At 68.6% G+C, this 55,997-nt stretch carries 60 protein-coding genes (2 of these 60 cut by a window edge); 32 read left to right on the top strand and 28 right to left on the bottom strand.

Translation table 11 applies throughout. The features are described from left to right. Positions 1-425: the 5' end (the start) of a SpoIID/LytB domain-containing protein gene (locus ROP_RS19415; protein WP_043824996.1), read on the bottom strand. It extends 1,156 nt beyond the left edge of the window; 425 of the gene's 1,581 nt are visible here — the first part of the coding sequence; it begins with the start codon at positions 423-425; its stop codon lies off the left edge, out of view. 236 nt (positions 426-661) lie between these two features. Between ROP_RS19415 and ROP_RS19410 the strand changes: the two genes are divergently transcribed. Then, entirely contained in the window at positions 662-2,815 is a 2,154-nt protein-coding gene (locus tag ROP_RS19410) for an N-acetylmuramoyl-L-alanine amidase (RefSeq protein WP_012691113.1), read from the top strand. Between the two features lie 31 nt (positions 2,816-2,846). Here the strand turns inward: ROP_RS19410 and ROP_RS19405 are convergent, their stop codons facing one another. From ROP_RS19405 to ROP_RS19395, 3 genes are read right to left on the bottom strand one after another with little or no spacing between them, the layout of a single operon-like run. Further along, positions 2,847-3,668: a Cof-type HAD-IIB family hydrolase gene (locus tag ROP_RS19405; protein ID WP_012691112.1), complete on the bottom strand. Its 822-nt coding sequence runs from the start codon at positions 3,666-3,668 to the stop codon at positions 2,847-2,849. Between the two features lie 44 nt (positions 3,669-3,712). Next, entirely contained in the window at positions 3,713-4,444 is a 732-nt protein-coding gene (locus ROP_RS19400; RefSeq protein WP_043824993.1) for a lysophospholipid acyltransferase family protein, read from the bottom strand. 9 nt (positions 4,445-4,453) lie between these two features. Next, positions 4,454-5,209 carry a lysophospholipid acyltransferase family protein gene (locus ROP_RS19395; protein ID WP_012691110.1) on the bottom strand — a complete coding sequence of 252 codons (756 nt, stop codon included), beginning with the start codon at positions 5,207-5,209 and terminating at the stop codon, positions 4,454-4,456. Between the two features lie 89 nt (positions 5,210-5,298). Between ROP_RS19395 and ROP_RS19390 the strand changes: the two genes are divergently transcribed. Both ROP_RS19390 and ROP_RS19385 read left to right on the top strand, forming a co-directional pair. Then, positions 5,299-6,126, top strand: coding sequence for a hypothetical protein (locus ROP_RS19390; RefSeq protein WP_012691109.1), 828 nt, complete (start codon positions 5,299-5,301; stop codon positions 6,124-6,126). A gap of 99 nt (positions 6,127-6,225) precedes the next feature. Then, positions 6,226-7,773: a Rieske 2Fe-2S domain-containing protein gene (locus ROP_RS19385; RefSeq protein WP_012691108.1), complete on the top strand. Its 1,548-nt coding sequence runs from the start codon at positions 6,226-6,228 to the stop codon at positions 7,771-7,773. 60 nt (positions 7,774-7,833) lie between these two features. Here the strand turns inward: ROP_RS19385 and bfr are convergent, their stop codons facing one another. From bfr to ROP_RS19365, 4 genes are all read right to left on the bottom strand, one after another. After that, on the bottom strand, positions 7,834-8,319 hold the full coding sequence (gene bfr / locus ROP_RS19380; RefSeq protein WP_012691107.1) for a bacterioferritin: 486 nt from the start codon (positions 8,317-8,319) through the stop codon (positions 7,834-7,836). A gap of 90 nt (positions 8,320-8,409) precedes the next feature. Continuing rightward, a complete protein-coding gene (locus tag ROP_RS19375) occupies positions 8,410-8,592 on the bottom strand; it encodes a (2Fe-2S)-binding protein (RefSeq protein WP_012691106.1) in 183 nt (60 codons plus the stop codon). A 90-nt stretch (positions 8,593-8,682) separates the two neighbouring features. Then, positions 8,683-9,939: a serine--tRNA ligase gene (serS, locus tag ROP_RS19370; protein ID WP_012691105.1), complete on the bottom strand. Its 1,257-nt coding sequence runs from the start codon at positions 9,937-9,939 to the stop codon at positions 8,683-8,685. Between the two features lie 33 nt (positions 9,940-9,972). After that, positions 9,973-10,392 carry an ankyrin repeat domain-containing protein gene (locus tag ROP_RS19365; protein WP_012691104.1) on the bottom strand — a complete coding sequence of 140 codons (420 nt, stop codon included), beginning with the start codon at positions 10,390-10,392 and terminating at the stop codon, positions 9,973-9,975. Between the two features lie 81 nt (positions 10,393-10,473). Between ROP_RS19365 and ROP_RS19360 the strand changes: the two genes are divergently transcribed. The 5 genes from ROP_RS19360 to ROP_RS19340 all read left to right on the top strand — a co-directional run bounded on the left by ROP_RS19360 (position 10,474) and on the right by ROP_RS19340 (position 14,407). Then, a complete protein-coding gene (locus tag ROP_RS19360; protein WP_012691103.1) occupies positions 10,474-11,580 on the top strand; it encodes a septum formation family protein in 1,107 nt (368 codons plus the stop codon). A 1-nt stretch (position 11,581) separates the two neighbouring features. Beyond that, the gene (locus ROP_RS19355) at positions 11,582-11,932 is read left to right on the top strand and encodes a metallopeptidase family protein (RefSeq protein WP_012691102.1); all 351 of its coding nucleotides are present in this window, start codon (positions 11,582-11,584) and stop codon (positions 11,930-11,932) included. 150 nt (positions 11,933-12,082) lie between these two features. Further along, the gene (locus ROP_RS19350; protein WP_012691101.1) at positions 12,083-12,388 is read left to right on the top strand and encodes a PE family protein; all 306 of its coding nucleotides are present in this window, start codon (positions 12,083-12,085) and stop codon (positions 12,386-12,388) included. A 34-nt stretch (positions 12,389-12,422) separates the two neighbouring features. Then, positions 12,423-13,616, top strand: a complete 1,194-nt coding sequence (locus ROP_RS19345; protein ID WP_012691100.1) for a PPE family protein — start codon at positions 12,423-12,425, stop codon at positions 13,614-13,616. Further along, positions 13,613-14,407 carry an ESX secretion-associated protein EspG gene (locus tag ROP_RS19340; protein ID WP_012691099.1) on the top strand — a complete coding sequence of 265 codons (795 nt, stop codon included), beginning with the start codon at positions 13,613-13,615 and terminating at the stop codon, positions 14,405-14,407. The genes ROP_RS19345 and ROP_RS19340 overlap by 4 nt, the downstream gene beginning before the upstream one ends. 1 nt (position 14,408) lies before the next feature. On the opposite strand, the gene ROP_RS19335 is transcribed toward ROP_RS19340, so the two are convergent. The 4 genes from ROP_RS19335 to ROP_RS19320 all read right to left on the bottom strand — a co-directional run bounded on the left by ROP_RS19335 (position 14,409) and on the right by ROP_RS19320 (position 18,228). Next, positions 14,409-15,812: a lipase maturation factor family protein gene (locus ROP_RS19335; protein WP_043824990.1), complete on the bottom strand. Its 1,404-nt coding sequence runs from the start codon at positions 15,810-15,812 to the stop codon at positions 14,409-14,411. An 82-nt stretch (positions 15,813-15,894) separates the two neighbouring features. After that, on the bottom strand, positions 15,895-16,566 hold the full coding sequence (locus tag ROP_RS19330) for a histidine phosphatase family protein (protein WP_012691097.1): 672 nt from the start codon (positions 16,564-16,566) through the stop codon (positions 15,895-15,897). After that, entirely contained in the window at positions 16,563-17,498 is a 936-nt protein-coding gene (gene pheA / locus ROP_RS19325) for a prephenate dehydratase (protein WP_012691096.1), read from the bottom strand. Before pheA ends, ROP_RS19330 begins: the two co-directional genes overlap by 4 nt. A gap of 37 nt (positions 17,499-17,535) precedes the next feature. Then, positions 17,536-18,228: a hypothetical protein gene (locus tag ROP_RS19320; RefSeq protein WP_043824986.1), complete on the bottom strand. Its 693-nt coding sequence runs from the start codon at positions 18,226-18,228 to the stop codon at positions 17,536-17,538. Between the two features lie 115 nt (positions 18,229-18,343). On the opposite strand from ROP_RS19320, the gene ROP_RS19315 reads away from it, so the two are divergent. The 4 genes from ROP_RS19315 (at position 18,344) to ROP_RS19295 (ending at position 22,024) form a co-directional block, all read left to right on the top strand. Next, a complete protein-coding gene (locus ROP_RS19315; RefSeq protein WP_012691094.1) occupies positions 18,344-19,108 on the top strand; it encodes a DUF2470 domain-containing protein in 765 nt (254 codons plus the stop codon). 37 nt (positions 19,109-19,145) lie between these two features. Then, positions 19,146-19,964 (top strand): CPBP family intramembrane glutamic endopeptidase, encoded by an 819-nt coding sequence (locus ROP_RS19310; protein ID WP_043826684.1) that lies wholly within the window; start codon positions 19,146-19,148, stop codon positions 19,962-19,964. Between the two features lie 264 nt (positions 19,965-20,228). After that, on the top strand, positions 20,229-21,449 hold the full coding sequence (locus tag ROP_RS19300) for an LCP family protein (protein ID WP_012691092.1): 1,221 nt from the start codon (positions 20,229-20,231) through the stop codon (positions 21,447-21,449). A 23-nt stretch (positions 21,450-21,472) separates the two neighbouring features. Further along, positions 21,473-22,024: a ferritin gene (locus ROP_RS19295; protein WP_012691091.1), complete on the top strand. Its 552-nt coding sequence runs from the start codon at positions 21,473-21,475 to the stop codon at positions 22,022-22,024. 9 nt (positions 22,025-22,033) lie between these two features. Here ROP_RS19295 and ROP_RS19290 read toward each other — a convergent pair whose 3' ends face one another. After that, positions 22,034-23,224, bottom strand: a complete 1,191-nt coding sequence (locus ROP_RS19290; protein ID WP_012691090.1) for a lipase family protein — start codon at positions 23,222-23,224, stop codon at positions 22,034-22,036. Positions 23,225-23,453: 229 nt separating this feature from the next. Between ROP_RS19290 and ROP_RS19285 the strand changes: the two genes are divergently transcribed. Further along, entirely contained in the window at positions 23,454-23,999 is a 546-nt protein-coding gene (locus tag ROP_RS19285; protein WP_012691089.1) for a ferritin, read from the top strand. Between the two features lie 68 nt (positions 24,000-24,067). Here the strand turns inward: ROP_RS19285 and ROP_RS19280 are convergent, their stop codons facing one another. The 3 genes from ROP_RS19280 to ROP_RS19270 are packed head-to-tail and all read right to left on the bottom strand — an operon-like array spanning position 24,068 to position 26,757. Then, positions 24,068-24,982, bottom strand: a complete 915-nt coding sequence (locus tag ROP_RS19280; protein WP_012691088.1) for a DUF5926 family protein — start codon at positions 24,980-24,982, stop codon at positions 24,068-24,070. A gap of 33 nt (positions 24,983-25,015) precedes the next feature. Next, positions 25,016-25,780: a glycerophosphodiester phosphodiesterase family protein gene (locus tag ROP_RS19275; RefSeq protein WP_012691087.1), complete on the bottom strand. Its 765-nt coding sequence runs from the start codon at positions 25,778-25,780 to the stop codon at positions 25,016-25,018. Next, the gene (locus ROP_RS19270; protein ID WP_012691086.1) at positions 25,777-26,757 is read right to left on the bottom strand and encodes a DUF4328 domain-containing protein; all 981 of its coding nucleotides are present in this window, start codon (positions 26,755-26,757) and stop codon (positions 25,777-25,779) included. Before ROP_RS19270 ends, ROP_RS19275 begins: the two co-directional genes overlap by 4 nt. A 458-nt stretch (positions 26,758-27,215) precedes the next feature. Here ROP_RS19270 and ROP_RS19265 point away from each other — a divergent pair, with 458 nt between their 5' ends. After that, on the top strand, positions 27,216-28,997 hold the full coding sequence (locus ROP_RS19265; RefSeq protein ID WP_012691085.1) for a hypothetical protein: 1,782 nt from the start codon (positions 27,216-27,218) through the stop codon (positions 28,995-28,997). Here the strand turns inward: ROP_RS19265 and ROP_RS19260 are convergent, their stop codons facing one another. Further along, the gene (locus ROP_RS19260) at positions 28,998-29,864 is read right to left on the bottom strand and encodes a S49 family peptidase (protein WP_012691084.1); all 867 of its coding nucleotides are present in this window, start codon (positions 29,862-29,864) and stop codon (positions 28,998-29,000) included. It abuts the gene before it with no gap. A gap of 67 nt (positions 29,865-29,931) precedes the next feature. On the opposite strand from ROP_RS19260, the gene ROP_RS19255 reads away from it, so the two are divergent. Together ROP_RS19255 and ROP_RS19250 are read left to right on the top strand one after the other, a co-directional pair. Then, on the top strand, positions 29,932-30,861 hold the full coding sequence (locus ROP_RS19255) for an LLM class F420-dependent oxidoreductase (RefSeq protein WP_012691083.1): 930 nt from the start codon (positions 29,932-29,934) through the stop codon (positions 30,859-30,861). A 374-nt stretch (positions 30,862-31,235) separates the two neighbouring features. Next, the gene (locus ROP_RS19250) at positions 31,236-31,547 is read left to right on the top strand and encodes a DUF3303 domain-containing protein (RefSeq protein ID WP_012691082.1); all 312 of its coding nucleotides are present in this window, start codon (positions 31,236-31,238) and stop codon (positions 31,545-31,547) included. 8 nt (positions 31,548-31,555) lie between these two features. On the opposite strand, the gene ROP_RS19245 is transcribed toward ROP_RS19250, so the two are convergent. Further along, positions 31,556-32,149, bottom strand: coding sequence for an Rv1733c family protein (locus ROP_RS19245; protein WP_012691081.1), 594 nt, complete (start codon positions 32,147-32,149; stop codon positions 31,556-31,558). Positions 32,150-32,257: 108 nt separating this feature from the next. Further along, entirely contained in the window at positions 32,258-33,199 is a 942-nt protein-coding gene (locus ROP_RS19240) for an AraC family transcriptional regulator (protein ID WP_012691080.1), read from the bottom strand. 81 nt (positions 33,200-33,280) lie between these two features. Between ROP_RS19240 and ROP_RS19235 the strand changes: the two genes are divergently transcribed. Together ROP_RS19235 and ROP_RS19230 are read left to right on the top strand one after the other, a co-directional pair. Continuing rightward, on the top strand, positions 33,281-34,111 hold the full coding sequence (locus tag ROP_RS19235) for an NmrA family transcriptional regulator (protein WP_012691079.1): 831 nt from the start codon (positions 33,281-33,283) through the stop codon (positions 34,109-34,111). Between the two features lie 2 nt (positions 34,112-34,113). Then, the gene (locus ROP_RS19230) at positions 34,114-34,581 is read left to right on the top strand and encodes a DUF1772 domain-containing protein (protein WP_043824983.1); all 468 of its coding nucleotides are present in this window, start codon (positions 34,114-34,116) and stop codon (positions 34,579-34,581) included. 1 nt (position 34,582) lies between these two features. Here the strand turns inward: ROP_RS19230 and msrA are convergent, their stop codons facing one another. Together msrA and ROP_RS19220 are read right to left on the bottom strand one after the other, a co-directional pair. Continuing rightward, positions 34,583-35,293 (bottom strand): peptide-methionine (S)-S-oxide reductase MsrA, encoded by a 711-nt coding sequence (gene msrA / locus ROP_RS19225; protein ID WP_043824982.1) that lies wholly within the window; start codon positions 35,291-35,293, stop codon positions 34,583-34,585. After that, positions 35,253-36,446, bottom strand: coding sequence for an acyltransferase family protein (locus ROP_RS19220; RefSeq protein ID WP_012691076.1), 1,194 nt, complete (start codon positions 36,444-36,446; stop codon positions 35,253-35,255). The genes msrA and ROP_RS19220 overlap by 41 nt, the downstream gene beginning before the upstream one ends. A 258-nt stretch (positions 36,447-36,704) precedes the next feature. On the opposite strand from ROP_RS19220, the gene ROP_RS19215 reads away from it, so the two are divergent. Together ROP_RS19215 and ROP_RS19210 are read left to right on the top strand one after the other, a co-directional pair. Then, positions 36,705-37,328, top strand: a complete 624-nt coding sequence (locus ROP_RS19215) for a superoxide dismutase (protein WP_012691075.1) — start codon at positions 36,705-36,707, stop codon at positions 37,326-37,328. A gap of 107 nt (positions 37,329-37,435) precedes the next feature. Next, complete coding sequence (locus ROP_RS19210) at positions 37,436-38,875, top strand: amidase (RefSeq protein WP_012691074.1); 1,440 nt, start codon at positions 37,436-37,438, stop codon at positions 38,873-38,875. A 3-nt stretch (positions 38,876-38,878) separates the two neighbouring features. Here the strand turns inward: ROP_RS19210 and ROP_RS19205 are convergent, their stop codons facing one another. From ROP_RS19205 to ROP_RS19190, 4 genes are all read right to left on the bottom strand, one after another. Next, positions 38,879-40,228 carry a membrane protein gene (locus tag ROP_RS19205; protein WP_012691073.1) on the bottom strand — a complete coding sequence of 450 codons (1,350 nt, stop codon included), beginning with the start codon at positions 40,226-40,228 and terminating at the stop codon, positions 38,879-38,881. 65 nt (positions 40,229-40,293) lie between these two features. After that, on the bottom strand, positions 40,294-41,793 hold the full coding sequence (locus ROP_RS19200) for a CotH kinase family protein (protein WP_012691072.1): 1,500 nt from the start codon (positions 41,791-41,793) through the stop codon (positions 40,294-40,296). Then, positions 41,793-42,470 (bottom strand): DUF4956 domain-containing protein, encoded by a 678-nt coding sequence (locus tag ROP_RS19195; protein WP_012691071.1) that lies wholly within the window; start codon positions 42,468-42,470, stop codon positions 41,793-41,795. Before ROP_RS19195 ends, ROP_RS19200 begins: the two co-directional genes overlap by 1 nt. Continuing rightward, positions 42,467-43,321 (bottom strand): polyphosphate polymerase domain-containing protein, encoded by an 855-nt coding sequence (locus tag ROP_RS19190; protein ID WP_012691070.1) that lies wholly within the window; start codon positions 43,319-43,321, stop codon positions 42,467-42,469. The genes ROP_RS19195 and ROP_RS19190 overlap by 4 nt, the downstream gene beginning before the upstream one ends. Positions 43,322-43,576: 255 nt before the next feature. Here ROP_RS19190 and ROP_RS19185 point away from each other — a divergent pair, with 255 nt between their 5' ends. The 5 genes from ROP_RS19185 (at position 43,577) to ROP_RS19165 (ending at position 48,648) form a co-directional block, all read left to right on the top strand. Then, positions 43,577-44,104: a hypothetical protein gene (locus ROP_RS19185; protein ID WP_005248897.1), complete on the top strand. Its 528-nt coding sequence runs from the start codon at positions 43,577-43,579 to the stop codon at positions 44,102-44,104. 274 nt (positions 44,105-44,378) lie between these two features. Next, a complete protein-coding gene (locus tag ROP_RS19180; protein ID WP_080512502.1) occupies positions 44,379-45,086 on the top strand; it encodes a TMEM165/GDT1 family protein in 708 nt (235 codons plus the stop codon). Between the two features lie 84 nt (positions 45,087-45,170). Beyond that, on the top strand, positions 45,171-46,847 hold the full coding sequence (locus ROP_RS19175) for an FAD-dependent oxidoreductase (protein ID WP_012691068.1): 1,677 nt from the start codon (positions 45,171-45,173) through the stop codon (positions 46,845-46,847). A gap of 12 nt (positions 46,848-46,859) precedes the next feature. Continuing rightward, the gene (locus ROP_RS19170; protein WP_012691067.1) at positions 46,860-48,308 is read left to right on the top strand and encodes an ATP-binding protein; all 1,449 of its coding nucleotides are present in this window, start codon (positions 46,860-46,862) and stop codon (positions 48,306-48,308) included. Next, positions 48,301-48,648, top strand: coding sequence for a UBP-type zinc finger domain-containing protein (locus ROP_RS19165; RefSeq protein WP_012691066.1), 348 nt, complete (start codon positions 48,301-48,303; stop codon positions 48,646-48,648). Before ROP_RS19170 ends, ROP_RS19165 begins: the two co-directional genes overlap by 8 nt. A gap of 75 nt (positions 48,649-48,723) precedes the next feature. Here ROP_RS19165 and ROP_RS19160 read toward each other — a convergent pair whose 3' ends face one another. After that, complete coding sequence (locus tag ROP_RS19160; RefSeq protein ID WP_012691065.1) at positions 48,724-49,077, bottom strand: hypothetical protein; 354 nt, start codon at positions 49,075-49,077, stop codon at positions 48,724-48,726. 388 nt (positions 49,078-49,465) lie between these two features. Here ROP_RS19160 and ROP_RS19155 point away from each other — a divergent pair, with 388 nt between their 5' ends. Together ROP_RS19155 and ROP_RS19150 are read left to right on the top strand one after the other, a co-directional pair. Beyond that, positions 49,466-50,233: an SDR family NAD(P)-dependent oxidoreductase gene (locus ROP_RS19155; RefSeq protein ID WP_012691064.1), complete on the top strand. Its 768-nt coding sequence runs from the start codon at positions 49,466-49,468 to the stop codon at positions 50,231-50,233. An 85-nt stretch (positions 50,234-50,318) separates the two neighbouring features. Further along, positions 50,319-50,948 (top strand): class I SAM-dependent methyltransferase, encoded by a 630-nt coding sequence (locus tag ROP_RS19150; RefSeq protein ID WP_012691063.1) that lies wholly within the window; start codon positions 50,319-50,321, stop codon positions 50,946-50,948. 24 nt (positions 50,949-50,972) lie between these two features. Here ROP_RS19150 and ROP_RS19145 read toward each other — a convergent pair whose 3' ends face one another. Then, positions 50,973-51,647: a YoaK family protein gene (locus ROP_RS19145; protein ID WP_012691062.1), complete on the bottom strand. Its 675-nt coding sequence runs from the start codon at positions 51,645-51,647 to the stop codon at positions 50,973-50,975. A gap of 37 nt (positions 51,648-51,684) precedes the next feature. Next, positions 51,685-53,241: a TM0106 family RecB-like putative nuclease gene (locus tag ROP_RS19140; protein WP_043824978.1), complete on the bottom strand. Its 1,557-nt coding sequence runs from the start codon at positions 53,239-53,241 to the stop codon at positions 51,685-51,687. A gap of 162 nt (positions 53,242-53,403) precedes the next feature. Between ROP_RS19140 and ROP_RS19135 the strand changes: the two genes are divergently transcribed. The 5 genes in view from ROP_RS19135 to ROP_RS19115 are tightly spaced (at most 41 nt apart) and all read left to right on the top strand, a layout consistent with a single transcriptional unit that may run on beyond the window. Then, positions 53,404-54,057 (top strand): DUF6474 family protein, encoded by a 654-nt coding sequence (locus ROP_RS19135; RefSeq protein WP_012691060.1) that lies wholly within the window; start codon positions 53,404-53,406, stop codon positions 54,055-54,057. A gap of 17 nt (positions 54,058-54,074) precedes the next feature. Further along, positions 54,075-54,593, top strand: a complete 519-nt coding sequence (locus ROP_RS19130; RefSeq protein ID WP_012691059.1) for a hypothetical protein — start codon at positions 54,075-54,077, stop codon at positions 54,591-54,593. 41 nt (positions 54,594-54,634) lie between these two features. After that, positions 54,635-55,303 (top strand): YcnI family copper-binding membrane protein, encoded by a 669-nt coding sequence (locus ROP_RS19125; protein WP_012691058.1) that lies wholly within the window; start codon positions 54,635-54,637, stop codon positions 55,301-55,303. Further along, positions 55,300-55,833 carry a copper resistance CopC family protein gene (locus ROP_RS19120; protein ID WP_012691057.1) on the top strand — a complete coding sequence of 178 codons (534 nt, stop codon included), beginning with the start codon at positions 55,300-55,302 and terminating at the stop codon, positions 55,831-55,833. The genes ROP_RS19125 and ROP_RS19120 overlap by 4 nt, the downstream gene beginning before the upstream one ends. A 5-nt stretch (positions 55,834-55,838) precedes the next feature. After that, a protein-coding gene (locus tag ROP_RS19115; protein ID WP_012691056.1) for a CopD family protein crosses the window boundary here: on the top strand, positions 55,839-55,997 show its beginning. The gene runs 780 nt beyond the window's last position; only the first 159 of its 939 coding nucleotides appear in the window; the start codon lies at positions 55,839-55,841; its stop codon lies beyond the right edge, outside the window.

Below are 55,997 nucleotides of genomic sequence, written 5' to 3'. Positions count from 1 at the left end.
GAGTAGACGTCGAGCGGCTGGTCGTCACGCGCCTGCAGCCGGACGCTGATCTGCGCGTCGGCGAGGGTACCGAGTGTGGTGCCGCCGTAGTAGTGGCCGAGGATGCGCTCGGCCGCCCACCCCTGATCCTTCGCGTATCCATAGGCGCCCCACTGGCCCATCCCGCGGCCGTGGCCGTTGCCGTGCCCGGACAGCGCGAACGGCGTGTCGGAGGCGACGGTTGCCCGGACGTCCTGCCCTGAGGAGCGCACCTGCACGACCACGCCAGTGACGGCGCCGACGACGAGGACGGGTGCGATGCCGAGCGCCGACGCGCGCAGAACTCTGGCCCTGAACCCGCGCGGGGTGGGAGGGCCCGCGATGTACCGCCTCCTGCGAGTCCAGGCAGGTCTACCTGCACGAACCCCGAATTCGGTCTTCGCCATCACTGCACTCCTCATCGCTGAACAACGAGCGCTGAGACGGGGTGTGCACCTCGCCTCAGCGGGTCCGAGAAATTCGGGATAAAGTCTCAATGTAAGGTTGAGCGTTATGGACCTGTGTGACTAGTGTGGCAAGAGTGATTGGAGTTAGCAACAACAGTCTCTTCCGTCACACAAGCATCACGAGTTGCAGACACGCGAGGTCGCTCGCAGGAAACTACAACTGAGGAGAGTCCCCCTTGCCGCACCGTCGACCGAAGCCCTCGATCGTCCTCGGGGCTGTCGCCGCTCTGGCTGTCGCAAGTCCCGTTGCGGTCTACGGCATCAGTAGCGCACCCTCCGACGTCCGATCCACGAACGAAACCTCCAACTCCGCCGTGTCCACCGAGATCGCGCAGGTAGTGCTGTCGCAGATCCCCGACATCGTGATTCCGCTGAAGGAACTGACCGGGCTGAACCTGCCGGACGTCAACATCGGCGACCTCCGGAACCTGAAGATCCCGCCGTACCTCCACATTCCCAGCAACGTGCAACTGCCCGGCGGAATCCAGATCCCCAGCCTGCAGATCCCGCTGAAACTGCCCGCCCCGGGCGACGTGTCCGACCCCGCGATCCTGCCCCCGGCCGACCAGCAGCCCGGCGCGATCGTCAAGGAACTGTCCCGCGACACCCCGTTCAGCATGGTGGCGCTCACCTCCGAGACGCTCGCGTCCGCGGAGTCGAAGGTCCGCGCGCTGCAGGCCGACGGAACGTGGGGCCAGTGGGTCTCCCCCGACATGATCGACACCCGTCGGACCGACAAGACGGCGTCGGACGGCACGGTCGCCACCGAACCTGTCTACGTCGGACTGACCAAGGCGATCCAGATCCTGACCCCCACCTCGGCGCCCGCGCCTGCAGGCGCACCCGGCGCGGTTCCCGCTCCCGCACCCGAGGCACCCGCCCCGGCGCCCGCCGCCGACGGGGCCGCCCCGCTCGGGTACACCCCCGCCGCCGTCAACACGCCGCTGCGACAGCAGCCGGCACGGGCGGGTGCCGACGACGTCACCGCCGTGCTCATCGAACCGGGCAGCGGCCCCGGCGACGCCAACCTCAGCGACAATGCGAGCCCGCTCGACAGCGGCGGCCCCAAGGTCATCAGCCGCCAGCAGTGGGGCGCGGACGAGTCCATCCGCTGCCAGGACCCCGACTACGACGACTTCATCGGCGGCGCCACCGTGCACCACACCGCGGGCGCCAACGACTACTCGAAGGCCGAATCGGCCGAGATCGTCCGGGCCATCTACGCGTACCACGCGCAGACGCTCGGCTGGTGCGACATCGGCTACAACGCGCTGGTCGACAAATACGGCCAGATCTTCGAGGGCCGCGCAGGCGGTCTCGACCGTCCGGTACAGGGCGCACATGCGGGCGGGTTCAACGAGAACACCACCGGCGTCGCGATGATGGGCGACTTCTCGTCCGAGGATCCGCCGCAGGCCACCCTCGACGCCGTCGGCAAGTTCCTCGGCTGGAAGCTCGGCAAGGCCGGACTCGACCCGCTCGGCGAGACGACGATGTACTCCGAGGGCACCGAGTTCACGCCGTACGCGGAGGGTGAGGCCGTCGACCTGCCGGTGATCTTCGCGCACCGCGACGTCGGCAACACGTCCTGCCCGGGCGACGCGGCGTACTCGCACATGGACGAGATCCGGCAGATCGCGGCCGCCAACCGCGGCGGCGGCAACGCCTCCCTCGCCTCGGACGCCCCCGCGAGCGAGGCTCCGGCACCGTCCGGCGGTCCGGGCACGGATGCCAGTGCCAGCCTCGGGGCGGGCATCCCGGCCCTGGTCAACGAACTGCTCCGGCTCACCGACCCGTCGCCGGTCGCCCAGAAGTGGGTAGCCGAAGGCGGCGACACCGGCAGGCTGGGCCAGGCCATCACGGGACTGCTGCAGGCCAAGGCGGGTAACTCGGGTGCGGAGTTCACCAACGGCGCCATCTTCACCTCGCCCAACGGCGGCGTGTGGGCGGTCCTCGGTCAGATCTTCAAGACGTGGCAGAGCCTCGGCGCCGACAACGGCGAACTCGGTCTGCCGACCAGTGACGAGTACACGATCCCGGGCGGTCTGCGCACCGACTTCGAGAACGGCTCGCTGATCTTCAACGAGCTCACCGGCATCGTCACCAAGGTCCTGAAGACGTACAACGACACCTACGCCGAGGCCTACAAGAACGGGGCCCGGGTCGATGCCGCGGCGCCCGTCGCACCACCCGCGGCGCCCATCGCACCGCCCGCGGACCCGGCGCAGCTTCCGCCGGCACCGGCCGAGCCCGCACCTGCTCCCGTTCCGGCGCCGGAACCCGCCCCCGCGCCGGCTCCTGTCGAGCCGGCACCGGTACCGGCCGGCTGATCAGGGTTCACCCTCTCGGGCGCTGGTGGTCTCAGGACCACCAGCGCTCGAGCACTTTCGCGACCCCGTCGTCCCAGTTGGTGGCCGTGACCTCGTCGGCGGCGGCCTTGGCGTCCGGGTGCGCGTTCTCGACGGCGACGCCGCGGCCCGCGAGGTTCAGCATCGGGATGTCGTTGGGCATGTCGCCGAACGCCACGATCCGCGACGCCGTCACCCCGAGCCGCTCCGCGACCAGCGCGAGACCCGACGCCTTCGTGATGCCCGCCGCCGACAGTTCGATCAGTCCGTTGTCGGTGGAGAACGTGACGTCGGCGCGGCGCCCGATGTGCGGCGCGAGCGCGTCGACCATCGCCTGACTGGACATTTCCGGCACCCGGATCAGCAACTTCACCGCCGGGGCCCCGACGACCTCGTCCTCCGACATCTCGGTGTTGTCGGGGTTCAGCCAGGCGTGCTGGTAGCCGGGGGAACTGACGAACTGCGGTGTCGCGGCGTCGTGGGCGCTGACCCCGACGCGCTCGGCCGCGAGCCCGGCGCCGGGCAGCACGTCCAGCGCGATCGCCGACAGCCAGGTGAGGGTGTCCACGTCGAGGGTCGCGGCGCTGAGCACGCGGTCGCTGTCGCTGTCGTAGATGACGGCGCCGTTGGCGCAGACCGCGAGCGGCGCGTAGCCGAGGCCCTCGACCACGGGATGGATCCAGCGCGGGGGCCTGCCGGTGGCCAGCACGAAGGGTGTCCCCGATGCGACGACCGACGCGACGGCGTCCCGGGTGCGGGCGCTGATGCGCTCGTCCTCCCCGATCAGGGTGCCGTCGACATCGGACGCTACAAGGCTCGGTCGGTCTGGGCTCACCCAGCCATTCTGCCTGCCGGCCCCGCGCCGCCGCCGGGCGGCCGTTACCGGGACCGGCGGTCCTCCGCCTCGCGGCGGTCCATCTCGGCGGCCTCGTCGAGGGTGGGCGCACTGCCGCCGAGTCGCCGGGGCACCCAGTCCGCGCCCGCCGGGTGGTCGAATCCGCCCTGCACCCGGCGCAGGATAGCGTCCATCTCCTTGTGCAGGGTTTCGGTGAGGGCGTCTGCCGGTTCCCGCGGCTCGATCGGCAGCCCGACCTCGACGGTCACCGGGAATCGATGCCGCCCAAACCTTCTCGGCCGGCCCTTCGTGGCGATCCGCTGGGCGCCCCACACGATGACGGGCACGATCGGCACTCCGGCGTCGAGGGCCATGCGCGCCGCACCCGACTTCAGGTCCTTGATCTCGAAGCTCCGGCTGATGGTCGCCTCCGGGTACACGCCCACGAGTTCGCCCTCCCGCAGTCGCTCCACCGCGGCGAGGTAGGCGCCCGCTCCCGCGGTCCGGTCGACCGGGATGACGCCGCATCCGCGCATCAGGAACGCCATCACCCTGTTGTTCGCGAGTTCGGACTTGGCCATGAGCCGCAGTTTGCGGTCCACCGCGCCGACCGCCAGCGCCAGCTGGACGAAATCCAGGTAACCGGTGTGATTGACCGCGAGCACCGCACCGCCCTCGGCGGGGATGTTGTCCAGGCCGACCCGCGTCATCCTCAGCCCCTGGAACAGGGACAACGCCTTGGCCGCCGACTCGACGACCGTGTAGACCGGCTCCACCGCCACGTTCTAGCTACCGGTCTCCCGGGCCCGACGGGACTGCGCCTTCGCCTCGGCGTCGGCGGCGTCCATCTTGTTCGCCTCGTCGAGCGTCGGCGCGCTGCCACCGAGGCGCGCGGGCACCCAGTACTCACCTGCCGGGTGCTCGTACCCCTGCTGGAGGTCGGCGAGCATCGTCGTCATCGTGGCGTGCAGCTTTTCGGTCAGCTCGGATGCGGGCTCGAACGGCCGGATCGGCTCGCCGACGGCGATCGAGATGGGAGTGTTCGTGCGGCCCAGCCGCTTCGGGAACCCCTTCGTCCACACCCGCTGCGCACCCCAGATGACCACCGGGACGATCGGCACGTTTGCCTCGATCGCCATCCGCGCAGCACCCGATTTGAATTCCTTGATCTCGAAGCTCCGGCTGATGGTCGCCTCCGGGTACACGCCCACCAGTTCGCCGCGACGCAGGAAGTCGACGGCCGCCTTGTACGAATCCGCACCGGCGGCCCTGTTGACCGGAATGTGCTTGAGCGCGCGCATGATCGGGCCCGAAATCTTGTTGTCGAACACTTCCTTCTTCGCCATGAAGCGGACGTACCGCTTCACGCGGCGGGCCGGAAGTCCGGCGTAGGTGAAGTCCATGTAGCCGGTGTGATTGATCGCGATCACCGCCCCACCCGTCGCCGGAATGTGCTGATCGCCCTTGACCGTGAACTTCAGCCCCTCGAGGGCGAATACGGTGCGGGCGATGCCGATGACGGTGCGATAGACGGGTTCCACAATCGGCTAGCGTAGCCGGGTATCCGCGATCTGGCCCGCCGTCGGGGACGGACATTCGGTGGGGAGTCGAGAGAAAGGGCGCGCTGGAGATGGGTGGCAGGGGCAGGAGGGCGCTCATCGCGCCGGTCGTCGCGGTGATCCTCGGGGCGGGGGCGGCGTGCGATTCGCAGTCCGGCATCCCTACGGAGGAGCCCCCGGCCGACACCGTGTCCGCACCCACCTCGACGGTCGAGCCCACGACCACCGTGCCACCGGCCCCCGTACCGCAGGTGGTCGTCGGCGAGGTCCCCGGCAACCCCGCAGCGGCGGACACCATCCGCGCCTGGGCCACCGACCTGGTCACCCGGCCCGCCGCCGTCCCCGCGAAATGCTGGACGCTGCCACCCGCCCAGGCCGCCGACCAGTACGCCGATACGGCCGCGATCCTCGGGGCGCTCGCCCAACCCGGCGTCGACGGGCAGTTCGCGGTGTCGTGGACCGGCGGCGGCACGACGGTGTCCGTCAAACGCAGCGAGATCGCGTCCGGCTACGCCTGCCCGCACGTCCACCCCGCCGGGACCGTCGACTTCTACACCCCCGCCGACGCCGAGTACGCCGTCACCCGGTTCCTGTCGCGGGAGTCCGGCGCGCCGGTGAACCGGGCGGACACCGAGACCGCGTACCCCCTGATCTGCCCGGGCCTGAGCCCGTGGGACCCGGCCGGCACCGGCGCCGGCGGTCAGCCACCGCTGAAATCAGACCCCGACGTCCTGGCCGGGACCACGGCGTTCGCCGCCGACGCGATGACCGCCACACCCGTCCGCGGCGACTACCTGGACGTGTCCGTTCCGGTCACCGACGTGTCCGGTACGACCGTCACCAAGCAGATCACGCTGTCCATCGGACCCGACGGTTATTGCCTGGGCGAAGTGACCTGACCGCACGTGAGTGGCACGGTGTGCTGGAGCGCGCATTGTCACTCACCTGGGGGGAACGCCTACCCTGGAACAGTCGCTCAGCTCCCAGGAGGCATACCAGTGCAGGTCACCAGCGTCGGACACGCCGGATTCCACATCCAGACCGAGGCAGGCTCGATCCTGTGCGACCCCTGGGTCAACCCCGCCTACTTCGGGTCCTGGTTCCCGTTCCCGGACAACACCCAGCTCGACTGGGACGCTCTCGGCAAGTGCGACTACCTGTACGTGTCGCACCTGCACAAGGACCACTTCGACCCGGAGAACCTCGCCAAGCACGTCGACAAGGACGCGACGGTGCTGCTCCCCGACTATCCGGTGCCGGACCTCCGGCGCGAACTCGAAGCGCTGGGATTCCACAAGTTCTTCGAGACCGAGGACTCGGTCAAGCACACCGTGTCAGGTCCCAAGGGCGACCTGGACATCATGATCATCGCGCTGCGCGCCCCCGCCGACGGTCCGATCGGCGACTCGGGTCTCGTGGTGTCCGACGGCGAGACCACCTGTTTCAACATGAACGACGCCCGGCCCGTCGACATGGACGTCCTGCACGACGCGTTCGGCAAGATCGACATCCACCTGCTGCAGTACTCGGGGGCCATCTGGTACCCGATGGTCTACGACATTCCGACCAAGACGAAGGCCAACTTCGGCAAGCAGAAGCGTCAGCGCGGCATGGACCGCTGCCGCAGCTACATCGAGCAGGTCGCGGCCACGTGGGTGGTGCCGTCCGCCGGACCGCCGGTGTTCCTCGACGACGCGCTGCGCTACCTCAACGACGACCGGGGCGACGAGGGCAACATCTTTCCCGACCAGATCACGTTCCTCGAGCAGATGCGGATCCACGGCAACGACGGCGGCATCCTCATGATTCCGGGGTCGACGGCCGACCTGAAGGGCGGCGAGCTGACGCTCACCCACCCGATCCCGGACGCCGAGGTCGACGAGATCTTCTCCGACAAGGCCGCGTACATCGAGGACATGGCGCAGCGGATGGCGCCGGTCCTGGCCGCTGAGAAGGCCACCTGGGCGCCCGCCGAGGGCGAACCGCTGCTCGAGGCGCTGAAGGCGAAGTTCGAGCCGATCATGAAGCAGTCCGACCTGATCTGCGACGGCATCGGCTACCCCGTCGGCCTGGTGATGGGCGACGAGACCGTCGTCCTCGACTTCCCGGCGCGCACTGTCCGCCCGCGCGGCGAGAAGGACGGCAAATACCGGTACGGCTTCCGCATCGCCCCCGAACTGGTGCGCACGGTGCTGCGCGACGACGAGCCCGACTGGGTGAACACCATCTTCCTGTCCACCCGCTTCGAGGCGTGGCGCGTCGGCGGGTACAACGAGTTCCTCTACACGTTCTTCAAGTGCCTCACCGACGAGCGCATCGCGTACGCCGACGGCTGGTTCGCCGAGGCCCACGACGACTCCGCGTCGATCGAACTCGGTGGCTACGAGATCCAGCGTCGCTGCCCGCACCTGAAGGCGGACCTGTCGAAGTTCGGTGTCGTCGACGGCACCAACCTCACGTGCAACCTGCACGGCTGGCAGTGGGACCTCGAGTCGGGGCGCTGCAAGACGTCCAAGGGACACGAACTGCGGTCCAGCAAGCTCTGAGCGCCGCGGCGGATGTACCTTTCGGCGCCACCGAGGCGTCGAAAGGTACGTTCACCCGGGCTAAACGACGGTCGGCGGCTGATCGACGAGCTGGGCCATGTAGAGCTGGTCGCCCATCTTGTCCATCAGCTCGATCTGCGTCTCGAGGTAGTCGATGTGATCCTCTTCTTCCTTGAGGATCCCCTCGAGCAGCTTCGCCGACGTGGCATCGCCCTTCTCGCGGCACATCTGGATGCCGGGACGCAGGCGCTCGACGACCTCGACTTCGATGGAGAGGTCGGAGTGGAACTGCTCGCGCAGGTCCTGCCCGATGCGCAGCGGCAGCAACTTCTGATAGTTCGGAAGCGCTTCGAGGAAGAGGATTCGGTCGGTGAGGATCTCGGCGTGCATCATTTCCTCGATGGACTCCGCCCGAGTCTTGCCCGCAAGTTTGGTGAAACCCCAGTTGGCTTGCATCTTCGAGTGCAGGAAGTACTGATTGATCGCGGTCAGCTCACTGGTCAACTGTTCGTTGAGAAGAGCAATGATCTCGTCGTCGCCACGCATGACTTCTCCGTTCGCCCCGGTTGAGGCGAACGTACCACTGGCGATACCACTGTGAGGCGAATCGCGGGATTCAGTTGTGCTGCAGTTGCGTCACGCGGCCGTGCTGCCGACGACCGTCCGCTCGCCCAGAATCTCCTTCAACCGATCGACGCAGGTTCCACATCCCCATCCGGCGCCGCAACGCTCACCGATCGCATCCGCGCTGTCAGCCCCGGCGGCGCAGTGCTCGTGCACTTCGTCTTCGGTCACGGCCTTGCAGATGCACACGAACATGTGGAGCTCCTTACCAACTAGATTAGGTAAGGGTTACATCATTTTCGTTTTCGCGCAAGGGTAGCCTTCCCAAAACTTCGGGGAGGCGCATCACGGTTTCAGAACATCCGTCCCGACGAACGGCACGAGCGCCTCGGGCACCCGCACTGTGCCGTCGGACTGCTGGTGGTTCTCCAGGATGGCGACGATCCACCGGGTAGTGGCGAGGGTGCCGTTGAGGGTCGCGGCCGTCTGCGGCTTCCCGTTCTCGTCGCGGTACCGCACCCCGAGGCGACGCGCCTGGAACGTCGTGCAGTTGGACGTCGACGTGAGCTCCCGGTACGCCTGCTGCGTCGGCACCCACGCCTCGCAGTCGAACTTGCGGGCCGCCGACGATCCCAGGTCGCCGCCGGCCACGTCGATCACGCGGTACGGCACGTCGATGGCGGCGAGCATGTCGCGCTCCCACGCGAGGAGGCGCTGGTGCTCGGCGTCGGCGTCCTCGGGCTTGCAGTAGGTGAACATCTCCACCTTGTCGAACTGGTGGACGCGGATGATGCCGCGGGTGTCCTTGCCGTAGCTGCCTGCCTCGCGGCGGAAGCACGTCGACCAGCCGGCGTACCGCTTGGGGCCGTCGGCGAGGTCGAGGATCTCCCCGGAGTGGTACCCGGCCAGCGGGACCTCGGACGTGCCGACGAGGTAGAGGTCGTCGTCGGCGAGGTGGTAGATCTCGTCCGAGTGGGCGCCGAGGAACCCGGTTCCCGCCATGATCTCCGGGCGCACCAGCACCGGCGGGATCATCATCTGGAAACCGTTGGCCATCGCCTTCTGTGCGGCGAGCTGCAGCATTCCCAGCTGCAGCATGGCACCGAAGCCGGTGAGGAAGTAGAAGCGGGCGCCTGACACCTTCGCGCCGCGCTCCATGTCGATCAGCCCCAGCGACTCACCCAGCTCGAGGTGGTCCTTGGGTTCGAAGTCGAATGCGGGGATCTCCCCGACCGTCTCGAGGGTGATGAAGTCGTCCTCACCGCCGGCGGGGGCGCCGTCCTGGACGATGTTGGAGATCGCCCGGTGTGCGGCGTCGAGCGCGGCCTGCGCCTCGTGCTGGCCGGCCTCGGCCTGCTTCACCTTGGCCGCGAGTTCCTTGGATCCCTCGAGCAGCGCCGGGCGCTCCTCCGGGGACGCCTGCCCGACCTTCTTGCCGAACGCCTTCTGCTCGGCACGCAGGTTGTCGCCGGCGAGAACGGCGGCGCGACGGGACGCGTCGGCCTCGAGCAACGCGTCGACCAGGGCGGGATCTTCGCCACGGGTGCGCTGCGATTCGCGGACGGCGTCGGGGTTCTCGCGGAGGAACTTCAGGTCAATCACGGCTTCAGACCCTACCGGGCGCCGCGGAGCAGCTCACTCCGGTTTCGGTTCCAGCAGGTTCAGAAGGTCGTCGCGGCCGAACATCCGGGCGGCGTCGACGGCGGTCGGATGGCCCGCGGTGGCGTCGGCACCACCGGCGACGAGGGCTCGGACCACGGCGTCCTCGCCCTTGAACAGCGCCCCTGCCAGCGGAGACTGCCCCTTGTCGTTGAGCCGGTCGACGTCGGCCCCACGGTCGATCAGGACCTGAACGGCCTCGGCGTGACCGTGGTACGCGGCCAGCATCACCAGCGTGTCGCCGTTCTGATTGGCGAGGTTCACCGGGACGCCCGCGTCGAGAAACGTGGCGAGGGACACGGCGTCGCCGGATCGTGCCGTGTCGAACACGCGTCCGGCGAGTTCCTGCAGTTCGGGATCCACCGGTTCGGCGGACCGCTGTGAGTCTTCGCTCATGGTGGTCGAAGTTACGCCAGGTTCGAGCCGATTGCGGGAGTTGTTCTGCTTCCTCGATCGGAACGGGCATTATGGAAATCGATGTCCTCAGATCAGTCGAACGGTGCCGACCCCCAGCCGGAGAATGCCGGGCAACCGGAGAAGGCTCCCCGCAGCATGTCCGCGACCACGACGCGTCGCGCACTCGCGGCCGTCGCGGTCGGTGCCGTGGTGGCGGCGATCGCCACGTTCGCGATCGCCGGCGGTTTCAACCGCAGCGAGAACCTCCCCGCGCACTCGACGGGTGCCGGACCGCAGGCGACGGGTTCGGTGGAGGGCGACGCGTTCTCTTCGGCGACGGCGGGCGACTGCCTCGACTGGACGCCGTCGAACGACCCTCAGGAAGACCGGAAGGACGTCGCGAAGGTCGACTGCGCGGACGAGCACCGGTTCGAGGTGGCGGCGCCGCTGGATCTCAGCGTGTATCCGGGCGCCGAGTTCGGTCCGGGTTCGCGTTACCCGGGTGCGCTGCGGTTCGCCGCACTGCGGGACGAGCACTGCGTGCCTGCCGTCGACACGTATCTCGGCGCGAAGTTCGACCCGTACGGCAAGTTCAGTGTGGGCCTGATGTTCCCCAGCGAGTCCGGTTGGGCGGCGGGCGAACGCACCCTGCGGTGCGGCCTCCAATTCTCGAGCACGGCAGGAACTTTGCTGCCGTTCGCCGGGAAGGTGGCCGAGCAGGACCAATCCAACATCTGGGATCCGGGCACCTGCATCGGGATCAATCAGAACGTGCCGACCGATCCCGTCGACTGCGCGCAACCCCATGCCTTCGAAGTGATCTCCGTGGTCGACCTGGCCACGCAGTTCCCGTCGTCGATGCCGTCCGTCGAGGATCAGGACAAGTATCTCGAAGGCGTGTGCACGCAGGCCGCCAACGAATACCTCGGTTCCGCGGACGCGCTGCGGAACAAGACGCTCACGCTGTTCTGGGACAATCTGGAACTCGACAGCTGGCTCGCGGGCAGCAGGCGGGTGAACTGCTCGGTGGGCAAGGAGACCGACGCAGGCGGCTTCTCGACCATCACCGGTTCGGCGAAGGGCGAGATCCTCATCAACGGCGCCGCGCCCGTGCCTCCGCCGCCGGTCCCGGAGGGCAGGTCCATGCCGACGCCGCTCCCCGGCGCGGCCCCACCCCCCGGGAACTGATGTGGCGGTGAGCATGACGCCCGGCCGATTCGAGGAATTGGTGGGCGACGCACTCGATCTGATCCCACCCCAGCTCGCGGCCGCGATCGACAACGTCGTCGTCCTGGTCGACGACCGCAACGACGAGGACCCGTATCTCCTGGGCCTGTATCACGGCATCGCCCTGACGGAACGGGACAGTCATTACGGCGGATCACTGCCCGATACGATTACCGTCTATCGTGACGCCCTCCTCGAAATCTGCAGTTCGGAGGAGGAAGTCGTCCACGAGGTGGCCGTCACCGTGATACACGAGGTTGCGCACTACTTCGGGATAGAAGAAGATCGCTTGCACGAGCTCGGCTGGGGATGAACGGTTTTCCCGGGAAGAATTTCCCGGGATCGGGGGGAACCGAAGAGCGCGGTGCGGCGTCCAACTGTGTAGGGACAGCTGCACATGCAGTTCGTTTGCCGGGGGGCAACTGCCTTCCGCCTGCCTAGGTCAAGAAGGAGTTCGACGCTCATGCCGGATCTGCACGTCGCACCTGAAGCTCTCGTCGCCGCCGCCGTGGAACTCGACGCGCTCGCCGCGCGTCTCGAGGCGGCGGTCGCCCTCAACTCCGCGGCCATCCGTGTGCTCCCCTCCGGGAGCGAGGAGGTCTCGCTGCACGCGGCCGGTTACTTCAACACGGTCGCCAATACGTTCACGCCCGCTGTCGCGCAGGGCATCCTCGAGTTGCGCGAGACCGCGAACACGCTCCGCACCCAGGCCGCGCTGTATGTCGCCGAGGACGTCGCGCTCGGCGCGACCCTCGCTGCGGGCATGTGACGGCCGGCGCCTCGAAACCACCAGGAGATCAGACATGACCATGGGACTGACAGGTGTCATCTGGTTGCCCCGAGGGGCGACCGTCAACTCGACCACCCTCGTCGCGGGCGCGGGACCGGTGCCGCTGAGCGTGGCGAGCGCGGCGTGGACGGCGCTGTCCACCAGCTTCGTCGACGCCAACCTCACGCTGGTCCGCGTGATGGCCGAACTCGCGGCCGGCTGGCAGGGTGTGTCCGCGGTCGCGGCCCTCGCGAAGATCACGCCGTTCACGGTGTGGACGGCCGAATGTGCGGAACTCGCCGCGGACACGGCCGCGAAGGCGGGCCTCGAGGCGGGCGCGTACACCACCGCCGCGCTCATCATGCCGAGCCTTCCCGAGATCGTCGCCGTGAAGACCGCGAAGGCCACCGCGTACACGACCGGTGGTGCGCTCAACGGCACCGCCGCGGCCGCGGAGGCCGCGGACCGTGCGATGGACATCCGCGCGGGACTGGTGATGGAGGGGTACGAGGCCGCATCGAACATCCTGGCGCTGAAACGCGCGTACCGGCAGCCCCCTCGGATCGTCACCAAGGCCGATTCGAAGGAGGTCGGGAGTTTCGACGAGATCCCGTCCGACGGTGACTTCGATCCGACGCGCGCGGCCGCGGCCGCTCTGATGGCCGCCGGCCAGAACCCGGCCGTCACCACGGCCGCGTCACAGGTCGGCAGCATCGCGGGCACCACCGTCTCCACTGCCACGTCGGCGGCGAGCAACATCGGCGGGGCGGCGTTGTCCGCGGTCACCGGCGGCGCCACTCCGATGATGGGCGGGGCGCCGATTCTCTCCGGCGGCTCGTACGGCGGCGGGTCCGCGGCGACCAGTGCCGCGGCAGCCCGCACCTCCGTCGGGGGCATCGGCGCCGGCGCGGCCGGCGGGGCGACGCTGCCCGAGGGCTGGGGCAGGACCGACGGCGGTCAGGGGGCACGGCCCGGCGCACCGGCGGCCGCATCCGGCGGGGTGATCGGAGACGTTCGGGCCGACGTGAACCCGGCCGCGGCGGCGCGGGGAGGCACCGGCAGCGGACCGATGACGGTCGGGCGCGGGGCCGGCGCGGCCGGTGCACAGGACGACGACGAGCGGGAGACCCCCGACTACCTGAAGAACTTCGAGCACTTCTCGGACGGGCGCACGGTCATCCCCTCCGTCATCGGCGCGAACCCCGACCATCGGGAGTCCGGACGGTGATCGACCTGGGCACCCAGCCCTGTGTGCCGACCCTGCCGGCGGTGACCCTGAGCCTCGACGAAATGGATTACCTCGTCGACACACTCGCGCTCGACGTGCTGCCGGTCGTGCTCGACGCCGCCCCGCGGTACGACACCTACGACGCCAGGGACACTGCGTTCCGCGGCGCCGCTGGCACCCTCGCCGCCCGGGATCTGCTCCCGGGCGGTGGGGTCCACCCCGAACTCGCCGACCACCTGCGGATTCTCGCCCGGCCGCTGTGGGAGATCGCCCTGCGCTGGTACGTCGACGGCAGCATCTCGAGACTGTGCGTGTCCCAGGGCGAGACCCTCTCGGTGCTGGCCCTGCGGGCCGGCGACGAGTTCGTCGTCCAGGACGCGGGCGCCGACATCTTCGCGCCCGTGATCGGCGCGCTGGGAGCGGTCGAACCGTTGCACGTCGGCGTCGTCAACGCACCCACGGTCCAACTCGGCGAGGCCTTCGATCAGGGCGGGGACGGCAAGTCGCTCGCGGGCGCGCTCGCCGCGCTCGGCGTACCCGCGGTCGACGCGACCGCCCTGGGCAACGCCATGGCCGGCTGCACCACGTACGCCGAGATCGTCGGAATCGTCTACGGCGACGGGCAATACGATCCGGTCGGCGGACCCGTCACGGTGTTCGACACACGTGCGGGCCGCATCGTCGGCACGTCCAGCGTGTCCGCGCACGGGGTGGCATGGTCGTCGCTCAGTCCCGGCACCCCGCAGCGCCTGCGGCAGGCGCTGGAGTCGCTGGCCGACCGGCTCCGCTGACCTACACCGGTTGCCGCTTCCACCACGCGCCGGTCTCGCGGCGCTCCTTCCAGGTGGTGAATTCGTACCGGTACATGCGCGCCCGCACGTGTTTCGGCGGCTGATCCGGGAACGGGTTGTACTGCAACAACTTCAGGGTGTCCCGATCGTTGCGCAGCAGCCGCTCGACGAAACCCCGGAACCACGGTTCGGCGTACCCGGGCGAGATCGCCGTGAACCAGAGCAACCAGTCGAGCCGCAGGTGATACGGCGCGAACTGACGCGGCCGCCGGTTGACGTCACCCGGTTTCCCCTTGAAGCCGTACTCCTTCCACTCGGAATGCAGGCCGACATGGGCGTCGGAGGTGCCCTCCACGATCACCTCGTACCGCACCCGGGTGATGCTTCCGAACGCGCCGTACGTGTTGACGAAGTGCCACTTGTTGAACGACGCATTCATCCGCTGTCCGTGCGAGATCAGGTTGCGAACGGGCCAGTAGCTCAACACGACGACGAGCGCGGTCACCGCGATCACCAGCGCGGCGAACGGAACGGGCACCGAGGTGCTGCCCGCCGGGACGTCGACGGGCAGCACCGTCTCGTACACGCTGTCCGGGATGACGGACAGACCCAGCACGATCGTCGTCCAGTTCAGCCACGAGAAGTTGCCGCTCGCCACCAGCCACAGCTGGGTGACGATCATGACCGCCGCCGCAATCGCCGCGACCGGTTGCGGCGCGAACAGCCCGAACGGCACCACCAGTTGAGCGAAGTGGTTGCCGAGCACCTCGACCCGGTGCAGCGGTTTCGGCAACCGGTGGAAGTACCAGCTGAACGGCCCGGGCATGGGCTGGGTTTCGTGGTGGTAGTACAGGCACGTGAGGTTCTTCCAGCAGCGGTCGCCGCGCATCTTGATCAGCCCGGCCCCGAATTCGAGCCGGAACAGCAACCACCGCAGCATCAGCAGCACCAGGACCGGCGGCCCGACCGACGCGTTGCCCAGGAAGATCGCGAGGAAACCCGCCTCGAGCAGCAGCGACTCCCAGCCGAAGCTGTACCAGAGCTGGGAGACGTTGACGATCGACAGGTACAGCACCCACAGGGCGAACCACACGAGCATGCACACGGCGAGCGGGACGACCTGCGTCAGACCGAGCAGCGCGGCGAGGGACAGTCCGGCGCCGGTCCAGCAGATGCCTTCGAAGAACCTGTCCGAGTAGTGCAGGTGGAAGATACTCGGCGAACGCGTGAACGGGACGGCGCGGACAAACTTCGGGATGGGCAGCATCCCGGTGCTGCCCACGAGCGGCCTGAACTGGTTTCTCGCAGCGAGGAACGCGACGAGGTAGATCGCGGCGAGCCCCTCGGTGACGAGCAGTCGACCGAGCGAATAGTTTTCGCCAACGAACCAATCCACCGCCGTCACTCCTCGAGGACGGTTTCCTCCATCGTCGCGCAACCCCGGGGTGCGCGCAACGACGCCGACCGGCGGCGATCGGGTGGTGGTGTCATCCCATCGGGTCGTCGGCGCCGGGGATCACCCGGTGCTCGAACGGCGGCTCCACGGTTCCCCAGCGCACGCACTCCCAGCCGCCGCCCGCGAGCGGGGTCAACTCCACCGACTGGGTGTTGGCCAGATGGTTGTTGGCGGCGAACAGCCCCGGCACCCCGGCGAGTTGTGCTGCCACGAGGCGGATGGCGGCGCCGTGGCTGACCAGCACGACGTCGCCCGACGCCGCCGGGTCGTCGAGGTACTGCTCGCGCAGGGAGTCCACGACCGGGACGTACCGGTCGAGGATGTCGTGGGCGGATTCCCCGCCGGGAACGCGGGCGTCCAGTTCGCCGGTGTGCCACAGGTGGAACGTCTTCATGAACAGCTTGTGCGACTCCTCGTCGCTGCGGTCCTCGAGTTCACCGGCCTGCGCCTCGTGCAGGCCTTCCCGCACCTGGACGGCGATGCCCGACGCCAGTTCCACGAACCGCGCCGTCTGCCGGGCGCGCAGTGCCTGCGAGGACACGAGGGCGGCCGTCGTCGCCCGCACGGCGAGGTCGTTACCGAGCCGCTCCGCCTGGGAGAGTCCTTCGGGTGTCAGCCGGGCGCCGGGCAGCCTCGTGTCGAGCCTACGCTCGACGTTCGCCTCGGTCTGCCCGTGCCGGACCAGGATCAGCTTGCCGCTCACGATTCCCTCTCTCCCTGACGGATTCGTTCGATCCAGTCCGCCGCGTCTCCGTCGGACGGCGGGGGCGGGCCGCTCGGGTTCGCGGCGGGCCAGGACCCGAGGAACCGCACGTGCGACTTCCGGTGCAGCGCACGGAACGCCTCGTCCACGAGCGGGTCGTCGATGTGCCCGATGCAGTCGACGAAGAAGCGGTACAGGCCGGGGGTGCTGCGCACCGGACGTGATTCGATGCGGATGAGATCGATTCCGCGCGTCGCGAACTCGGAGAGCACACCGACGAGGGAGCCGGGGGTGTTGTGGGGTTCGAGGACGGCGGAGGTGCGATCGCCGCCGGTGCGTGCGGGTACCCGGGTGGGCGCGGTGACGAGAACGAATCGCGTGCGGGCGCTCTTCTCGTCGGCCACCCCGTCTGCGAGGCTGCGCAGCCCGAGCCGTTCGCCGGCGAGGGCGGTCGACACGGCGGCGTCGGCGAGGCCGTTCGCCACGTCCTCGGCCGCACCGGCGTTGGAGGACGCCGTCTGGAGTTGGGCTCCGGGACAGTTCTCCTCCAGCCAGATTCGCACCTGCCCGGCCGCCACCGGGTAGGCCCGCACGGTGCGCACCTGGTCGAGCCTCTCGACGCCCTCCCGGCCGAGGATCGTGAACGCCACGTCGAGTTCGGTCTCGGCCACGATCTGCAGGCGCTCGCCGAGCGCGAGCGAGTCGAGGGTGGGCACCACGGCGCCCTCGACGGAACTCTCGATGGGAACGACGGCACCGTCGACGACGCCGGCGCGCACCATCGCCAGGGTGGCGGGCGGGCTCGTCGCGGCCACCCGCTCGACGGGCCCGTCGAAGGCACCCGCGGCCTCGAGCTGGGCGAGCGCCATCTCTGTGAAGGTTCCCGAGGGTCCGAAATACGCGATCTTTGGCACGACTACGAGATTACGCACCGAGCGTTGACGGTCCGGCGCATTGACGGTGAATGTTTTACCGCAGACCCGCGTCCGCCAGCTCACGGGCGACGAGCACCGGGTCGGCGACCTCGACTCCGAGCAGCACCTCGCGGACGGCCTCCGCGGCCTCGGGGATCAGCGAGGTGAGTCTCGTCGGATCCGGGGTCGCGAGCGCCGCCCGCACGTCGTCTCCGCGGAGGGACGCGACCGTCCCCGACAGCAGCGCGAGCACCTCGGCGGTGTCACGGGCGCGCGCCACGTATCCGACATCGGCGTGCGCGAGGACGGCGAGGAAGTCGGCGACCTCGCCGATGGAGTGCCCGCTCGCGAGTCCCGGGATGCGGCCCGCGTCCGCGAGTTGCTGCGCCGTCTCGGCCAGGCCGGCGTCGTCGCTGCCGTCCGCGGTGACGAACACCGCGAGCGGGGACGGCAGCCGCAGGGCGACCGCGTCGCCGAGCTGGCCCGCCGGGCAGTCGAGGTGGAAGCGGACCGCCTCGTAGGAGGCCTGCTCGCTGGTGCGGAGGACGGCCGGGTCGACGTCGAGTCCCACGATCACGCGGCCGGCGTCGGTGCCGACGGCGTCGAGCAGCGCGGACGCCGCGACCACCCGCGGTCCGAATGCGCCACCGGCGGCCGGGCTCGTGTCCCCGGTCCCGCTGAGCAGATCCGCGAGCAACGACTGCGGTCCGCGGGAGCGCGGGACACCGAGGGAGAGAGGTATGGCCACCGTCCCACCGTATGCCCGCGTCGTGGACCGGAATCGTTTCGGGGTCTTGCCATCGCCGACTCCGTCACATTAGGTTAGGGTTACCTCAGTATCGCGGAACCCTGAAGGAGGCTCCATGCCCGTCACGACCACCGGTCCGTCCACCGCCGAGCGTGTGCGTAGCTCGTGCGCACGGACCCAGGACGCGGTACTCGCCGTCGAAGGCAGCGCACCGACCGTCACGTCCGTGCACCACCTGCGGTCCAGCGGCGACGTCGTCGTCGCGGTCCCCACGGATTCGGCGGCCGCCACGCTGTCCTGGCTCGCGGGTGGCGGCGGCATCCCCGCGGTGCTGGAACTCACCGACAACTCCCCGCTCCCGTTGCGCGAGCCCGTGCGGTCGCTCGTCTGGCTGCGCGGCACCCTCCACGCGCTGTGCGAGGCGCACACCCGGACGCTGGCCGACGAGGTGGCCTCCGAATTCCCGCACCCCGGACTTCTCGACGTCGGACACGATGCGACGCTGCTGCAACTCCACCTGGAATCGGCGGTCGTCGCCGATTCGAGCGGCGCCGAACCCGTCGCCCTCGACGATCTGCTCGCCGCCCGGCCCGACCCGTTCTGGGAGATGGAAACCGCCTGGCTCCAGCACCTCGACGAAGACCACCGCGACCTCATCGACATGCTGTCCCGCAAACTGCCGCCCCACATGCGGCGCGGACGCGTCCGCCCGCTGGGTATCGACCGCTACGGACTGCGGCTGCGCGTCGAGAACGATCACGGCGATCGCGACATCTGGATGCCGTTCTCCGCGCCCGTCGACGACGCCGTCGCCCTGAGCAGGGCGATCCGGCTGCTGGTGGGATGCCCGTTCGTGAACGGACTCCGCGCGCGCGGCTGACCGGCCTTCCGGTTCGCCGCACGCTAGCGTGTGCGGCGTGATCTCGCGCGCAACGCTCGCCTCCTGGCTGCAGCCGGCCTCACCCGAACCGGCCGCCCCGGTGGCCACCGGCACCGAGCGCCGGGCGCTGTGGATCGAGATCACGATCGTCCTGCTCGTCACGTTCGGGACGAGCGGGCTGTCGGGGCTGCTGTCGCTGACCGAATCGCTGCTGACCCCGGGCAACCTGGCCGACCAGGCCGTCGCCCTCAACGTCTCCCGCGCCGAGAACCAGATCATCGACGTCGCCCGGCAACTGCTCGGCGTCGTCAAACTCCTCTCGTGGGCCGCCCTGGGGCTGTATCTCCTGTGGCGGAGCGGTCTCCGCCCGCGCGACGTCGGGCTCGGCCGGTTCCGCTGGCGCCCCGACGCGACGCAGGGTGCCGGGCTCGCCGCGCTCATCGGCCTGCCCGGGCTGGGCTTCTACCTGCTGGCCCGCGCAATCGGCGCCAACCTCACCGTCGTCCCCAGCACGATCGGCGACCACTGGTGGCGCCTGCCCGCCCTGATCCTGTGGGCGATCGCGAACTCCGGCGCGGAGGAAGTGCTCGTCGTGGCGTATCTGATCACGCGGCTGCGGCAACTCGGGTGGAGCGAGAATTCTTCGCTGCTGGCGTCGGCGCTACTGCGCGGGACGTACCACCTCTACCAGGGATTCGGAGGCGGGCTGGGCAACGTCGCGATGGGTCTGGTGTTCGGCCGGTACTGGCAGAAGACCGGGCGGTTGTGGCCTCTCGTGATCGCGCACGCCACCATCGATTCGGTCGCGTTCGTCGGTTATGCCGCCCTGCGCGGGCACGTCGGCTGGATTCCGTAATCCGGCCGGACCAGTAAAGTCGTGCGGGTGACCGGCGACGCCCCCTACCCTCCGCTGCCGCCCCGTCCGCCCCGGCGGACGCAGGGCGGTCAGCCGGTGCCGCCGCCCCCGAACCGCCGAATGCCACCCCCTGACCAGCGAGTTCCCCCGCAGACGCGGCGGGTTCCGCCGCAGGGCCCGCCGCCCCAGGGGCCTCCTGCGCCCCGCCCGCGACACCCCGCGCCCCGCCAGGGCCCGCCCGCGCCGCCGCAGGAGGGCACTCAGGTGATCCGCCGCGACGGTCGCGGCGCCCCGCCGCCGCCCCAGCAGGCGTGGTCGCAGGCCCCCGAGCCGCAGCTGTCCCGCTCGGCGCCGCCGCAGGGTCCGCGCGGCTACGCGCCCACCCAGACCCCGCAGCCGTACCGCGACGTCCCGCCACCGCCGCAACGAGTGCCCGACCGGCGTCCCCCGCGCACACCTCCACCACCTCCACCACCCCCGCCGCCCGCACCGTCGCGGGCCCCGGAGCCGCCGCAACAGCGCAGGCCCCGGCGGCCACGGCACTGGGGTCGCCGCATCGGCATCCTGTTCCTGGTGCTGGTCCTGGCGCTCGCGGGCATGACCTACTACCTCGACAGTTCGCTGAACCGGATCGACGCGCTGGCCGACTACCCCGGCCGGATCGGCGACACCCCCGGCACGAACTGGCTGCTCGTCGGTTCGGACAGCCGCACCGGGCTGACCCCCGAGCAGGAACAGCAACTGTCGACCGGCGGCAACAGCGGCCCCGACCGCACCGACACCATCATCGTGGTGCACGTCCCCAGCGGCGGCGGCCCGGCGACGATGGTGAGCATTCCGCGCGACTCGTACGTGTCGATCCCCGGCTACGGCGAGGACAAGATCAACGCGTCGTTCGCGTTCGGTGGTCCGCAACTGCTGACCCAGACGGTCGAGGAGGCCTCCGGTCTGCACATCGATCACTACGCGGAGATCGGGTTCGGCGGTTTCGCCGGCATCGTCGACGCGATCGGTGGCGTCGACATGTGCCTGGACACCGCCATCGACGACCCGCTCGCGGGGATCAACCTCGCGCCCGGCTGCCAGGAACTGTCGGGGGCGCAGGCGCTCGGCTTCGTCCGCAGCCGCGCGACCGCGCTCGCCGACATCGACCGGATGAACCATCAGCGGATGTTCATGGCGGCGTTGATGTCGAAGGCGACCAGTCCCGCGACGTGGCTCAACCCGTTCCGCGTCTGGCCGCTCGTCACCGACACCGCAGCTTCGTTACGCGTCGACGAGAGCGACCACATCTGGAATCTCGCCGCACTCGCCTGGGCGGTGCGCGGAGACATGGTCACGACGACCGTCCCCGTCGGTGGTTTCGAGGACGTCGACGGCGCCGGGAACGTATTGCTCTGGGATCACGACCGGGCGTCCCAGTTCTTCGACGCCCTCGCCAACGACCGTCAGGTCCCGGCCGAACTTGTCACCACCGGACCGTGACCGACGCCCGTAAACTGACACCCATGTCTCAACCGGCGACCAAGACCCCCACCGAGTTCCACGCCCTTCTGCTGCAGCAGATCCGCAACGAGTTCACCGCATCCCAGCAGTACATCGCGGTGGCCGTCTATTTCGACTCGCACGATCTCCCGCAACTGGCCCGCCGGTTCTATTCTCAGGCCGCCGAGGAGCGCGGCCACGCGCTGATGATGATCCAGTACCTGATCGACAACAACCTCGAGGTGAAGGTCCCCGGCATCGACGACGTGGTCACCGAGTTCGATTCGGTGCGCACTCCCGTCGAACTGGCGGTGGAACAGGAGCACGCGGTCACGGAGCAGATCACCACGCTCGCCCGCACGGCTCGCGACAGCGGCGACTACCTCGGCGAGCGGTTCATGCAGTGGTTCCTCGAGGAACAGGTCGAGGAGGTCGCGGACATGCATACGCTGCTGACGATCGTCGATCGCGCCGGCGACAACCTGTTCGACATCGAGGATTTCATCGCTCGCGAGATGAGCGGCAACTCGCCCGTCCGGCAGGGTGCGCCGAAGATCGCGGGCGGCGGCGTCTGACCTGACGGGTCAGCAGCGGGTGGGCGCCGGTTCGCCGCGGAATCGCGCGGCCACGTATTCATACGCGTCCGGAAAGCCCACCACTGCCGTCGTCATGTGCTCGGATATCTCGTACGGGACGAACGTCAGTCTGGCGCCGGCAGCGCAGTAGCGGTGTGCGGTCTCGGCGACCGAATCGAACGGTGTCAGCCCGTCGAGCGTGCCGTGCCACAGGTAGAGAGGCGCGGTCGGGACGCCCTCGAAGTACCGCAGGCTGTTCTCGCGCAACACCTGATGCGCGCCCGAACTCGCCATGAGGCTGGTGGACGCGGCCAGCTGTCCCGCGCTGCGGAAGGCGCCGTGGAACAGCAGGAACCGTCGGCATTCGTTCGACATCCACTCGCGCAACCACAGCCCGGTATCGTTCAGCTGCGACGCGATCGGCAACTGGTCCGGATATTCGCGCTCCAGGCCGATCGCGGCGGCGAACGCGAGCCCGAACCCCGGATGCGGGTTGAACCCCAGTCCCAGTGCCATCTGCTCGAGGTCCGCCGGAATCCCGCCGGCCACCACCGCGTCGATCTTCAGCTCCGGTGCGTAACTCGGCGCCAGGGCCGCCGCCCACGCGCTGGCCATGCCGCCCCCGGAATAGCCGGCGAGCGCCACCGGGCTTTGCGACAATCCCAATTCGGCCACCCGCTGTACCGCCCGGACGCTGTCGAGGGTGATCATCCCGCCGAGCTTCGCCGCTCCGTAAGCGCCCGTCGGGCCGAGGTGATCGGGCACCGACACGGCCCAGCCGCGCTGCAGACCCAGATACAGTCCCGGCGACTCCTGCAATTCCAGATTGAACAACGAGCGCGACGGCGCACATTTGGTGCCGAGCGAATTCACGATCGCCTGATACGACACGAGCGGCGGATTCGCGACACCACGGGGAAGCAGCACCGTGGTCACCGCCAGGATCGGATGCCCCGCAGAGTTGGTCGACCGGAACGCGATCTGCCACCCGTCGGAGTTCGCGTACATCCAGGTGTCGATCCGCCGCGTCCGCACGACGTCGCCGGGGTTCAGCGCCCCAAGGTCGGCGGGGGCCGCATAGAAGGGGTCGGGGTCCGGCCACGGATACAGCGGGTCGGCCTGCGCGGGAGCCGGAATCGTCGCCCCCAGGAAAAGGGCACCGAGAAACAGCGCAATCCACGTACCGGAACGTCTCAACATTGGGTCCGCCCCTCCGGGCCGCGTCGTCAGATCGCTGTGAATTTTATACGCGGATACGAGCCCTCCGACGCGGATTGCGCCGTTCCCTTCGGGAACCGGGCGCCAGCTCAGGTTAGGAAAACGTCACCGGAATGGTCCCGAAATTAGGTTGACTTTACTTTGGGAATGCTTCGTTCAATAAGGCTCAGCTTGGATGACAATGCGCTCTGACCAGCGATATTATCGCTTCATGACTTCTACTGATGCGCACAAGACGAAATTCCACGCTCTGCTTCACGACCAGATTCGTAACGAATTCAACGCGTCACATCAGTACGCTGCGACTGCCGTCTATTTCGACAATGCGGACCTGCCGCAGTTGGCCAAGCACTTCTACAAGCAGTCCGTCGAAGAGCGCAACCACGCCATGATGATCGTCCAGTACTTCCTCGACCGCGACATCTCGGTGGAGCTGTCGGGTGTCGACGCGGCGAAGGGCCAGTTCGAGAACGCCCGCGAGCCGATCGCACTCGCCCTGACCCAGGAGAAGACGGTCACCGAGCAGATCGTGCAGCTGGCGAGCACCGCCCGCGAGGAGGGCGACTACCTCGGCGAGCAGTTCATGCAGTGGTTCCTCAAGGAACAGGTCGAGGAGGTCGCCAGCATGACGACGCTGCTGACCATCGCCGACCGCGCGGGCAGCAATCTGTTCGACCTCGAGGAGTTCGTCGCACGCGAGATGAGCGGCCCCGCAGACACGTCCGGCGCACCGCACGCCGCCGGCGGTTCCATCTAGGCGGCTCCGCCGCCTGTGCGCCTTTCTGGTTGTTCCAGCTACCAAAAAGGCGCACGGGCGCGAAGCGCCTATCGCAGCGTGACCTGCCGGCCGCGCAGTCCGTCGCGGGCGCGCCGCTCCTCGGTGGTGAGGGGCGCGTCGACGGCGAGGGCCTCGGCCAGTCGCTGACCGAGTTCGACGGTGGCGGCAGCCCATTCGTTCGCATGCTTCTCGCGGTCCAGGTCGAACACCGGGACCAGCAGCCCGTGGGTCCGGAACGACCCGGCGTAGCGCGAACCCTCACCGAGGTGCAGGCCACCGGTCGCGTGCACGCGCGCCAGGGCCAGCATCAGATCGTCCTCGTTCTCCGGGCGCACCCACCGGATGTGTGCCTTCTCGCCCGCGTCGACCCACCACGCGGCGACGACGCCCTCGGCCTCGACTCGCGCGGACGGCATGATCGCCGCATTCGCGTGCTGCACGGTGGTCGCGACCTCGGGGGCCGGCTCCACCCCTTCGGGAATCCACCAGTTGAAATCCTGGTGCACGGTGATGTCGAGCGGTGCGTCCGCGTCGATCACGTCGGCCAGTGCCGGGGTCTCGGATCCCGGGTTGGCGGAGGCCAGCGATTCGCCGGCGGCGGCGTCACGGACCCAGGCGACGGACGCGGCGAGATCGGCGCCGAGGTCGGCGGAATGCGCCTGGACCTGCACACCGACGAACCCGGTGGCACTGTCCCCCTCGTCGCGGACCAGCGCCGCGACGGCCCCGGGCAGCACGGTCGCGAGGGTCACCGCGCGGGACGAATCCTTGACGGGAAGCGGGGCGGTCGCCGACGGGACGAACTCGCGCAGCGCCACCAGATCGCATTCGGCGGCGAGGCCTTCGAACGGCCGGGTCACGGCCGCCGCGGCGCTCTCCCGTTCCGCCTGCCGCTGCGCGAGCTTCTCGGCGCGGGCACTACCGGGCTTCGGACCACTGTTTCTCTTGCTCTTCTTTGCCACGACGCCAAAACCTACACGCCGACGCCGGAACGGTCAGGACGCCAGCCATTTCTTGGTGCGCCCGGGGTGGTTGGTGGCCACCCAGCTGACCCCGAGTTCACGGCACAGTTCGACGTCGCTGCGGTTGTCGACGGTCCAGCAGTACGTGGCCCGTCCGGCGGCGGCGGCCTTGTCGACGATGTCCGGGTGTTCGTGCAGCGTCTTCACCGAGGGACCGACCGCGGTGGCGCCGACGGTGGTCGCGGCTCCCCCGCCGAGGTACCGGGCGGATTCGCCGAGCAGCACGGTCGGGAGCATCGGCGCCGACCGGCGGATCCGCCACACCGCTCCGGCGGAGAACGACATCACGACGGCGCGGGAGTGGTCGGCGGACGGGGGTGCGGCGATGCCGAACCGTTGCAGTTCGGCGAGGACCTTGCTTTCGACCAGTCCGCCGAAGCGCACGGGGTGCTTGGTTTCGATGAAGAGTTTCACCGGGCGCGCCGTCCAGTCCAGGGTGAGCGCGATCAGCGCGCTCAGCTCGAGGAGTTCGGCGGGTTCCTCTTCGGTGCCGTAGTTGAACTCCGCCAGTTCCTCGCGCGTCATCTCGCTGACGACGCCGGTGCCGGTGGACGTCCGGTCGACAGTGCGGTCGTGGACGCACACGAGGTGGCCGTCCCGGGTGAGCCGCACGTCGCACTCGAGTCCGTCCGCACCTTCCTCCAGTGCCAGTTCGTAGGCGGCGAGCGTGTGTTCCGGCATGGCCGCGGATGCGCCTCGGTGGGCCACCACGAGGGGCCCCCGCCGATCGGGGCTCACAACGCGACGGCTTCCCGGTCGGCGTTCCCGGACGTCTTCTCGGCGGGTTTCTCCACATCGTTCCGCGGCGGATCGGTGGCGATCACCCAGCGGGTGACGGGCTCCTTCGCGCCCTTCAGCGTCCGGCCCTCGAGCCGCCGCAGAACCATCAGCGCGAGCAGGGCGGTCGCCGACGCGACCAGCGCCGTGAATGCGGCCAGCAGAACGCCGTCCGCCATGGCCTGCAGTCCCGGCCTGGACCGCCAGAACCAGTTGAAGACGACGAGCACGGCGCCGAAGACCCACAGACTCCACCAGGCGCGGACCAGCAGGACCGCGCGGGGGTCGCGGCGGATCACCTCGAGCAGGAAGACTCCCGGCATCACCAGGTTCAGGCCCGGCACCGCGCACCCGACGACGACCTCGGTGGGTGTGCGGGGGTCGGATTTCTTCGCCCGGGCGAACGTGCGGCGACGCATTCGCAGCAGCCAGCACACCCCGGCGATGCCCGACAGCAACGCGAAGAGCATCCCGCCGGCCTGGCCGAGGAATACCGCGATGTCGGATACGGCGAGCACGGTGGGGTCGATCAGCCGGGTCCGGTTGCGGAGAAGGACTGCGTACCGGCCCAGTTCGGCGAGCACTCCGAATGCGTACAGGCCCGCCGTGACGGTGAGGAAGAGCGCGGCCTTGCCTGCGAGCAGTTCCGGCCAGTCGCGGCGCGCGGACCGGGCTTCGACGTGATCGTGGAGTCCCCAGCGGGGGATCTCGGTGTAGTGCGGGGTGGGGCTCTGCGGCGACGGCTCGGCCGCGAGACCGCTGCGTTGCAGCGGGGGCCGCGCGATCCAGCGGAATCCCCGGTTCGCGGGCGGCTGGTGCTGGTCGCTCCGGACGGGGGCGAGCAGCACACCGTGGCAGCGCGGGCACCACTGCGCCGGGGAGCCGAGGACCGGCCACCGGGCGGCGCACCGCGCGCACACCTGAACGACGACGCTCATGCCCTCCGCACCCACTTCATATTGCCGATTCTGTCACGACCCGCGAATACGGGCAGCCCACGACCGAATCGTCCTTTTCGGGGAGTATGTGTGAGCTGCACCACCGGAAATGCCGAGTTATCCACAGTTTCCACAGGTTCATACACAGTTATGGACAGTGTGAGTGGTACTCATACACAGGTCAGAGCGCATGTGAATCGGTGATTGTTGACAGCTTCGAATGAACGGTCCACAGCGGTGGATGAATTTGACATCGCAGCTCGGTGAACATTCGGACACGGATGGCCGACGGCTCGGCCCGGAATTACCCCTCCAGTTCGGATCGCCCGCGAAGCGACCCGAGAACTCCGGACCGGCCGTCGTCTCCCCCCACCTGTGCCGGGCGAAAATGTCCCGACACTTGATCTGACGCAGCCCGGCGCGGTTTGGTTCCACCCAATCTGTAATCTCGGAAACCGATGACGGAAGACGCCGGTTCGCGGTGGCACCTCGGGCCCGCCCGTGTCCTCCGGGTGGCCGCCGCCCTGATCGTGGTGCAACTTCTCGTGCGGACGTGGGTGGCCGCCAACAGCGACTTCTACTGGGACGATCTGATCCTCGCCGGCCGCGGCGGCAGCCTCCCCCTGCTTTCCGGCGACCTCCTGCTCTACGACCACGACGGTCACCTCATGCCCGGGGCTTTCCTGGTGGCGGGTATCGCGACGCGGATCGCGCCGTATCAGTGGGTCCTGCCGATGCTGACGATGATCGCGCTGCAGGCGGTGGCGTCGTATGCGGTGTTCCGGTTGCTTCGCACGATCCTCGGGCTGCGGCCGGTGCTGCTGGTGCCGCTGGCGATCTATCTGTTCTCTCCTCTGACGGTGCCGGCGTTCGCGTGGTGGGCGGCGGCGCTCAACGCGCTGCCGCTGCAGATCGCGCTGGCGTGGGTGGCCGGCGACGCCCTGAAGCTGTGCCGCACCGGGCGGCGGCGGTACGCCGTCTCCGGGACGCTCGTGCTGATCGCGTCGCTGCTGTTCTTCGAGAAGTCCGTCGTCGTTCCGTTCGCCGCGTTCGCGACCGTCGCCCTGCTCGGTCACGTCTATGGGCGGAAGCGGCCGGTGCGGTCGACTCTGCGGCGGGGCGCGGCCCTGTGGATCCCGTCGGCGGCGGTGCTCGCGGTGTGGGCCGCGATCTACTTCTCCACGGTGGCGTCGCAGTGGGAATGGGCGGGCGCGTCGCGGGCATTCGAACTTCTCCACCACGGCACGTCGCTCGGGCTGCTGCCCACGTTGGTGGGTGGGCCGTGGACGTGGGAGCGGTGGATTCCGAGTCCCCCGTGGGCGTCCCCGTCGACGGCGCTGGAGGTGGCCGGCTGGGTCGTTCTCGTCGTAGCGGTCGTCGCGACGGTCCGGGTGAAACGCCGGATCGGCGGGGTGTGGATTCTCGCGGCCGCGTACTTCCTGCTGTCGGTGACGGCGATGGTCGTCACCCGCTGGGGCGCCGACACCACCTACGAGCTCGCGCAGACCCTGCGGTACTTCACCGACACCGCGGTGATCCTCGCGATCGCCGTCGCGTTGATCGTGCGTGCACCCCGGCGCCGGGCCGATCCGGTGCGCGTGCGGCCGCCGGTGGTCGTCGCGGTCGTCGCCGCGTTCGTCGCGAGCAGCCTGTGGTCGACGTACACGTTCACCCGCAGCTGGGAGGAGAACCCGACCACCGGCTACCTCGCGACCGCGCGCGCGTCGCTCGCCGAACGTAATGACGCACCGATCCTCCAGCAGCCCACGTCCATCTGGGTTCTGTTGCCGGTGGCGTACCCGAACAACCTGGTGAGCCGGGTCCTCGCGCCGCTGCGCGATCGTCCCGAGTTCTCCGACAGCACCCCCGACCTCCGGATGATCGACGACGCCGGTGCGGTGGTCGACGCCCAGGTGACGTGGGTGCGCGCGATCGAGCCCGGGCCCGTCCCGGATTGCGGGCACCTGGTGGACCGGCGCAGTTTCGAACCGATTCCCCTCGACGGACCGCTGACCGGCTGGGAATGGACGGCGGAGCTCAACTATCTGGCCACGGCGGACGGGGAGATCGCCGTGGCGATGGAGGACGGCAGCCCGGTGCGGGTTCCGGTGCAGCGCGGCCCGAATTCGGTGTTCGTGCGACTCACCGGCGGCGGTCAGAGCCTGCGCGTGAGCACCCTGACCCCGAACCTGTCCGTGTGCGTCGGGGTGGGTCCGGTCGGGGTGGTCGTGCCGAAGTAGTTACCGCCCGTACCGCGACCAGGCGACGCGGGCGTTCGCCGCGCCGAGGATCGCCGCGGTCACATCGTCCCAGCTCGCGGCGGGCAGTCCGAGTTTCGCGAAGAGGGAGCGGCGCGGCCCGGTCATCTCGATCGTGGCGTCGGGGAACCGTTTCTCCACCACCTCGCGCAGGGTGCCGATCCCGTCGACGATGCCGAGTTCGACGGCCCGGCGCCCCAGCCAGACGTCGCCGTCGAACAGTTCCGCCTCGGCCGCCTTCAGCTTGTCTCCGCGGCGGCCGACCACCCAGTCGCGGAACTCGTCGTGGATGCCTTCCTGGATCTGTTCGAGCCACTGCACGTCCTCGGACTTCTCCGCGAAGAACGGGTCGAGGCGGGCCTTCGCCTCGCCGGCCGAATGCAGCCGTCGTTCGATCCCGAGGCGGTCGATCAGTTCGGAGAACCCGAAGCCCGCCGAGATGACGCCGACGGAGCCGACCACCGAGGTGGCGGTCGCGTAGATCTCGTCGGCCGCGCAGGCCAGCCAGTAGCCGCCCGACGCGACGACGTCCTCGCAGAACGCGAGCACCGGCAGTTCGTGTTCGGTGGCGAGCTGACGGATGCGGGCGGCGATGTATTCGCTCTGTGTCGGCGATCCGCCGGGGCTGTTGATCAGCAGCGCCACCGCCTTCGCACCGTGTGTGGTGGACGCGCGCCGCAGCGGTTCCTCGACGGATTCCGCGCTCAGCACGCGTCCGAAACCCGCTCCGCCGGACGCGATCATCCCCTGCAGGCGCACGACCGGGACCACCCCGGCGCCGGAGCCGCCGAACGCGTCGGGCAGCTTGTCGGCCAGCGGTTTCGGCAGGTTCAGTGGGATCTTCGCCATGAAATCAGCGTATAGCGCACCGCGGCCTTGCGGCAGAAACGGTCACGGATCGGGCAGAGTGGTTTCCATGGAGTTGCGAATCTTTACCGAACCCCAGCAGGGTGCCACCTACGACGATCTTCTGGCGGTGGCGCAGGCCGCCGAACGATTCGGATACGGCGCGTTCTTCCGATCGGATCACTATCTCGCGATGAACACCGAGGGCCTGCCCGGACCCACGGACGCGTGGATCACGCTGGCGGGCATCGCCCGCGAGACGTCCACGATCCGCCTCGGCACCCTCGTCACCTCCGCGACGTTCCGGTACCCGGGACCGCTGGCCATCTCGGTGGCGCAGGTGGATCAGATGAGCGGCGGCCGCGTCGACCTCGGGATCGGCGCCGGCTGGTTCGAGGCGGAGCACCAGGCGTACGGCATTCCGTTCCCCCCGCTGAAGGAGCGGTTCGAGCGGCTCGAGGCGTCCCTCGCCGTGATCACCGGGCTGTGGCGCACTCCCCTCGGCGAGACCTTCGCTTACGACGGGACGCACCTGACGATCAAGGAATCGCCCGCGCTCCCGAAGCCGAAGCAGCCGCAGGGTCCGCCGATCCTGATCGGCGGCACCGGTAAGAAGAAGACCCCCGCGCTGGCGGCGAAGTACGCGAACGAGTTCAACGTCCCGTTCCAGTCGGTCGACGAGACGCGGGACGTGTTCGAACGGGTCCGGCTCGCGTGCAAGACGATCGATCGCGATCCCGCGGAATTGGTGTACTCCAACGCGCTCGTCCTGTGCTGCGGGCGGACGGAGCAGGAGATCGCGAAACGCGCCCTGAACATCGGACGCGAGGTGAGCGAGCTGCGGGAGAACGGGCTCGCCGGATCGCCCGCCGAACTCGTCGACAAGATCGGCCGCTACGCGGAGGCCGGGTCGCAACGGATCTACCTGCAGACCCTCGATCTCGGCGACCTCGACCATCTCGAACTGGTCGCGAGCGAGGTCGTTCCGCAACTGAGCTAGGCGAATTCCAGTTCGGCGGCCACGACGACCGGAAGATTCAGGGGCAGCGCGCTACCCCGATCGCCGTGTGCGCGTGGTCGCCGACGTCCGGGCCGAATGCGGTGAGCCGGGCCGAGTGTGTGGCGTCGTCGGGTACGGACATGGTGGCAGCTGGACGGGGCGGGGCAGCACCAGCCCCAGTTCACGTAGTCGCGGACTCCGGCTCATCACATCTCCGTTCTGCGATGGCAGGATCATTCGGCGGGCTCAGGAACGTTCCGTTCCCTTTCCTGCGGTGGAATGCTCGAAGTACGACCGGAGCGGCGCGGAGGGGCTGTTCAACAGCTCGGCGCGGTCCCGACGAGCTGATCCCAGCACGCCCTCGGGAGGGTGCGATGAAGTACGTGATTACGTGGACGGTGCGTGAGGGCGGTTCTGCCGCCGAGAACGAGGAGGCCGCGCGGCGGAGTCTCGAAGTGTTCGCGAGATGGACGCCGGCCGAGGGTGCGAATTTCCATCAGTTCCTCGGCCGACTGGACGGCACCGGCGGATTCGCGTTCGTCGAGGCGGACGATCCGAACGACATCCTGGACGGTCCGACGAAGTTCGGGCCCTTCTTCGAATTCCACGTCTACCCGGTCGCCGACATCGCCGTCACCACGGAGGCCGCGCAGCACGCGGTCGAATTCCGGGGTTCGATCAGCTGATCCCGGGCTCAGTGCCGGGTGGTCGAGTCCAGGAACTGGCGGAGGTCGCGGTCCCACTGCGCGTCGCGGGCGCGGTTCAGGGAGGCGCGGCAGATGAGGAAGCCGGACAGCGCGATCATCATCACCGCGAACCAGGTGAACAGTCCGGCGATCACACCGGCCACGCGGGCGGCGGACGACGACATCGGCTCGGTGGTGAGGTTGCCGTCGGCGTTGACCCAGATGTCCTGCCTCGTCCCCGAGGGGGTGGCGGGGTCGACGGTGATGTCGGCGTGCCGGGTTTCGTTACCCCAGGTCCACTTGGCGGGGGCGGTGTCGACGCCCGACGGTGCGACGTCGGAGGTGACGGACACGCCGGTGGAGTCGGCGACCGTGGTGGCGGTGACGGTGCGGTAGTCCGCGACCTGCTTCTCCGCCAGCGTCAGCTGACTGTCGATGGTCCGGGCGCCCACGAGGATGGCGAGGGGCAGCATCGCGAAGGCGAGCACCACGACCGCGAGGGTGAGCATGTTCTCGATCCGGTCCGAGCGCCGGAGAAGCGGGTTGTGCCGCTGACGAGCCGACCGCTTACGCAGCCCCCGTGCTGGAGAGTTGTTCCACATTCCGGATCCGGTCCTCTCGCCGACAATTCCCTACCATCCAGGGTCGTACGCAAGGCAAACAAGATCAAGTCGATCCGGTGTGTTATTGGGCACTGTGCCGTAATACACTCATCCGCTCCCCGCCATCTCACGATGCTCCTTGGGGCTCACTCCACGCACACGTTTGAATGCCGCACTCAGCGCGAATGCGCTTCCGTACCCCACCCGCTGCGCCACCGATGCGACGGTCGCGTCGGGTTCGCGAAGCAGATCCGCGGCGAGCGACAGCCGCCATCCCGCGAGGAAAGTCATGGGCGGTTCGCCGACGAGTTCGGTGAACCGGCGTGCGAGGGCGGCCCGCGACAGTCCGGTTTCCCCGGCGAGCGACTCCACCGTCCACTGGCGTGACGGGTTGTTCTGCAGGATCCGCATCGCCTTGCCGACCACCGGGTCGGCCTGCGCCCGCACCCAGGATGGCGCTTCGGCCGCCGGCCTCGCGAACCAAGCGCGCAGCACGGCGATGAGCAGCAGGTCGAGGAGGCGGTCGAGGACCGCTTCCTGCCCGGGCTCGTCGCGCACCACTTCGTCGTGCATGAGCGTGACGAGCCGGGAGTCCCAGTCGGCGCGGCGCTGCACGACGAGTTCGGGGAGCGCGGACAGCAGTCTCCGGCTGATCTCTCCGGGGGTCTGATAGGTCCCGGTCAGCATGACCGTGCGCCCGTTCGCGCTGTTTCCCCAGGTGCGCACGCCGAGGTCCATCGCCTCGGCGAGCGGTTCACCGCGGAGCGTCGTGCAACTCTGGTCGGGGTTGATGATCACGTGCGGCGGGGTGTCCGGGTGGTCGGCGACGACGTACCGCTCGGGTCCGCGGATGATCGCGACGTCGCCTTCGGTCAGCTGCACCGGTTCGCCGGTGTGCGGAAGGATCCAGGCCTCGCCACGGCCCATCGCGACGAGGCTGAGCGGCGCGTGGTCGTCGATCTGCAGCGACCACGGCGGTTCCATGATCGAGCGGAGCACGAACGCTCCGGCGGCGCGGGGACCACTTATGAGACCAGCGAGGGGATCCACACCGCCCAGAATAGACGCTTGCGTATGGATCGGCGGGTTTCAACCATGGAAAGTCTCACTGCAGCCGTCTTGACTGAAGGCATGACAACGACACCGCACACCCTCGTCCTCACCGGAACCGGCAAGGTCGGCAGCCGCGTCCTCGCCCGTCTCGCCGCCGCAAACGTGCCCGCCCGGAGCGGTTCGCGCTCCGGCACGCCCCCGTTCGACTGGGCGAACAGGGACACTTGGCGCCCGGCCCTGGACGGAATCACCTCGGTGTACATCGCCTACTACCCGGATCTCGCGGTGCCGGGAGCGGCGGAGGTAGTCGAGGAGTTCGCGGGCCTGGCCGTCGCGAACGGCGCCCGGCGACTCGTCCTGCTCTCCGGTCGCGGCGAAACCGAGGCGGAACGCAGCGAACTCGCGATCCGCAAGGCGGGAGCCGAGTGGACGATCCTGCGGTCCAGTTGGTTCAGCCAGAATTTCAGCGAAAGTTTCATGCTCGACTCGTTGCTCGCCGGCGACCTCGCGCTGCCCGTCGACGGGCACGTGCTCGAGCCCTTCGTCGACGCGGACGATCTCGCCGAGATCGCCGTCGCGGCACTGACCGGGGACGGCCACGCCGGCGAACTGTACGAACTGACCGGACCGCGGTTGCTGTCCTTCGGTGACGCCGTCGCCGAGATCTCGGACGCATCGGGTCGCGAAATCCGATACACACCAGTGCCTTCGGAAGAGTATTCGACGGCGCTGACCGAACGGGGGGTACCGTCCGACGCGATCGGCCTGCTCGCCTACCTGTTCGACGAGGTGCTGGACGGGCGCAATGCCTCGCTCACCGACGGGGTGGAACGCGCACTGGGCCGGGCGCCCCGCGACTTCACCGAGTACGTCCGCGCCGCAGCGGCGGCCGGGGCCTGGAGGGTGTGATCATGGAGCGCTATCTGACGATCGTCACGGCGGTGGGCGCCGGAGTGGTGGGCGGCGTGATGTTTGCGTTCTCCACGTTCATCATGACCGGGCTCGGACGCCTGGATCCGGCTCAGGGCATCTCGGCGATGCAGTCGATCAATCGTGAGGCCCCGAACTTCTGGTTCATGACGGCGCTGTTCGGTACCGCACTGACGTCGATCGCGCTCGTGATCGTCAGCGTGGTGCGGCACGACGGTTCGGCCGTGTACGCGGTGATCGCGTGCGCGCTGTATCTGGTGGGGATCGTCTTGACCATCGTCTACCACGTGCCGCACAACAACGCGCTGGACGCCATCGATCCCACCGCGGCCGGCTCGGCGGACTTCTGGCGCGACTACGTCTCGGGATGGACTGGGTGGAACCACGTGCGCACCGTCAGCGCCATCGCGGCGTCCGCGGTGCTCACGTGGTCCGCGACCCGTGGTTGACCTATGAGGGCGGCAGGATGTCGGTTTGTGCCGGGACCTCGTCCTGCTTCAGCAGGCCGACGGGGCAGCTGACGCCGGTGGCGTGCACGGGGCAGTACCCGCCGGGGTTCTTCGCGAGGTACTGCTGGTGGTAGTCCTCGGCGTAGTAGAACTGCGTGAGCGGGGCGATCTCCGTGGTGATCGCCCCGTATCCGGCTTCGGCGAGCCGCTTCTCGAAGGCCTCACCGGTGGCCTCGGCGATCTCCACCTGCTGTTCGTCGATCGTGTAGATGGCCGAACGGTACTGCGTTCCCTGGTCGTTGCCCTGCCGCATGCCCTGCGTGGGATCGTGGTTCTCCCAGAACTCCTTGAGGATCTCGGCGTACGAGATCACCTTCGGATCGAAGACCACGAGCACCACCTCGGTGTGCCCGGTGCGTCCCGAACAGGTCTCCTCGTACGTGGGATTCGGCGTGTAACCGCCGGCGTACCCCACCGCGGTGGTGTAGACGCCGTCCAGTTGCCAGAACTCCTTCTCGGCACCCCAGAAACATCCCATGCCCAGCACCGCGGTCTGCAGGCCCTCGGGGAACGGGGGTTTCAGGGGGTGGCCGTTGACGAAGTGCGTCGCCGGGACCGGGATCGGCTGACTACGTCCGGGGAGGGCGTCCTCGGCGGTGACCATCACGGACTTAGCGGCTGCTCGACCCAGAAGCTCGTCGTACCAAGACATGATTCGATGCTACGCGCGGTACCGGAGTGGTCTCACGGACGAGCGCCGACTGCGTGCGCATCCGCTCGGCGCGGGCGGTGACCCAGCCCGTCGCAGGTATCTCCACCCACCGGTAGAGCGCCTCCGACACCAGCGCCGTCACCACCAGAAACGCGATGACGGCACCGGTCTCACCGAACGAGCCGACCGTGTGCTCGTACACCCGGTACAGGATCAGGGTGTGGACGAGGTAGATCGCGTAACTGCGCGTCGCCGTCCACCGCACGACGGCCCAGTGCGCGGCGGGCCCGTCGTATCGGCCCACCAGCACGACACCCGCCGTGACGACGGCGAACGTCCACAGGTAGTGATCGCCCGCCCAGTACACCCGGAAGTCGGTAGCGAGGCGGATCACCTCGACCTGCGCCAGCCCGGCGACGACGATCCACCGGCAGTCCGCGAGCCGCGCCCAGCCGAGGTAGATGATCTGCCCGAGGAACACCGCGGGCAGCGTCGCGGCGATCTTCGACAGCATCGGGACCGTGTACGGCTGCGGCGCGTACAGGTTGTAGAGCAGGATCAGGGCGCAGATCGAGGCGCCGGCCATGGGCATCGCGATGGGTAGGGTGCGCAGAACGGGACGCGCGGCGACGCAGGCGAAGTAGAATAGGATCTGCACGGCGAGGGTCCACGTGACCCCGAGCACCGCGACCTCCGGTTTGAGGAAGAACCCGCCGAGCACGAAACTCAGCGCGGCGTCGACGTTGGACACACCGTCCTGGCCGCTGAACATGCCGTTGATGCCCAGGCGAACCAGCACGATCGCGGCGAGGACGGCCACCCAGAATGCGGGCAGAATGCGGCCGAGTCGATTGAACAGGAAATGTCCGGGCTCGTGGCGAATGGCCGAACGGGTGATGAGCAAACCGGTCAGCATCATGAAGACGGCGACCCCGAGAAACGACAAATGCTGGTTGAGTCCGCCCCGCTCGATGAATATCTGATAGACGACGTCGATGAACCACCATCCGGTTCCGAGGTCGTCGATCAGATAGAACGAGATGTGCGAGTAGATCACGGCCAGAACAGCGAAAAAGCGGAGCAGATTCGCGCCCGTGAGCTCCACACGCGGCGCGGCCGCATGCGAATCTGCAACAGGTGTCAGCGAAGGCATCGCGTCAGCTTAAGGTTCCGTTCACCGCTCGGACGAATTCTCACGACATTCAGTGTCGCCGCGCGAGGGTTTTTTCGGGTGCCCGAACTTTCTTTTCCGGGAATCACTCCGTGACCCCAACTGTTGCGCAGGGTGTACCAATGAGATTGGGTATATACCCGAGAACGATTCGCCACAGGCGGGTGTCAGGCGCGTGCCCACGCGCCGTCGGCACCCGGAACACACCAGGGCTCACAGCCCGTTGATGAAGGGACCCTCGTGTCTGTTTACACGCTGCCGGAACTCCCGTACGACTATGCAGCTCTCGAGCCGCACATCTCCGGCAAGATCATGGAACTGCACCACGACAAGCATCACGCCGCGTACGTGACCGGTGCCAACACGGCTCTCGACAAGCTCGCCGAGCTCCGCGAGTCCGACACCCTGCCTGCCGTGGTCAACCTGCACGAGAAGAACCTCGCCTTCCACTTGGGCGGCCACACCAACCACACCGTTTTCTGGAACAACCTCTCGCCGGACGGCGGCGACAAGCCGACCGGTGAGCTCGCGGCCGCGATCGACGACCAGTTCGGCGGCTTCGACGCGTTCCGCAACCACTTCTCGGCCAACGCCAACGCCATTCAGGGCTCCGGCTGGTCCATCCTGGCCTGGGACTCCATCGGCCAGCGCCTGCTCATCGTCCAGCTGTACGACCAGCAGGGCAACATCCCGATCGGCCTCACGCCGCTGCTGCTCCTGGACATGTGGGAGCACGCCTTCTACCTCGACTACCAGAACGTCAAGGGCGACTACGTCAAGGCTTTCTGGAACATCGTCAACTGGGCGGACGTCGCCGCTCGCTTCGAGAAGGCACGCACCCAGACCGCGGGCCTGATCGTCTAGTTCTCGCTTCTCGCAGCCACGGGCGCCCGGACATGTTCCGGGCGCCCGTGCTCGTTTCGGGACCGGAATCCCGTCCGATCAGGCCGAGCGTCCAATAGGCTTCACAAGTGACCGAGTCCAGCAATCCCGCCCGGGACGACACCGTCGTCCACGCCTTCCGCGACGACGCACTCGGCGACCTCGACGCCACCGGCCTCGCGGCCAGGATCGCCGCCGGCGAGGTGTCGGTCCGCGAGGTGACGGAGGCGGCGATCGCGCGCGCGGAGTCGGTCGGGCCCGCGCTGAACGCCCTGGCGTTCGCCGACTTCGACCGCGCGCTGACGGAGGCGGACCGCCCGCACGAGGGCCTCTTCGCGGGAGTGCCGACCGTCGTCAAGGACAACGTCGACGTCGCGGGCCAGCCCACCCAGCACGGCAGCGTCGCGTTCGCCGCGAAGCCGGCCCGGGCCGACAGCGACTTCGTCACGCAGTACCTGTCCACCGGGTTGCTCTCGCTGGGGAAGAGCCGGCTGCCGGAGTTCGGGTTCAGTGCGTCCACCGAGTTCATGGACGCCGAACCCGTGCACAATCCGTGGAATCTCGCGTACTCACCCGGAGCGTCGTCCGGTGGTTCGGCGGCGCTCGTCGCGTCGGGGGTGGTGCCGATCGCACACGCCAACGACGGTGGCGGATCCATCCGCATCCCCGCCGCCGCCTGCGGACTGGTCGGCCTGAAACCGTCCCGCGGACGGACGGTCCCCGACGCCATGGACAAGACGCTGCCGATCCGGATCATCGCGCAGGGCGCCGTCACCCGCTCGGTGCGGGACACCGCGCGGTGGATGGCGGCCGCCGAACGCTACTACCGCAATCCCGCGCTGCCGCCCATCCGGTTGGTCGAGGGGCCGAGCAGCACCCGTCTGAAGGTCGGGGTGGTGGTCGACTCGGTCACCGCATCCCGCACGGACGACGAAACCCGCAAGTCGGTCCACGCGACCGCCGATCTGCTGGCGGACCTCGGGCACCACGTCGAGGAGTGCCCGATGCCGGTGGGCACCTCGTTCGTCGAGGACTTCTGCATCTACTGGGGATTCCTGTCGTTCGTCATCTCCGGCAACGGCAAGCGGATGCTCGGACCGGACTTCGACCGCGACGCCACGGACAACCTGACCCGCGGACTCGCCGCGATGTACCGCAAGAACATCGCGAAGACGCCGCGGGTGCTGTACCGGTTGCGGCGCACGTACCGCGAGTACGCGCAGATCTTCCAGAAGTACGACGTGATCCTGTCCCCGACCCTGGCCCACACCACTCCCGAGCTCGGATATCTCTCGCCGGCACAGGGTTTCGAGGAACTGTTCGACAAACTGATCGCCTACACGGCGTTCACGCCGCTGAACAACGCATCGGGCGGGCCCGCCATCTCGCTGCCGATGCACGAGACGTCCCGCGGTCTTCCGCTGGCGTCGCACTTCTCGGCCGACCACGGCGACGAGCGGACCCTGCTCGAGTTGGCGTTCGAACTCGAGCAGGCCGCGCCGTGGCGTCGCATCCAGGACGCCGGCTGACGGTCAGGCCCTGCGCCGCAGTCCCATCCACACGACGGCGCCCGCGAGCAGCACCGTGGTGATCCCGAAGCCGACGGCGAGGTGCTCGGCGGTGAGGATCGGTGTCGGCGCGGACACGGTGCGACTCACCGCGACCGGTTCGGCGAGCACCGTCGCCAACTGGTTCTGCTGCGCCGCCGTCCGCACCGGCATCGCCGTGACCCCGTTGTTGAGGTCGGTGGACAGCTGCCCGGACAGCGTCTTCAGCTTCGCGAACCCGTCGACGATCTGCGAGGTGGCGCCCTCGAGCATCGCCGGCGCCTGATCGGCGATCGGGACGATGCCGTCGTTCAGTTGCCGTGCACCGCTGCTCAGCTGATTGCTGGCGTCGGTGAGTTGACCCATCGCTACGCGCACGAGTTCGCCGAGGTCGGTGTCGGGGCCGACCTGTCCGCCGAGCAGACCGGGCACCGAACCCAGCTGCGAGGAGAGCAGGTCCAGGTCGGCACCGACCTGCCGGAGCGACGGGACCACGTCCGGTGCAACGGGAGTGCCGTCGAGGACGCGGATCGCGTCGTCGATCCTGGTGCGCATCTGGGTGGCACTGTCGTTCGCCTCACCCAGGGTCAGCCCGAGCGCGCTCAGCCGGTCCGCAAGGTTGTTTGCAGTTCCCGTCGTCTCGCCGACCACGCCTGCCACCTGATCGGCCACATCCAGCAGTTGCACCGAGCCGGCTCGCGCCGTCTCGAGATACGGGAGAAGAGTGTCGGCGCCCTCGGTGAGTTGTTGCGCCGCATCGTCCGCCGCGGCGGTCCCGGCCGCGAGGAACCCGGCCGTCATTCCCGCCTGCTGGAACCGCGTCCGCGACGAGGACATATCCGCCAGCAGATCCGTGATGCCGTCCGCGCCGATCTGCGAGGACACCACCCCGGACAATTCCTCGGATGCCGCGGAGTCGGAACCCGCGACGTCGAGGTCGAGGGTCGCCTGCCGCGGCTTCGCGCCCCACACCGAGGAGACGGCCTCGCTGAAATCCTCCGGCACGGTCACCGTGGCGAACCAGTCGCCGCCCGCGGCGGCGCCCGCGTCGACCACCTGCCAGTCGAAGGCCTCGTTCGCCTCGAGCTTCTCGATCAGGGTGTCGCTCGCCCGCACCGGTTTTCCGTCGACCGTCGCGCCGGCGTCGGTGTTGACGATCGCCACCGTCCGGCTGTCCGCCGCGCCGTCGCCGAAGAACACGTATCCGAGCCCGCAGGCGGATACCAGCACCAGACCGGCCATGGCGGCCGCGGCGACCCGCCGCGGTGTGAGGACCTTTCGCGTCGACTCGGTTCGGGCGTGATTCGCGGAATTCCGTGCGCGCTCAGAGGTCATTCCGGTGAGGATAGGTGCCTTTCGTAGCGGCAGATTGTGACGATTCTGAGGATTCTCTGAGAGCTCTACCCGGCGGCGATCACGTCGTTCGCGGCGAGTCCGTCGGCGCGGGCCTGCAACCGCGCACGCAGGCTCCCGACCTCCGACGCGAGTTTCTCTTCGCTCAGCCCGTCGGATATCGGTACCGTCTGCGCGATCTCGTCGAGGATCTGGGTGGCCCGGCCGCTCCCGAACAGCTGGGCGTAGAGATCGCGGTAGGCGTCCTCGTACACGCTCGTGAACGCCTCCGAGGCCAGGAATCGTTCCTTCAGCGCGTTCCCGCCACGTCCGCCGCCGGGCATGTCACCGCCGGGCATCTCACCACCGGGCATGCCGCCGGGACCGCCTTCCTGTACGCCGCCGCCCGGTCTGGCACCGCCGCCCATCCCGATCGAGTCGTGCGGGCCCGCATCGGAGTTGCCGCTCAGCGCGAGGTTGAGATCCCAGGACACGACGGAGATCCTCTTCGTCCCCAGGTCGTACCAGAGGTAGTAGTTCTTGCCCGGGCCCGCCATGTCGTCGCTGTTGACCAGCAGATTCTGGGTGGCGACGTACCGGGCGAAGGATGCGACGTCCACCCGGTCGGCGAGTTCGGCATCGAACTGCTCGTCGGACGCACCGTCCAGCCATTTCAGAAAGGTGATGATCGGCTGCAGGTCCTGCGAGCCCTCGGCGTTGATCTGGGTGAACTGATCCGCATAGGTGGTCTGGTCGTCACCCTGATACGTGAAACTCGAGTTGGCATCGGCCTTGTAGAGGACGCCGTCACTGTCGAACAGCGAGTTCGCGTATCCCTCGTCGGGGTGCTCGAGCACGAGCCGGGTCTGCGTCGGCGACCCGTTCACCGAATACGTGGTGTAGGCGTACCGCTGGGTGGGCTGACCGGATTCGGCGGTCAGCGACAGTGCCACCGCCTCGTTCAGCACGGGCGAGCCCGGCCGGACCGACAGCTGCGTCATCCCCTGGTACGCCCGCCCCGACACGTACTTGTCGAAGCTGATCAGCAGTGGCAGCGACGCCGGGTCGTCGGCCGACAGCGTGACCATGCCGCCGCCGGCACCTCCGCCCGCAGGCGTCCCCATTCCCCCGTCCATTCCCGCGGGAGGTTCCCGCCCCTCCGGCATTCCGGGTTGCCCGCCGCCGGTCCCCCGAAGCCCCATCAGGGTGGAGTTGCCCTTCAGCCGCACCCCGACGTCGGTGACGAGGGTGCCGTCGATCGTGATGTCGGCGGTGATCCACTTCTTCTCGCCCTCGTCCCGGTAGGCGGCGATCATGTCGTCGTAGTCGGACTGCGAGTACTCGATGCTCACGTCGTGCGACGTCCCCGTGTCGAAGAAATCGACCGACCCGGCGACGTTCTCGGTGATGTCGGAGGCGATGACCGTTGCGTCGCCTGTGATGTACGGCCGCACCCGCGCCTGACCGAACACACCGACCGCTACCGCCACGAACGCGAGGAAGGCGGCGAGGATCTTCCAGTGCTGTCGGAGCGGAGTCGGCAGCCGGTGGACGAGTCTGCGGCGCATCAGATGTCGGTTTGGTCGTAACCGGTGAGGACGGTGACCCGCTGGCCCGTGTTGACCCCGCTGAGCGCCGAGATCAGTTCCGCCGGTTTCCTGCCCGGCTTCAGCCGCGCCGTGTAGTACAGCTCGGTGAGCGCGCCCGACCGCACCGACTCGGTGCTCACCAACTCGAACTCCTTGGTGTATTCGATCAGCACGTCCTCCACGAGGGCGGTGTATCCGGCCTCCGGCGGCACCTGCACCTTCACCACCTGACGCTGCACGTCCAGCTTGAACATGTCGAACCGGCTCATCAGGACCAGCACGAGGCAGATCGCGACCGTGGCGGCGATGGCGAGCACGTAGAACCGGGTGCCCGTCGTCATGCCGATCGCCATCACCAGGAAGATGAACCCGACGTCGCGGGTTTCCTTGATCGCGTTGCGGAATCGCACCACCGACAGCGCACCGACGAGCGCGAACGCGCGGGCGATGTTGGAACCGACCACCAGCATGATCAGAGTGATGACCATGCCGACCATCACGAGAGTCTGGACGTAGGACTGGCTGTACGAGACGTTCTTGTGCGTCAGGCGGTAGACGTATCCGATGATCGCCGACAGCACGAACGACAGCGCGAGCGAGACGGCGATGTCGAACGTCGAGAACGTTCCGCTGAGATCCTGGAGATCGAAATTCATGACGGGGTTCCTGTTTTCGCGAGGGTACGGCCGTGGTCGGCCGGGGACGGGAAGAGCTCGTCGGGCACGTGCAGACAGGATCGGGGAGCGAGCCCGAAGGCCTCCACGCTCTGGCAGTACTTCGAGACCCGGACCACCGACATGTCCAGTCGCGCGGTGAGATCGGTGACCCAGTAGGGCACCCGCTCGTTGGCCTTGATCTCGACGATGCACAGGTGCGGCGGAATGATGAAGCGGTTCTCGGCCGGTGCCGCGAAGTGGAAGTCGCGGTCGCGCCCGTGCACCCGGTGGTCGATCGTGACGCGCAGCCCCAGATCGGCGTCCGTGCCCACGAACGCTTCCCGGAGGTACCCCGTGGTGACAGTCGGGCACAGGTCGAGGTTGCCGACGAGCATCGTGACCTCGTTCACGAAGGGCCGGGCGGACTCGTCGTGGTCGATCGGCCGACGGGCGTTGCACAGCCGCATCGCATCCGAGTACGGCAGCTTGATCCGGCGTTTCTGGGTGACCCGGTTGACCCGCTGTTTGATCTCCACGTAGACGGGGGTCTCGGCGGTGGCCTCCGCGGGCGGACCGTACAGCCGCACCCGCAGTTTGCGGCGGAACTTCAGGCCCTCGATCTTCTCCCAGTAGAAGCGCAGATTCTGGGTGTCGTAGTAGAGACTCGTCACGGGGTAGCCGCCCACCGGCGAGAATTCGTCGGACGCCATGTGCGCGGAGAGTGCCGCGCGGAGGCGGGCGACGTTCGACTCCTGGGCGAGGTACTTGATCTCGTAGCGGTTGAACGCATGCAGCGCGCTGGCAGTCTTCAGGTATCCGGATGCTTCCGGTTCGGGCGCGGACGGTCCCATACTTTCGGCCTTTCGTCGGTGGACTCTCCCACCTCAACCGCCGCGCCTCGAGTAAACCTGCAGTAAAGCTGGCAGTTTTCTGTACGCCGAACCGTCAGATGCCGTTCATCCGTGAGCGTATTTGCGTTCACCAGGGACGATTAGCACTCACATGCTCTTGTGTGCCAGGCATTGTCGGGCGCATCCTTCAAGTACCCAACGAGGTGTGCAGAACCAGGCGTGTTCGCAGCGTGTCATCACACCGAGGAGGCAGAGATGAACAGGGACGGCTACATCGGCATCTCGCCCTTCCAGGCCGCGGGTACTTTGCGGGGATTCGTCATTTCCGGGCGCTGGCCCGACACCACCAAGGAATGGGCTCAGCTCCTGGCGCTCGCCGTGCGGGTGGCGTGCGTTCCGGGATTGCTCCACACCACCACGGTCTTCGGCGCGCACGAGGACCTGCCCGAGGAACCCGAGCCCGAGACGGTCGGCCTGGTGGTGGCCGAGGGCACCGTCCTCGGGGAGTTCGCGCTCGCTCCGGGCCGGTTCGCGGATCATCAGCCGCCGGCGCTGATGATGCTGCACCCACCGTCCGAGACCACGCCGTCGCTCCCCGAGTGCGCGGGCGCGGCCTCGGGGTGCGTCCTGCTGCCGGGACTTCCCCATCTCGGGCTCGAGCACCGGGCGGCGTGGGTGGAGGCGGAGGCGGACGGGACGGTGACGTCCATGGTCAGCCGGGTCGGCATCGACCCGATCAGCGATCCCGACACCGCCGTTTTGGCCATGCTGCTGGCCTCGTGAGGGATACCGAAATTTTCGCGGTCGGTGCCCCAAACTTACTGCTGCCTTTGCCTTTTCGAATAGGTCACGCTAACGTTACGGGCATCGAAGGGGAGTAGCCCCCAATCGCCTGTGTCGACATACTGGCTCGTTGCGTCACCGCACCGGACCCGGCCTGGCGAACCGTCACCGAATCCGGTGCCGGTGGGCGAGACCTTCGGCCGGGCAGACGCACCCGCGTTTGCCAGGCCGGAGGAATCCACCTGTCATCCTCCGACCGACCGCCTGGAGGAGGATGCTCGTGCTTACCGCCGCTCTGCTGAGTTTCGGTGTGATCTTCGTCGCCGAACTGGGCGACAAGTCTCAGCTGATGGCGATGACGTTCGCCCTGCGCTACCGCTGGTGGGTCGTGATCGCCGGCATCACCGTCGCCACCACCGTGGTCCATCTGGTGTCCGTGGCCGTCGGCCACTACCTCGGCGTCGCGCTCCCGACCGCGGCGATCAGCATCGTCGGCGGCCTCGCCTTCCTGATCTTCGGCGCCTGGACCCTGCGCGGCGACAACCTCAGCGAAGACGAGCAACTCAAGGCGGGCCGCGCCGCCCGCTCCGCGTTCCTGGCCGTCACCTCCGCGTTCTTCCTCGCCGAACTCGGCGACAAGACCATGCTCGCCACCATCACCCTCGCCACCGACCACGACACGATCGGCGTGTGGATCGGCTCGACGGTCGGCATGGTGGCGGCCGACGCCCTGGCCATCGTGGTCGGCGCCGTGCTGGGCAAGCACCTCCCCGAGAGCGTCATCCGCGTCGGCGCGGCAGTGCTGTTCTTCGCATTCGGCGTCTGGTTGCTGCTCGAGGGTCTGCTGCCCGGCAACCCCGCGGGCCCGATCGCCGGCGCCGCCGTGGTCGTGCTGGCACTGGCCGGCGCCGCGGTCCGCGCTGCCTGGTCACGACGGCGCGGCGTTCCCGCGGAGACCGCGCCGATGCAGCACCAGCGCTGAATCACGGTCGACAAAGGCGCGCGCCGGGGCAATACTCGAAAGCCCTGGAGTACCTCGCAGTTCTGTACGGACGAGAGGGCGTGCGTGAACAATCCCGTAGCGAGCGGCAAGCCGGCGATTCTCACCGTCGACGACGACCCAGGGGTGTCCCGCGCCGTCGCCCGCGACCTCCGGCGCCGCTACGGCGAGCGGTACCGCATCATTCGCGCCGAATCCGGCGAGTCCGCCCTCGATGCGATGAAGCAGATGAAGCTGCGGGGCGATCCCGTCGCCGCGATCCTCGCCGACTACCGCATGCCGGCGATGAGCGGCATCGAGTTCCTCGAGAAGGCCATGGATCTGTACCCGCTGGCGCGGCGCGTGCTGCTCACCGCATACGCCGACACAGATGCGGCCATCGAGGCGATCAACGTCATCGACCTCGACCACTACCTGCTCAAACCGTGGGATCCGCCCGAGGAGAAGCTGTACCCGGTGGTCGACGCACTGCTCGAGGCGTGGGCGTCGTCCGATCACCACCCCGCCGAGGAGACGAAGGTCGTGGGCCACCGCTGGGCGCCGCGGTCGTCGGAGGTGCGCGAGTTCCTGGCCCGCAACCAGCTGTCGTACCGCTGGTACATGTCGGACGAGCCGGAGGGCGGGCGGTTGCTCAGCGCCGCCGGGGAGGACGGCCGCCGCCTGCCGGTGGTGATCTGCGCCGACGGCGAATGCCTCGTCGAGCCGTCCGACACCGAACTCGGCAGGCGTCTCGGTCTCCGGACCGACCCGTCGGAGAACTTCTACGACCTCGTGGTCGTCGGCGGCGGACCGGCCGGTCTCGGCGCCGCCGTGTACGGCGCCTCGGAGGGACTGCGCACCGCGCTGATCGAGCGGACGGCGACCGGTGGGCAGGCAGGTCAGAGCTCACGGATCGAGAACTATCTCGGATTCCCCGACGGCGTGTCCGGCGCGCAGCTGGCCGAGCGGGCCCGCAGACAGGCAACCCGGTTCGGGGCGGAACTGATCACCACCCGCGACGTCGTGGCCCTCGAGGTCAACGGGTCGGCGCGCACCGTCCGGTTCGCAGACGGCGACACCATCGACGCGCACACGGTGATCCTGGCGACCGGCGTCTCCTACCGGCGTCATCCCGCGCCCGGAGTCGACGACCTCACCGGGCGCGGCGTCTACTACGGCTCCGCCGTCACCGAGGCCGCCCGCTGCACCGACCAGGACGTGTACATCGTCGGCGGGGCCAACTCCGCCGGGCAGGCCGCCGTCTACCTGTCGCGGGGCGCCCGATCCGTCACCATCGTGGTGCGGGCGCAGTCGCTCGAGGATTCGATGTCGTACTACCTCGTCCAGCAGATCGAACGGAACCCGCGCATCCACGTCCGGCCGTGCACCGAGGTGATCGGCGTCGAGGGCGAGGGCCACCTCGAGAAGGTCCGGCTGCGCAACAACGCGACCGGGGACGAGGACACCGTCGACGCCGGGTTCCTGTTCCTGTTCATCGGCGCCGCACCGCGCACCGAATGGCTCGACGGCGTCGTCGCGCGGGACGAGAACGGGTTCGTCGTGTCCGGGCCCGATCTGGTCGTCGACGGAAAGCCACCGAGCGGCTGGCCCCTCGACCGTCTCCCCCACCACCTCGAGACGAGCGTCCCGGGGATCTTCGCGGCAGGTGACGTGCGCTCCGAGTCGGCGAAGCGGGTGGCGTCGGCGGTCGGCGAAGGTGCCATGGCCGTGATGCTCGTCCACCGCTACATCGGCCAACCGTGATCGGGGTAGACCATGACCCACATCCCGTGCAAACCGCCCGAGCTGAGGACGCTGTTCCTGTTCGAGCACCTCACCGATCACCAACTCGAGCAGCTGTGCGAGAACGGTCACGTCGAGCTGATCGATCCCGGGCCGGTGTACGCGGAGGGTGAGATCGCGTCGTGCTTCTACGTGCTGATCGAGGGCGAGATCGTACTGAGCAAGCTGTCGGGCGGCGAGGAGATCGAGTTCAACCGGACGTCCCAGCGCGGCGTGTACGCCGGTGCCTGGCAGTCGTACCTCGGTGACCGCGCCCCCCAGACGTACACCGCGTCGATGCGGATCACCGCCCCGTCGAAGTTCTTCGTCCTCGACGCCGACCGGTTCGGACAGCTCATGCGCGAGTGGTTCCCGATGGCCGTGCACCTGCTGGAAGGGCTGTTCTTCGGCAACCAGAACGCGAAACAGGTCGTCGATCAGCGGGAGCGTCTCCTCGCGCTGGGTTCGCTGTCCGCGGGGCTCACCCACGAACTCAACAACCCGGCGGCGGCCGCGGTCCGGGCGACGGCGTCGCTGCGCGACCGGGTATCGCACATGCGGCAGAAGCTCGGCGTCATCGCGTCCGGTGTGTACGACCGGCAGGCGCTCGCCACGTTGATCCGGCTGCAGGAGGAGGCCGCCGAACAGGTGGCGAAGGCGCCGACGCTCACTCCCCTCGAGGCATCCGACCGCGAGGACGAACTCGGCGACTGGTTCGACGACCACGGCGTCTCGGGCGGCTGGGACCTGGCGCCCACGTTCGTGCAGGCCGGACTCGACGTGCCGTGGCTCGAGCGGATCGCGGCCTCCGTCGACGACGAGTCGATGGTCGAGAGCGCGATCCGCTGGCTCAACTACACCCTCGAGACCGAACTGCTGATGAACGAGATCGCCGACTCCACCGCCCGCGTCTCCACGCTGGTGAACGCCGCCAAGCAGTACTCGCAGATGGACCGCGCCCCCTACCAGCGCGTCGACCTGCGCGAACTCCTCGACAGCTCGCTGGTGATGCTCGGCCGCAAGATCGGCGACTCGGTCACGGTGGTGAAGGAGTACGACCCCTCGCTGCCGCAGATCCCCGCGTACGCCGCCGAACTCAACCAGGTGTGGACCAACCTCATCGACAACGCCGTCGCCGCGATGGACGGCCGCGGCACCCTCACCGTCCGCACGCGGCGCGACGGCGACATGGCCCTCATCGAGATCGGCGACACCGGCCCCGGCGTGCCCGAAGAAATCCGGTCGCGCATCTTCGAACCGTTCTTCACCACGAAACCCGTGGGCGAGGGAACCGGGCTCGGCCTCGACATCTCCTGGCGCATCGTCGTCAAGAAGCACCGCGGCGACCTACGCGTGGAGTCCGAACCGGGCGACACCCGGTTCCAGGTCCGCATTCCGATCGAACCCGAAGTCGTATCAGCAGAAGGAGTCTCAGATGGGTGAGCTGGACGGAATCGACCCGAGCGTCCCGCCGAGTGGGGAGGGCTGCGCCGACTGCGACTCCGCCGGTGGGTGGTGGGTGCACCTGCGCCGCTGCGCGCAGTGCGGGCACATCGGCTGCTGCGACTCGTCACCGGCCCAGCACGCCACCAAGCACGCCGCCCACACCGGGCACCCCGTGGTGCGCAGCTTCGAACCGGGTGAGGTCTGGTTCTGGAACTACGCCACCGAAACCGCATTCGAAGGCCCCGAACTCTCCCCGCCGCAACATCATCCGGTCGATCAGACCGTCCCCGGCCCCGCCGACCGCGTGCCGCCGGACTGGCAGGCGAAGATTCACTGAAACCCACGAGGGTGCGCTCGTCGAGTGCGCAGAACTGCAGCCCCCCACTCGACATTCCCCTGCAGAACTGCGCATTCAGAGTTGCCCGAGGCGGTGTGCCGTCTCCGCGTCCTGCTCGTCGTACCGCGCCAGCGCCGCTTCGAAATTCGCCTTCTGCTCCAGGGCGTAGCGTTCGTGCGCCGTGAACGTCCCCACCGCCGAATTCTCGTCCGCGACGCCCGGGCCGCCGATCGCCGTCGCCCGGAACCGCGCGGCCAATTCCGCCGCCGACCGCAGATGGGTCTCGCCGAGACCGAAACTCTCGGGCGCGAGTTCGCGCCGCGCCCGCTCCCGCAGATGCTGCATGTCCGCCGCCAGCACGTCGCACGCGGCAATGCACCGCACCAACGCGGCCCGATCCACCTCGAGCTCGAGCCGATCCCCGGTCATCCGTCCCCCTACGGTCGTCCTCCGCGCGTCCCCTGATCGCGCGAGAGCACAACCTACCAAGACTCGTATCTCTCGACCGCTGCCGGCCGCCTTGCCGACGATATCTGCGACCTGCAGACAGCGTGGACGCATCAACTGGGCACATACCGCGCCACGCAGGGGTTACGCGAGGAACGCGTCAGATTCTCGACCTCGTCGGACTCACGGAGAGGGGGCTTGCGAGTACACAGGCGCTCGGCCGAGCCGGTCCGCGCCAGCGCTTCCCGACGGGCGCCGCCATTGAGCGCCACCGCCTCAACCTCCCCTCTGCCGTCACACCGCGCGGGCGTTATGGTGCAGGTCACCAGGGTCGGCCAATGGAGGTCGCCGGGAGAGAAGGATGCGAACTGTGGAAATTCAGGGAACCGCCGCACTGGTCACCGGAGCCGCCTCGGGACTCGGCGCCGCCACCGCCAAGCGTCTCGCCGACGCGGGAGCCACCGTGTTCGGACTGGACCTGCAGCAGTCCATCGAGCGCGCCGGCGACAACGTCCCCGACGGCGTGACCCTCCTCGCTACCGACGTCACCAGCGGCGACGAGGTCCAGGCCGCGATCGACAAGATCGTCGAGTCGGGGCTGCCGCTGCGCATCGTCGTCAACTGCGCCGGCGTGGGCTGGGCCGGCCGCATCCTGTCGAAGAAGGGCCCGCACGACCTCGAACTGTTCCGCACCGTCATCACCGTCAACCTGCTCGGCACGTTCAACGTCATGCGCCTCGCCGCGGACGCCATCGCCAAGACGGACACCGTCGACGAGTCCGGACAGCGCGGCGTCGTCATCAACACCGCCTCCGTCGCCGCATTCGAGGGCCAGATCGGCCAGATCGCCTACTCCGCGTCCAAGGGCGGTGTGCACGGCATGACCGTCCCCGCAGCCCGCGACCTCGCGCAGTTCGGCATCCGCGTGAACACCATCGCCCCCGGCATCATCGACACCCCGATGCTCGCCGGCGTCACCGACGAATACCGCCAGGGCCTCGAGGCCGGGGTCCCGTTCCCCTCGCGCCTCGGGCAGCCCGCCGAGTACGCGCAACTCGCTCAGATGATCGTCGAACACGACTACCTCAACGGTGAGACCATTCGTATGGACGGCGCTCTGCGCATGGCGCCGCGGTAGGCGGCTCCGCCGCCCGTGCGCCTTTCTGGTTGTTGCAGCTACCAAAAAGGCGCACAGGGCGCGAAGCGCCCCTAGGAGGGCTGACATGGGTTTCTACTCGGACCGGATCGTTCCGCGGCTCGTCAACGTCAGCTGCGGGGTGAAGTTCACCGAGCCGTCGCGGCGACGTGTCTGCGCCGGTCTGAAGGGACGGGTAATCGAGATCGGCTTCGGATCGGGACTCAACGTCCCCTTCTACCCGGCCGCCGTCGATTCGGTGAGCGCGGTCGAACCCGCCGACCTCGGCTGGAAGCTGGCAGGTAAGCGTCTGGCGGCGTCCACGACCCCGATCGAGAGGTCCGGCCTCGACGGCCAATCGCTCCCGTTCCCGGACAACAGTTTCGACACCGCGCTGTCCACCTGGACGATGTGCACCATCCCCGACGTCGACGCCGCACTGCGGGAGCTCCGGCGCGTCCTCAAGCCCGGCGGCACACTACATTTCGTCGAGCACGGCCTCGCCCCCGACCCGAATGTCCAGCGGTGGCAGCACCGACTCGAGCCGATCCAGAAGACGGTCGCCGGGGGTTGCCACCTCACCCGCGACATTCCCGCCCTGGTGACGAACGCCGGATTCGACGTCCGGGACCTGGACCGCTTCTACGAGAAGTCCACGCCGAAAATCGTCGGTGCCTTCTCCCTGGGGGTTGCGGCTTCGCCGCCCGTGCGTGCGTAAGGAGTCCCTGGACTCCTCAACCGCTCACGGGCGGCGGCGCCGCACGTCGTCGACGTAGAACAGGATGAGCGCGACGGTGAGGAGGCCGGCGGGGATCCAGGCGGCGGGTCCACCGAAGTAGCGGGTGGCGTACGCGCCGAGGACGGCGCCGCCGGCGAAGCTGCCGACGATGGCGGCGTACACCCGGGTGTGCTGGCGCGATTCGGGGACCTTCTCGATGTAGGCGGCATAGGCCGACTCGGTGAAGCGCATGAGGTTGCCGGTGGTGGCGACGGCGATGTACGACAGCGACCCGATGGTGCGGAACAGACCGAACTGCATGGCCGCGACGAAGGCGATGGAAACGGTGACCAGCGCGTTGGGGACGTCCGGGGGCACGAACCCGACCGCGGCGAGAACGAGGATCTGCGTGACCAGGGCAATCCGGATCGGGTGGTCGAAGACGCTGTGGGCGAGTTCGCCCTTGAGCAGATGCGCGAAGGCGACGCCGACGATGAACGCGAGGATCGGCCACAGGTGCGCACGCGCGGCGTGGAAGTGCCGCTCGGACAGGTCGATGGCCATGAGGATGACGTTGCCGGTCTGGGCGTTCGCGAAGACGCCGCCGCGGCTGATGTAGGTGTATGCGTCGAGGAAGCCACCCGCGGCGGTGAGGAGCAGCGCGAACCGCAGCGTCGTGGATGTCTTCGGCACCTCCACCTGACCACCCCTACCGTCTCGGGCCGTGTCTTGCAGCCTAGAGGTCGGAGGCGAGTGGGATCTCGTTCTCGGCCCGATCCGACATCCATTCGCGCAGCACTTTCGTGGCGATGACGTCGTCCTCGTTGTATTGCAGCAGTCGTTCGCGTTGGGTGAGGTCGGGTTCGCCGTCGTAGCCGACGGCTTCGCGGTACCAGCTCATCGATGCTTCGCCGCCGGCGTCGGCGTCGCGCCACCGGAATCCGGCGACGGGCGCGATCTTCTTGAGGCCCTTGCCGCCGGGGCAGATGAACTGGTCGCTGACGGCCTGGTAGATGTCGACCCACTGTGGGCTGTCGATGAATTCGCGGATCTCGGCTTCGGTGGGGATTCCGGGTGCCCCTGCGAATCGGCGGGCGGAGTCCAGCAACCACTTGTCCTCGGCGGACCGTGAATAGCAGTAGGCGGCGAAGGTTCTGCCACTCAGCGCCGCCGCTTCGCGCTCGGCCATGAGCCACGTCCAGAATTCCGCGAACGACCGCGCCTCGTCCTGGGTGGGCACCGGATCCCAGCTGACGAACGGCCGGTACGCCGACACCCCGTCCACGTTGAGCAGCGTCCCCCACAGGTAGGCGCCGTGTTCCTGGTAGCTCTCCATGTCGACGTCGACCTCGACGTCCGCGCGCGTCACCCGGATCTCGGGGAAGCGTCGCACCAGCGGCGCCCCCGCGAGCCAGGCCTTCGCAGTGACGACGGCGTCCTCGAACGCGCCGTGCGGCCAGTCCTCGAGGGGTTCGCGGTCCCACGCCGCGAGCTCGTCGATGGTGTGGCATCCCGCGTCGCGGAGCATGTCGGCGCGGGAACCGTTGGCCACCAGGCTCACGTCGTGAGTCTGTGTGAGCTGTTCCTCGCATCCGGGCCACCACGGGCACGAGCGACATTCGCCGATCCGGGACGGCACGGTCGCCGATTCCCCGCGGGCGACGGCGAGCCGGTCGGCGAAGCGTTTGTCGTAGTCGTCGAGGATGGTGGTGAGGTCGTGCACGTAGATGACGTCGGAGCCGTAGCCGATGGCACCGGCCACGAGTGCCGGGCTCGCCAGCCCGTGGCGCTCGAGCATCCGGTACACCTGCGCGACGCGCATCTGGTCCCGGACCTGGCTGCGCGGCTTCCGCGTCGAGTCCTCCTGCGGCTTCCACTCGAACAGTCCCGACGTCACCGCGCCGCGGCCGGGATCGGTGACCTTGTGGTTGACGACGATCACCGGGATGTACCCGCCGCGGTCCTCGTCGCGGAGCAGGATCTCGCAGCGCGCCTTCCGGCCGGACTCGCGGTCGAGCGGGAACACGGCTCCCCAGATGCGGTCCGCGCCCGCCTCGCATGCGGCGAGGGTGTCCTCGGCGCGCAGGCGCAGGCTCTGCTCGGCGTCGATATGCACCCACCGATCCGGTGCGTGCTCGGTCAGGATCCGGCGGACGTCCTCGCGCTTGGCGGCGGCGGCATCCTGACGTTGGCGAACGCCCGGGTCTTCCGGCGCGGCCGCGAGTTGTTCGGGGAACGCCGCGTCGAGGTGCACCCGGTGACGGCACCGCGTCAGGGCGCTGGCATCGATCACCGTCCCCGACACCTTTCCGGGAGAGGTGCCGGGTTCTGATTGCTGACCGATATGGGAACACACGATGACGAAGATTATGTGCTCCCCTAGGCTGATCCCGAAGCACCGGATGCAGTTGGTAGCGTGGGCTCCGCTGAAACACCAGGAAAAGGGGTCTTTTCGATGGGGTTGTTCAAGAAACGTAAGTCCCGAGCCACCCGCAAGGCGGAAGCCAAGGCACTCAAGCACAAGGCTGGGGTGGAGGCGAAGCTGAGCGCGCGGAACGAACGGAAGCGCGACAAGCAGGCCGCCGTTGCCGGGCGCAAGCTCGAGGCTGCCGAACTGAAGTCGCTGAAGAAGGTCGAGAAGGCTCAGATTTCTGCGTTGAAGGCACAGGAGAAGGCCGCCGCCCAGAAGGGTTTCACGGTCGCCGCCGTCCGCAAGTATCTCGGTGTCGCACGACTGCTGACACCGGTGCTGCTGCCGATCGCCTACCGCGCCGCCACCGTGGTGCGCGGCCGGATCGATGCCCGCCGCGCCGACCGGATGGGCGTCGACGTCGACCAGCTCGCCAACTTCACCGGGCACGGCGCCAAGCTCAGCGCCCGCATCGCCGGCGCCGAAAGCTCCACCACGGAGATCCTCGGGCAGAAGCCGGACGACGCGGAGACGCAGAAGTTCGCCGCCGCCATCCGCGACCGCCTCGCCGATCTCAACACCGCCGTCCGCGCGGCCGAGCAGATGCCGCAGGCCCGCCGCAAGGCCGCCCATCACGCCATCTCGTCCGAACTCGACGGAGTCGAAGCCGACCTCCTCGCCCGCCTCGGCGTGCGCTGAACCACCCGATCACCTCGATGTCCCCCACCCGCCCCGCCGCGACCGCCACCCTTCGGGGGTCGGCGGTCGGGGCGCTCGTCGCCGGTCTCGCGGTCGCGGCACACGGCATCGGCGGGGGCGGCCTTCCCGAATCGGCGGCTCTGACCCTGCTGCTCGTCACGTGCAGCGGTGTCGGCGCGGTCACCGCGCAGATGCCGGCACGCCTCCACGGACCGCTCGCGCTCGTGGGGGCCCTCGGCGCCGGCCAGGTGGCCGCGCACTTCGCGCTCACGCTCACCTCGCACGTGCACTCCGCGGTCCCCGCCGTGCCGATGCTCGCCGCGCACGCGGCCGCGACCGTGGTCTGTGCGCTGCTGATCGCGAACGCCGAGAGGCTGTACGGTCCCCTCGTCCACGTCTGGCGGGTGGTTCTGTGCGGCGAACCGCAGCCCGTTCCGGCGGCGTCGACGGCGCACGTCCCGGCCCGTCCCGCCAATCCCGTGGACGCCCTGCTGCGCACGAGCATTTCGCGTCGCGGCCCCCCGGTCCCGGTCTGATTCTCGCCTCTCCTCTCTTCAGACCTTCCAAAGGACCTTCGATGAATTCCCTCGTTTCCCGTGCCCTTTTCACGGCCGGTGCCGCCGGTGGCGCCATGCTTCTCGCGGCCGGTGTGGCCGCCGCCCACGTGACCGTCGTCGCCCCCGGCGCCGAGCAGGGCGGCTACTCCGTCCTGACGTTCCGCGTGCCCACCGAGTCCGAAACGGCGTCCACCACCAAGCTGACGGTCACGCTTCCCGACCTGAAGTCGGCCCGCACCACACCGCTGCCGGGATGGACGTCCGTCGTCGAGAAGGACCCGACGTCCCAGCTCGCGAAGTCCGTGACCTGGACCGCCGATCCCGGAGTCGGTGTCGCGCCCGGACAGTTCCAGCAGTTCGAGCTGTCCGCCGGACCCCTGCCGGAACAGGAAGACGTGTCGTTCCCGGCCACCCAGACGTACAGCGACGGGGAGGTCGTCAACTGGGATCAGGCGGAAGGACCCGACGGCGCAGAGCCCGACAAGCCGGCCCCCACCCTCGCCCTCGCCGCGGCGAGCGGTGAAGACCACAGCCACGACGCCGGCGGCGCCACGACGTCCGAGGAGACCGAGACGACGGCGTCCGGCACCGACGACACCGCCCGCTGGCTCGGCGGCATCGGCCTGGTTCTGGGCGCGCTCGGTGCGGCCCTCGGTCTCGGCGCGATGGTCCGGAGCCGTCGATCATGAGAAGACGCACCACCCTCACGTCGGTGAAGGTGATCGCGGTCGGGCTCCTGACGATGGTCGCGAGCATGCTCGGCGCCGGCACCGCTCTCGCCCACTCCGTCGTGATCAGCTCCACCCCCGAGAACGGCGCGGAGATCGCGTCCGGCCCGGAACGGGTCAGCGTCACGTTCAACGAGGCGCTGCAGGAATCGTTCGCGTCACTCACCGTGGTGGGCCCCGACGGCAACCTGTGGTCCAAGGGCGACCCGGTCGTCGAGGGACCCACGGTCAGCGCCGAACTCGGCGAGCTGGGACCGGCCGGCGTCTACACCGTCGCGTTTCGCGTGACCTCCGCCGACGGGCATCCGGTGAGCGGCACGCGCACGTTCACGCTCACCCAGGAGGGGTCGGGCACTCCGGGCGCCGCCGCCGACAGCTCCGGTGAATCCGGCAGCGGCGGAGTTCCGCTGTGGCCGTTCATCGTTGCCGGGGTGGTCGTGTTCGGCGGCGGACTGTGGTTCGCCCTCCGCAAGCCTCGCGGCGAGAACTGAGCGCGGTGGGTACGGCGCGACAGTCGTGGCTGCTGTTCGCCGTACCCACATCGCTCGTCGGGGTCGCCTGCGGCTGGGCGTTGGCGCAACCGGAAGGCCCGTCACCGTCGAGCGCTGTCCGGGCGCTGTGCCTCGTGCTCGGTTCGGCGGTCCTCGGGCTCGCC

This window comes from Rhodococcus opacus B4 (assembly GCF_000010805.1).
Lineage (GTDB): Bacteria > Actinomycetota > Actinomycetes > Mycobacteriales > Mycobacteriaceae > Rhodococcus_F > Rhodococcus_F opacus_C.
Note: the sequence above shows the minus strand (reverse complement) of the source record. Positions and strands in the feature narration are given on the sequence as shown.

Bases quoted from the DNA above. Each gene is read 5' to 3' on its own strand.
- ROP_RS19390 (WP_012691109.1), top strand. From the start codon at position 5,299: ATGGGTGGCAGGGGCAGGAGGGCGCTCATCGCGCCGGTCGTCGCGGTG.
- bfr (WP_012691107.1), bottom strand. From the start codon at position 8,319: ATGCGTGGCGACGACGAGATCATTGCTCTTCTCAACGAACAGTTGACC.
- ROP_RS19375 (WP_012691106.1), bottom strand. From the start codon at position 8,592: ATGTTCGTGTGCATCTGCAAGGCCGTGACCGAAGACGAAGTGCACGAG.
- ROP_RS19365 (WP_012691104.1), bottom strand. From the start codon at position 10,392: ATGAGCGAAGACTCACAGCGGTCCGCCGAACCGGTGGATCCCGAACTG.
- ROP_RS19360 (WP_012691103.1), top strand. From the start codon at position 10,474: ATGTCCTCAGATCAGTCGAACGGTGCCGACCCCCAGCCGGAGAATGCC.
- ROP_RS19350 (WP_012691101.1), top strand. From the start codon at position 12,083: ATGCCGGATCTGCACGTCGCACCTGAAGCTCTCGTCGCCGCCGCCGTG.
- ROP_RS19345 (WP_012691100.1), top strand. From the start codon at position 12,423: ATGACCATGGGACTGACAGGTGTCATCTGGTTGCCCCGAGGGGCGACC.
- ROP_RS19315 (WP_012691094.1), top strand. From the start codon at position 18,344: ATGCCCGTCACGACCACCGGTCCGTCCACCGCCGAGCGTGTGCGTAGC.
- ROP_RS19295 (WP_012691091.1), top strand. From the start codon at position 21,473: ATGTCTCAACCGGCGACCAAGACCCCCACCGAGTTCCACGCCCTTCTG.
- ROP_RS19290 (WP_012691090.1), bottom strand. From the start codon at position 23,224: ATGTTGAGACGTTCCGGTACGTGGATTGCGCTGTTTCTCGGTGCCCTT.
- ROP_RS19285 (WP_012691089.1), top strand. From the start codon at position 23,454: ATGACTTCTACTGATGCGCACAAGACGAAATTCCACGCTCTGCTTCAC.
- ROP_RS19270 (WP_012691086.1), bottom strand. From the start codon at position 26,757: ATGAGCGTCGTCGTTCAGGTGTGCGCGCGGTGCGCCGCCCGGTGGCCG.
- ROP_RS19265 (WP_012691085.1), top strand. From the start codon at position 27,216: ATGACGGAAGACGCCGGTTCGCGGTGGCACCTCGGGCCCGCCCGTGTC.
- ROP_RS19260 (WP_012691084.1), bottom strand. From the start codon at position 29,864: ATGGCGAAGATCCCACTGAACCTGCCGAAACCGCTGGCCGACAAGCTG.
- ROP_RS19255 (WP_012691083.1), top strand. From the start codon at position 29,932: ATGGAGTTGCGAATCTTTACCGAACCCCAGCAGGGTGCCACCTACGAC.
- ROP_RS19250 (WP_012691082.1), top strand. From the start codon at position 31,236: ATGAAGTACGTGATTACGTGGACGGTGCGTGAGGGCGGTTCTGCCGCC.
- ROP_RS19245 (WP_012691081.1), bottom strand. From the start codon at position 32,149: ATGTGGAACAACTCTCCAGCACGGGGGCTGCGTAAGCGGTCGGCTCGT.
- ROP_RS19235 (WP_012691079.1), top strand. From the start codon at position 33,281: ATGACAACGACACCGCACACCCTCGTCCTCACCGGAACCGGCAAGGTC.
- ROP_RS19230 (WP_043824983.1), top strand. From the start codon at position 34,114: ATGGAGCGCTATCTGACGATCGTCACGGCGGTGGGCGCCGGAGTGGTG.
- msrA (WP_043824982.1), bottom strand. From the start codon at position 35,293: ATGTCTTGGTACGACGAGCTTCTGGGTCGAGCAGCCGCTAAGTCCGTG.
- ROP_RS19220 (WP_012691076.1), bottom strand. From the start codon at position 36,446: ATGCCTTCGCTGACACCTGTTGCAGATTCGCATGCGGCCGCGCCGCGT.
- ROP_RS19205 (WP_012691073.1), bottom strand. From the start codon at position 40,228: ATGACCTCTGAGCGCGCACGGAATTCCGCGAATCACGCCCGAACCGAG.
- ROP_RS19200 (WP_012691072.1), bottom strand. From the start codon at position 41,793: ATGCGCCGCAGACTCGTCCACCGGCTGCCGACTCCGCTCCGACAGCAC.
- ROP_RS19195 (WP_012691071.1), bottom strand. From the start codon at position 42,470: ATGAATTTCGATCTCCAGGATCTCAGCGGAACGTTCTCGACGTTCGAC.
- ROP_RS19190 (WP_012691070.1), bottom strand. From the start codon at position 43,321: ATGGGACCGTCCGCGCCCGAACCGGAAGCATCCGGATACCTGAAGACT.
- ROP_RS19185 (WP_005248897.1), top strand. From the start codon at position 43,577: ATGAACAGGGACGGCTACATCGGCATCTCGCCCTTCCAGGCCGCGGGT.
- ROP_RS19180 (WP_080512502.1), top strand. From the start codon at position 44,379: ATGCTCGTGCTTACCGCCGCTCTGCTGAGTTTCGGTGTGATCTTCGTC.
- ROP_RS19170 (WP_012691067.1), top strand. From the start codon at position 46,860: ATGACCCACATCCCGTGCAAACCGCCCGAGCTGAGGACGCTGTTCCTG.
- ROP_RS19165 (WP_012691066.1), top strand. From the start codon at position 48,301: ATGGGTGAGCTGGACGGAATCGACCCGAGCGTCCCGCCGAGTGGGGAG.
- ROP_RS19160 (WP_012691065.1), bottom strand. From the start codon at position 49,077: ATGACCGGGGATCGGCTCGAGCTCGAGGTGGATCGGGCCGCGTTGGTG.
- ROP_RS19150 (WP_012691063.1), top strand. From the start codon at position 50,319: ATGGGTTTCTACTCGGACCGGATCGTTCCGCGGCTCGTCAACGTCAGC.
- ROP_RS19135 (WP_012691060.1), top strand. From the start codon at position 53,404: ATGGGGTTGTTCAAGAAACGTAAGTCCCGAGCCACCCGCAAGGCGGAA.
- ROP_RS19130 (WP_012691059.1), top strand. From the start codon at position 54,075: ATGTCCCCCACCCGCCCCGCCGCGACCGCCACCCTTCGGGGGTCGGCG.
- ROP_RS19125 (WP_012691058.1), top strand. From the start codon at position 54,635: ATGAATTCCCTCGTTTCCCGTGCCCTTTTCACGGCCGGTGCCGCCGGT.
- ROP_RS19120 (WP_012691057.1), top strand. From the start codon at position 55,300: ATGAGAAGACGCACCACCCTCACGTCGGTGAAGGTGATCGCGGTCGGG.